The sequence below is a fragment of the Nocardioides sp. WG-D5 genome, from assembly GCF_054031175.1.
This window is the reverse complement of the sequence record NZ_CM132928.1, coordinates 5,138,210-5,193,082: the sequence shown is the minus strand read 5'-3', so window position 1 is coordinate 5,193,082 and position 54,873 is coordinate 5,138,210. Positions and strand designations below refer to the sequence as shown.

At 70.3% G+C, this 54,873-nt stretch carries 56 protein-coding genes and 1 pseudogene (2 of these 57 only partly in view); 29 read left to right on the top strand and 28 right to left on the bottom strand.

Annotated elements, in window-relative coordinates; translation table 11 throughout:
- On the bottom strand, positions 1-108 hold the beginning of the coding sequence (locus ACWZJV_RS25105) for an IS481 family transposase (RefSeq protein WP_457176814.1). 906 nt of this gene lie to the left of the window's left edge; 108 of the gene's 1,014 nt are visible here — the first part of the coding sequence; its start codon is at positions 106-108; its stop codon lies off the left edge, out of view.
- A 107-nt stretch (positions 109-215) separates the two neighbouring features.
- A complete protein-coding gene (locus tag ACWZJV_RS25100) occupies positions 216-767 on the bottom strand; it encodes a DUF4188 domain-containing protein (protein ID WP_457179250.1) in 552 nt (183 codons plus the stop codon).
- 89 nt (positions 768-856) lie between these two features.
- On the opposite strand from ACWZJV_RS25100, the gene ACWZJV_RS25095 reads away from it, so the two are divergent.
- On the top strand, positions 857-1,489 hold the full coding sequence (locus tag ACWZJV_RS25095; RefSeq protein WP_457179249.1) for a MerR family transcriptional regulator: 633 nt from the start codon (positions 857-859) through the stop codon (positions 1,487-1,489).
- Position 1,490: 1 nt separating this feature from the next.
- Here the strand turns inward: ACWZJV_RS25095 and ACWZJV_RS25090 are convergent, their stop codons facing one another.
- From ACWZJV_RS25090 to ACWZJV_RS25065, 6 genes are all read right to left on the bottom strand, one after another.
- A complete protein-coding gene (locus ACWZJV_RS25090) occupies positions 1,491-2,675 on the bottom strand; it encodes a hypothetical protein (protein WP_457179248.1) in 1,185 nt (394 codons plus the stop codon).
- An 11-nt stretch (positions 2,676-2,686) separates the two neighbouring features.
- On the bottom strand, positions 2,687-2,935 hold the full coding sequence (locus tag ACWZJV_RS25085) for a hypothetical protein (protein ID WP_196874619.1): 249 nt from the start codon (positions 2,933-2,935) through the stop codon (positions 2,687-2,689).
- A gap of 115 nt (positions 2,936-3,050) precedes the next feature.
- Positions 3,051-3,194, bottom strand: coding sequence for a GPGG-motif small membrane protein (locus tag ACWZJV_RS25080; protein WP_008361769.1), 144 nt, complete (start codon positions 3,192-3,194; stop codon positions 3,051-3,053).
- Positions 3,195-3,234: 40 nt separating this feature from the next.
- On the bottom strand, positions 3,235-3,477 hold the full coding sequence (locus ACWZJV_RS25075; protein ID WP_008361770.1) for a hypothetical protein: 243 nt from the start codon (positions 3,475-3,477) through the stop codon (positions 3,235-3,237).
- Between the two features lie 87 nt (positions 3,478-3,564).
- Positions 3,565-5,574: a catalase gene (locus tag ACWZJV_RS25070; protein WP_457179247.1), complete on the bottom strand. Its 2,010-nt coding sequence runs from the start codon at positions 5,572-5,574 to the stop codon at positions 3,565-3,567.
- A gap of 77 nt (positions 5,575-5,651) precedes the next feature.
- Positions 5,652-6,614: a glycosyltransferase gene (locus ACWZJV_RS25065; protein WP_008361772.1), complete on the bottom strand. Its 963-nt coding sequence runs from the start codon at positions 6,612-6,614 to the stop codon at positions 5,652-5,654.
- A gap of 134 nt (positions 6,615-6,748) precedes the next feature.
- On the opposite strand from ACWZJV_RS25065, the gene ACWZJV_RS25060 reads away from it, so the two are divergent.
- From ACWZJV_RS25060 to ACWZJV_RS25025, 8 genes are read left to right on the top strand one after another with little or no spacing between them, the layout of a single operon-like run.
- Positions 6,749-8,413 (top strand): carbamoyltransferase family protein, encoded by a 1,665-nt coding sequence (locus ACWZJV_RS25060; RefSeq protein ID WP_457179246.1) that lies wholly within the window; start codon positions 6,749-6,751, stop codon positions 8,411-8,413.
- Positions 8,410-9,912 carry an HAD-IIIA family hydrolase gene (locus ACWZJV_RS25055; protein ID WP_457179245.1) on the top strand — a complete coding sequence of 501 codons (1,503 nt, stop codon included), beginning with the start codon at positions 8,410-8,412 and terminating at the stop codon, positions 9,910-9,912. The genes ACWZJV_RS25060 and ACWZJV_RS25055 overlap by 4 nt, the downstream gene beginning before the upstream one ends.
- Positions 9,909-10,943, top strand: coding sequence for a glycosyltransferase family 9 protein (locus tag ACWZJV_RS25050; protein WP_457179244.1), 1,035 nt, complete (start codon positions 9,909-9,911; stop codon positions 10,941-10,943). The genes ACWZJV_RS25055 and ACWZJV_RS25050 overlap by 4 nt, the downstream gene beginning before the upstream one ends.
- Positions 10,943-12,175, top strand: coding sequence for a glycosyltransferase (locus tag ACWZJV_RS25045; RefSeq protein WP_457179243.1), 1,233 nt, complete (start codon positions 10,943-10,945; stop codon positions 12,173-12,175). The genes ACWZJV_RS25050 and ACWZJV_RS25045 overlap by 1 nt, the downstream gene beginning before the upstream one ends.
- Complete coding sequence (locus tag ACWZJV_RS25040) at positions 12,172-12,519, top strand: hypothetical protein (RefSeq protein WP_457182020.1); 348 nt, start codon at positions 12,172-12,174, stop codon at positions 12,517-12,519. The genes ACWZJV_RS25045 and ACWZJV_RS25040 overlap by 4 nt, the downstream gene beginning before the upstream one ends.
- Positions 12,405-12,788, top strand: a complete 384-nt coding sequence (locus ACWZJV_RS25035; protein ID WP_457181986.1) for an SIS domain-containing protein — start codon at positions 12,405-12,407, stop codon at positions 12,786-12,788. The genes ACWZJV_RS25040 and ACWZJV_RS25035 overlap by 115 nt, the downstream gene beginning before the upstream one ends.
- Positions 12,785-14,098: a D-glycero-beta-D-manno-heptose 1-phosphate adenylyltransferase gene (rfaE2, locus tag ACWZJV_RS25030; protein ID WP_457179242.1), complete on the top strand. Its 1,314-nt coding sequence runs from the start codon at positions 12,785-12,787 to the stop codon at positions 14,096-14,098. Before ACWZJV_RS25035 ends, rfaE2 begins: the two co-directional genes overlap by 4 nt.
- Complete coding sequence (locus ACWZJV_RS25025) at positions 14,098-15,063, top strand: glycosyltransferase family 9 protein (RefSeq protein WP_457179241.1); 966 nt, start codon at positions 14,098-14,100, stop codon at positions 15,061-15,063. Before rfaE2 ends, ACWZJV_RS25025 begins: the two co-directional genes overlap by 1 nt.
- A gap of 35 nt (positions 15,064-15,098) precedes the next feature.
- Here ACWZJV_RS25025 and ACWZJV_RS25020 read toward each other — a convergent pair.
- Both ACWZJV_RS25020 and ACWZJV_RS25015 read right to left on the bottom strand, forming a co-directional pair.
- Positions 15,099-15,881 (bottom strand): annotated as a pseudogene (locus ACWZJV_RS25020) (NAD-dependent epimerase/dehydratase family protein); the annotation flags it as partial.
- Entirely contained in the window at positions 15,878-16,648 is a 771-nt protein-coding gene (locus tag ACWZJV_RS25015) for an SDR family oxidoreductase (protein WP_457179240.1), read from the bottom strand. The gene ACWZJV_RS25015 and the pseudogene ACWZJV_RS25020, both read right to left, overlap by 4 nt.
- A gap of 183 nt (positions 16,649-16,831) precedes the next feature.
- Between ACWZJV_RS25015 and ACWZJV_RS25010 the strand changes: the two genes are divergently transcribed.
- Genes ACWZJV_RS25010 through ACWZJV_RS25000 form a run of 3 tightly spaced genes read left to right on the top strand, consistent with a single transcriptional unit; the run spans position 16,832 to position 18,167 of the window.
- A complete protein-coding gene (locus ACWZJV_RS25010; protein WP_457179239.1) occupies positions 16,832-17,626 on the top strand; it encodes a sigma-70 family RNA polymerase sigma factor in 795 nt (264 codons plus the stop codon).
- Positions 17,627-17,685: 59 nt separating this feature from the next.
- Positions 17,686-17,907 carry a hypothetical protein gene (locus ACWZJV_RS25005; RefSeq protein ID WP_008361795.1) on the top strand — a complete coding sequence of 74 codons (222 nt, stop codon included), beginning with the start codon at positions 17,686-17,688 and terminating at the stop codon, positions 17,905-17,907.
- Positions 17,904-18,167 carry a hypothetical protein gene (locus tag ACWZJV_RS25000; protein WP_457179238.1) on the top strand — a complete coding sequence of 88 codons (264 nt, stop codon included), beginning with the start codon at positions 17,904-17,906 and terminating at the stop codon, positions 18,165-18,167. The genes ACWZJV_RS25005 and ACWZJV_RS25000 overlap by 4 nt, the downstream gene beginning before the upstream one ends.
- 200 nt (positions 18,168-18,367) lie before the next feature.
- On the opposite strand, the gene ACWZJV_RS24995 is transcribed toward ACWZJV_RS25000, so the two are convergent.
- From ACWZJV_RS24995 to ACWZJV_RS24980, 4 genes are all read right to left on the bottom strand, one after another.
- Positions 18,368-18,694, bottom strand: a complete 327-nt coding sequence (locus ACWZJV_RS24995) for a plasmid stabilization protein (RefSeq protein ID WP_457179237.1) — start codon at positions 18,692-18,694, stop codon at positions 18,368-18,370.
- A gap of 1 nt (position 18,695) precedes the next feature.
- Positions 18,696-18,857, bottom strand: coding sequence for a hypothetical protein (locus ACWZJV_RS24990; RefSeq protein WP_196874629.1), 162 nt, complete (start codon positions 18,855-18,857; stop codon positions 18,696-18,698).
- 29 nt (positions 18,858-18,886) lie between these two features.
- Entirely contained in the window at positions 18,887-19,417 is a 531-nt protein-coding gene (locus tag ACWZJV_RS24985) for a sigma-70 family RNA polymerase sigma factor (RefSeq protein ID WP_457179236.1), read from the bottom strand.
- Positions 19,418-19,606: 189 nt separating this feature from the next.
- Positions 19,607-20,278 carry a response regulator transcription factor gene (locus tag ACWZJV_RS24980; protein WP_457179235.1) on the bottom strand — a complete coding sequence of 224 codons (672 nt, stop codon included), beginning with the start codon at positions 20,276-20,278 and terminating at the stop codon, positions 19,607-19,609.
- A gap of 111 nt (positions 20,279-20,389) precedes the next feature.
- Here ACWZJV_RS24980 and ACWZJV_RS24975 point away from each other — a divergent pair, with 111 nt between their 5' ends.
- Both ACWZJV_RS24975 and ACWZJV_RS24970 read left to right on the top strand, forming a co-directional pair.
- A complete protein-coding gene (locus ACWZJV_RS24975) occupies positions 20,390-20,965 on the top strand; it encodes a hemerythrin domain-containing protein (RefSeq protein WP_457179234.1) in 576 nt (191 codons plus the stop codon).
- Positions 20,966-20,994: 29 nt separating this feature from the next.
- Positions 20,995-21,243, top strand: a complete 249-nt coding sequence (locus tag ACWZJV_RS24970; RefSeq protein WP_457179233.1) for a hypothetical protein — start codon at positions 20,995-20,997, stop codon at positions 21,241-21,243.
- A gap of 3 nt (positions 21,244-21,246) precedes the next feature.
- Here the strand turns inward: ACWZJV_RS24970 and ACWZJV_RS24965 are convergent, their stop codons facing one another.
- A complete protein-coding gene (locus ACWZJV_RS24965) occupies positions 21,247-23,268 on the bottom strand; it encodes a M3 family metallopeptidase (protein WP_457179232.1) in 2,022 nt (673 codons plus the stop codon).
- Between the two features lie 62 nt (positions 23,269-23,330).
- Between ACWZJV_RS24965 and ACWZJV_RS24960 the strand changes: the two genes are divergently transcribed.
- The 5 genes from ACWZJV_RS24960 (at position 23,331) to tuf (ending at position 31,047) form a co-directional block, all read left to right on the top strand.
- Entirely contained in the window at positions 23,331-23,825 is a 495-nt protein-coding gene (locus ACWZJV_RS24960; protein ID WP_008361809.1) for a beta-class carbonic anhydrase, read from the top strand.
- A gap of 88 nt (positions 23,826-23,913) precedes the next feature.
- Positions 23,914-24,693: an ABC transporter ATP-binding protein gene (locus ACWZJV_RS24955; RefSeq protein ID WP_196874634.1), complete on the top strand. Its 780-nt coding sequence runs from the start codon at positions 23,914-23,916 to the stop codon at positions 24,691-24,693.
- A gap of 1 nt (position 24,694) precedes the next feature.
- Positions 24,695-27,304: an ABC transporter permease gene (locus ACWZJV_RS24950; protein ID WP_457179231.1), complete on the top strand. Its 2,610-nt coding sequence runs from the start codon at positions 24,695-24,697 to the stop codon at positions 27,302-27,304.
- A 9-nt stretch (positions 27,305-27,313) separates the two neighbouring features.
- On the top strand, positions 27,314-29,578 hold the full coding sequence (locus tag ACWZJV_RS24945; RefSeq protein WP_457179230.1) for an FdhF/YdeP family oxidoreductase: 2,265 nt from the start codon (positions 27,314-27,316) through the stop codon (positions 29,576-29,578).
- A gap of 281 nt (positions 29,579-29,859) precedes the next feature.
- Positions 29,860-31,047, top strand: a complete 1,188-nt coding sequence (tuf, locus tag ACWZJV_RS24940; protein ID WP_457179229.1) for an elongation factor Tu — start codon at positions 29,860-29,862, stop codon at positions 31,045-31,047.
- 55 nt (positions 31,048-31,102) lie between these two features.
- Here tuf and ACWZJV_RS24935 read toward each other — a convergent pair whose 3' ends face one another.
- The gene (locus ACWZJV_RS24935; RefSeq protein ID WP_040756417.1) at positions 31,103-31,555 is read right to left on the bottom strand and encodes a PaaI family thioesterase; all 453 of its coding nucleotides are present in this window, start codon (positions 31,553-31,555) and stop codon (positions 31,103-31,105) included.
- A 25-nt stretch (positions 31,556-31,580) separates the two neighbouring features.
- Positions 31,581-32,546 carry an NAD-dependent epimerase/dehydratase family protein gene (locus ACWZJV_RS24930; RefSeq protein ID WP_008361821.1) on the bottom strand — a complete coding sequence of 322 codons (966 nt, stop codon included), beginning with the start codon at positions 32,544-32,546 and terminating at the stop codon, positions 31,581-31,583.
- A gap of 82 nt (positions 32,547-32,628) precedes the next feature.
- Between ACWZJV_RS24930 and ACWZJV_RS24925 the strand changes: the two genes are divergently transcribed.
- Complete coding sequence (locus ACWZJV_RS24925) at positions 32,629-33,534, top strand: RNA polymerase sigma-70 factor (RefSeq protein WP_196874639.1); 906 nt, start codon at positions 32,629-32,631, stop codon at positions 33,532-33,534.
- Between the two features lie 21 nt (positions 33,535-33,555).
- On the opposite strand, the gene ACWZJV_RS24920 is transcribed toward ACWZJV_RS24925, so the two are convergent.
- On the bottom strand, positions 33,556-33,966 hold the full coding sequence (locus ACWZJV_RS24920) for a hypothetical protein (protein WP_196874640.1): 411 nt from the start codon (positions 33,964-33,966) through the stop codon (positions 33,556-33,558).
- An 8-nt stretch (positions 33,967-33,974) separates the two neighbouring features.
- Complete coding sequence (locus ACWZJV_RS24915) at positions 33,975-36,167, bottom strand: DNA gyrase/topoisomerase IV subunit B (RefSeq protein ID WP_008361824.1); 2,193 nt, start codon at positions 36,165-36,167, stop codon at positions 33,975-33,977.
- A 250-nt stretch (positions 36,168-36,417) separates the two neighbouring features.
- On the opposite strand from ACWZJV_RS24915, the gene ACWZJV_RS24910 reads away from it, so the two are divergent.
- The gene (locus ACWZJV_RS24910) at positions 36,418-36,645 is read left to right on the top strand and encodes a DUF7455 domain-containing protein (RefSeq protein WP_008361825.1); all 228 of its coding nucleotides are present in this window, start codon (positions 36,418-36,420) and stop codon (positions 36,643-36,645) included.
- 89 nt (positions 36,646-36,734) lie between these two features.
- Entirely contained in the window at positions 36,735-37,220 is a 486-nt protein-coding gene (locus tag ACWZJV_RS24905) for a DUF456 domain-containing protein (protein WP_008361826.1), read from the top strand.
- Positions 37,221-37,385: 165 nt separating this feature from the next.
- Here ACWZJV_RS24905 and ACWZJV_RS24900 read toward each other — a convergent pair whose 3' ends face one another.
- Both ACWZJV_RS24900 and ACWZJV_RS24895 read right to left on the bottom strand, forming a co-directional pair.
- Positions 37,386-38,978: an RNA polymerase sigma factor gene (locus ACWZJV_RS24900; protein WP_196874641.1), complete on the bottom strand. Its 1,593-nt coding sequence runs from the start codon at positions 38,976-38,978 to the stop codon at positions 37,386-37,388.
- Positions 38,979-39,117: 139 nt separating this feature from the next.
- Positions 39,118-39,696 carry an HhH-GPD-type base excision DNA repair protein gene (locus ACWZJV_RS24895; RefSeq protein ID WP_196874642.1) on the bottom strand — a complete coding sequence of 193 codons (579 nt, stop codon included), beginning with the start codon at positions 39,694-39,696 and terminating at the stop codon, positions 39,118-39,120.
- 84 nt (positions 39,697-39,780) lie between these two features.
- Between ACWZJV_RS24895 and ACWZJV_RS24890 the strand changes: the two genes are divergently transcribed.
- Positions 39,781-40,245: a hypothetical protein gene (locus ACWZJV_RS24890; protein ID WP_457179228.1), complete on the top strand. Its 465-nt coding sequence runs from the start codon at positions 39,781-39,783 to the stop codon at positions 40,243-40,245.
- Here ACWZJV_RS24890 and ACWZJV_RS24885 read toward each other — a convergent pair.
- Positions 40,242-41,168, bottom strand: coding sequence for a DUF4192 domain-containing protein (locus tag ACWZJV_RS24885; protein ID WP_457179227.1), 927 nt, complete (start codon positions 41,166-41,168; stop codon positions 40,242-40,244). The two genes, ACWZJV_RS24890 and ACWZJV_RS24885, sit on opposite strands and share 4 nt — an antisense overlap.
- Before the next feature lie 137 nt (positions 41,169-41,305).
- Between ACWZJV_RS24885 and ACWZJV_RS24880 the strand changes: the two genes are divergently transcribed.
- The 3 genes from ACWZJV_RS24880 (at position 41,306) to ACWZJV_RS24870 (ending at position 46,056) form a co-directional block, all read left to right on the top strand.
- A complete protein-coding gene (locus ACWZJV_RS24880) occupies positions 41,306-42,616 on the top strand; it encodes a DNA polymerase IV (RefSeq protein WP_457179226.1) in 1,311 nt (436 codons plus the stop codon).
- A 151-nt stretch (positions 42,617-42,767) separates the two neighbouring features.
- Positions 42,768-44,903 carry a S9 family peptidase gene (locus ACWZJV_RS24875; protein WP_457179225.1) on the top strand — a complete coding sequence of 712 codons (2,136 nt, stop codon included), beginning with the start codon at positions 42,768-42,770 and terminating at the stop codon, positions 44,901-44,903.
- Between the two features lie 205 nt (positions 44,904-45,108).
- Positions 45,109-46,056 carry a sigma-70 family RNA polymerase sigma factor gene (locus ACWZJV_RS24870; protein WP_008361835.1) on the top strand — a complete coding sequence of 316 codons (948 nt, stop codon included), beginning with the start codon at positions 45,109-45,111 and terminating at the stop codon, positions 46,054-46,056.
- A gap of 149 nt (positions 46,057-46,205) precedes the next feature.
- Here ACWZJV_RS24870 and ACWZJV_RS24865 read toward each other — a convergent pair whose 3' ends face one another.
- The 4 genes from ACWZJV_RS24865 to ACWZJV_RS24850 are packed head-to-tail and all read right to left on the bottom strand — an operon-like array spanning position 46,206 to position 50,364.
- Positions 46,206-47,369, bottom strand: coding sequence for a DNA polymerase IV (locus tag ACWZJV_RS24865; RefSeq protein WP_457179224.1), 1,164 nt, complete (start codon positions 47,367-47,369; stop codon positions 46,206-46,208).
- A gap of 36 nt (positions 47,370-47,405) precedes the next feature.
- Positions 47,406-48,755, bottom strand: a complete 1,350-nt coding sequence (locus ACWZJV_RS24860; RefSeq protein ID WP_008361837.1) for a glycoside hydrolase family 3 N-terminal domain-containing protein — start codon at positions 48,753-48,755, stop codon at positions 47,406-47,408.
- A 30-nt stretch (positions 48,756-48,785) separates the two neighbouring features.
- Complete coding sequence (coaE, locus tag ACWZJV_RS24855; RefSeq protein ID WP_457179223.1) at positions 48,786-49,376, bottom strand: dephospho-CoA kinase; 591 nt, start codon at positions 49,374-49,376, stop codon at positions 48,786-48,788.
- Between the two features lie 10 nt (positions 49,377-49,386).
- Positions 49,387-50,364 carry a helix-turn-helix domain-containing protein gene (locus tag ACWZJV_RS24850; protein WP_336738724.1) on the bottom strand — a complete coding sequence of 326 codons (978 nt, stop codon included), beginning with the start codon at positions 50,362-50,364 and terminating at the stop codon, positions 49,387-49,389.
- An 89-nt stretch (positions 50,365-50,453) separates the two neighbouring features.
- Between ACWZJV_RS24850 and ACWZJV_RS24845 the strand changes: the two genes are divergently transcribed.
- Positions 50,454-50,612, top strand: coding sequence for a hypothetical protein (locus ACWZJV_RS24845; protein WP_008361840.1), 159 nt, complete (start codon positions 50,454-50,456; stop codon positions 50,610-50,612).
- 67 nt (positions 50,613-50,679) lie between these two features.
- Here the strand turns inward: ACWZJV_RS24845 and rpsA are convergent, their stop codons facing one another.
- Positions 50,680-52,161 (bottom strand): 30S ribosomal protein S1, encoded by a 1,482-nt coding sequence (rpsA, locus tag ACWZJV_RS24840; RefSeq protein ID WP_008361841.1) that lies wholly within the window; start codon positions 52,159-52,161, stop codon positions 50,680-50,682.
- 252 nt (positions 52,162-52,413) lie between these two features.
- Between rpsA and ACWZJV_RS24835 the strand changes: the two genes are divergently transcribed.
- A complete protein-coding gene (locus tag ACWZJV_RS24835) occupies positions 52,414-53,301 on the top strand; it encodes a class I SAM-dependent methyltransferase (protein ID WP_307785638.1) in 888 nt (295 codons plus the stop codon).
- A 95-nt stretch (positions 53,302-53,396) separates the two neighbouring features.
- Here ACWZJV_RS24835 and ACWZJV_RS24830 read toward each other — a convergent pair whose 3' ends face one another.
- The gene (locus tag ACWZJV_RS24830; protein WP_457179222.1) at positions 53,397-54,359 is read right to left on the bottom strand and encodes a porin PorA family protein; all 963 of its coding nucleotides are present in this window, start codon (positions 54,357-54,359) and stop codon (positions 53,397-53,399) included.
- A gap of 110 nt (positions 54,360-54,469) precedes the next feature.
- On the opposite strand from ACWZJV_RS24830, the gene ACWZJV_RS24825 reads away from it, so the two are divergent.
- Positions 54,470-54,873, top strand: partial view of a hypothetical protein gene (locus ACWZJV_RS24825; protein WP_457179221.1) — the start only. 1,519 nt of this gene lie beyond the right edge of the window; only the first 404 of its 1,923 coding nucleotides appear in the window; the start codon lies at positions 54,470-54,472; the stop codon falls past the right edge of the window.

Below are 54,873 nucleotides of genomic sequence, written 5' to 3'. Positions count from 1 at the left end.
GACGGAGAACCGCTCAGCGGCCCTGGCGTAGGACCAGCCCTTGTCGACGACGAGTTTGGCTAGGCGCAGACGTCCCGCTGGTGTGAGGGTGGCGTTAGCGTGGGACACGAAGACCTCCGTGGTGGATGTGGGTGCGTGGTAGCTCCACACCTCACCCGGAGGTCTTCGTCATCGTCCAGTCGGCCCGCCGTACCTAACGTCCGTGGTCAGAACATCTAGGTCGTCTCGACGTACTCCGGACGGGTGGAGCCCATCCGCTCGTGGGTCGCGTTGCGCCGCCCGCCGGCCCGCTCGACCACGCCGAGCGCGGCTCCGAGCCCGAACGTCGGCATGTTGCCGTAGAGCGTCTCGACCTGGTCGGCCGGGACCCGGTAGGTCTCGTGCCAGATCCCGATGTCACCGGTCGAGGCCGCGCGCCGGTTGAAGGCGGCCCAGGCCGGAGCGTGCGTGAGCGACGGGTCCTTGGCGAACCGGCCGAGCTCCTCGACGCTGCGCCAGTACTGCACCGTCATCAGCACCCTCCCCGACCAGTAGCTGCGCGCCGAGAGCAGTCCGAGATCCGAATTCTTGGCGAGCTCGGCGAGCATCCGCGGCATCGCGACGAACACCGGGAACCAGCTGCGCACCTTGCGCCAGCGGTTGACCCGCATCCCGATCAGGAACACGACGACCTCGCCGGTGCCGACATCGGCGACGCGGTGGCCGGGCGCGACGCCGCTCGGCACGTTCTTCGGAGCCTCTCGGTAGGCCCGCGCGATCTTGGACATGCCCGTCTCCTCACTAGATAGCGACAGTATCTAGTCTAGGATAGTGCTCCTATCCAGCAAGGCTGTCAACCACTTTCAACGGAGGAACCATGCGGATCTCCGAGCTCGCCGACTCGACCGGCGTGAGCGTCGCGACGATCAAGTACTACCTGCGCGAAGGCCTCCTCTCCCCCGGCAGAAAGCTCTCCGAGCGCCTGGCCGACTACGACAACCAGCACGTACGCCGCCTCCGCCTGCTCCGCGTGCTGCGCGACGTCGGCGCCGTCCCGGTCGGAGCGCTCAAGGCACTGGTCGACGCCACCCAGGACCGCAGCGCGTCGGTGCACGACATGTTCGGCGAGGCCTGCGACGCGCTCCGCACCGAGACGACGGTCCCCGAGACGAGCGACGCCCACCTTCGCGAGCTCGCCGACCAGATCGTCGAGCGGGCGGGGTGGACGAAGGTCAGGCCCGACGCCCCCGAGCGTGACCATCTCGCCGGCATCATCAGCGTCATCCTCGACAGCGGCCTTCCCACCGACCCCGAGGGCGCGGCGACCTACCTGCCTCTCGTGGACGCGATCGCCGCCTACGAGCTCGACCAGATCGACGCCACTCAGGACCGCGAGGCCATGATGGAGCAGATGGTGCTGGGCCAGGTCGTCCTCGGGGAGTTCCTGCTCTGCCTGCGGCGGCTGGCGCACGAGCACCACAGCGCGCTGCGGTTCGCCGGGCGTCGCTGACCTAGCCCACTCGGATCTGCAGCCGTTCGCGGGCGGGGATCCGCGGGTAGGTGCTCCCGCGCTCGACCACGCTCCAGGAGGCACCGGCGAAGATCTCCACGGTGGCCGAGATCATCGCGATCGTCGAAGGCTCACCCGGACACCGGTGACCCTCCGCCGGGTCTCCCCCGCCCTGCGGCACGAGCTCGAAGGCGTCGACGTCGCGACCGACGAACCGCTCGGCCGAGAAGGTGTAGGGGGCGGACCACGATCCCGGGTCCAGGTTGGTCCCGGGCACGTCGAGGACGACCCGCTGTCCCGGGGAGACGATCTCGCCGTCCCAGTCGGCATGCTGCCGGGCGATGCCGGCGAGCGCGGGGACGAACGGGAAGACGCGGCGTACCTCCTGGGTGAAGGCGTGGCGGCGCGTGGGATCCTCGGCGAGCACCGGGCGCAGTCGTGGCTCGTCGTCGAGGGTCTGGACGGCGAAGGTGCCGAGGTAGGCCACCGCGACGGCGGGACGGAGCACGTTGAGCAGCTCGACCGCGGCCACCGGGACCGGCAGCAGGTCGTCGTGCGGGTCCCGCCAGGCGGCGATGACCTCCACGGGCGTCGAGGGCGGCGTCCGGGCCGCGCGTGCCTCGCGGATCAGCTCCCGCGCCCAGCGGTTGGCCCACAGCCGGGCCGCCCAGGCCATCGGGTAGGACGAGCCGGAGAAGCCGAACCCGTCGACGATCGCGGCCAATCGCCGCCCGACCCGGCCGGGGTTGCGCACCGAGATGCCGGCCCACTCCAGGACCGCCCGGGCGTAGGCCTCCGACAGCAGGGTGAACACCTCCACCGTCTCGCCGCGACGCTCGCCCAGGACCGAGCGGAGGTGGCGGCGTACGAGATCGTGGAGGGTCGTGTCGGCATCGTCGAGCAGGTCGAGGAAGTGCGCCTTGCGGTGCAGGTGCTCGGCGCCGTCGAGGCCGTGGACGGCGCCACGGCCGAAGAGCAGCGCGGCCAGCGGGGCCGGCACCGCACCGGTGCGCCGGATGAGCGAGGGATCGTAGAAGCGACGTACGGAGGCGGGACCGCTCACCACCAGCGCGTCGTTCCCGAGGAGCTTGACGGGGCAGGCCGGCGGGTCGCCGGCTCGCCGTCGGGCGTCGGGAATCGCGTGGTAGCCGTGGCGAAGCAGGTCCGTGGCGAGATCGCGGGTCATCCGGATCGCCGTCAGGAGCCGCTGGTGACCCGGTCGCTCACCCCGGTCACACCGACCTCGTGAGCGCAGTGGGCACAGCAGAACATGTGCTGCTCGTTCTGCACCCCGTGTCCGAGGATGCGGGTGCCGCAGTTGACGCACACCGGCGCGATCACCGACACCGCACACTCGATCGAGTCGAAGACATGCTGCTCACCCGAGGCCGTGGTCACCTCGAAGCTCCCGTCGTACTCGTTGCCGCACGTGGCGCACTTACCCATGGTCGGTCCTTTCGTTCGGCTTCGTCACCCGGCCTCACACCGGGCATGACTCCGGGCTTCACTCCGGACACCACGCGGCCCGGGGCCCCACAGGGGGCACCGGGCCGCACGGTCTCTAGGTGAAGATGCTCACCCCACCGGGGCCGACCAAAAGACCGACCACGATGAGGACAGCTCCCCACAGGATTTGGCCACGGACCAGCGCAAGGATTCCGCCGATCACCAGGACTGCCGCGATCAGCCATAGGAGTAGTGCCATTTTGATCTCACCTCGGTGTGTAGTTGTTGCGGGGGAAAGCTCAGACGTTCCCGTCCAAGCGGCTACGGAGCAGGGCCTTCGCCTCCTCGGCACCCTGCACGGAGTTGGCCTGAGCACGGACGAACAGGTCCTCCAGGTCGGTGTCCTTCGAACGGCGCGCGTCCTCGATGTAGGTGTCCAGACGCAGTGCGTTGTCCAGGCAGGCCTCGGTGAACCAGATGAGGTTGTAGTCCTTGTCAGGGGTTCCCGTGACGGTTCCGGTCTCAACGCTCTTCGTGGTCATGCGGATCACTCCTCATGAGTTCTCTCGTGCGTACGGCCCCACCGGTACCCACCTCGCGCGCTCGTAAACCCTCCGACCGGGAAACGATCAGGAGAGAGCGAACCTCTCCCACGAACGGTGCGCGCCCAGGAGGTCGGGAAGCTCCGCGGCGACCATCGAGCCGGACGCCTCCGCCTTGACGCCCGGCGCGGGCACGGCGATACCCGCCGTCGCGATGACCTCGACCCCGTCACCCCAGGCCAGGAGCGCCTTGCCGTGCCGGAAGATCTCCTCGACCAGCAGCATCACATGCGGGTCCGAGGCGACCGAGGCCGCGCCGTCGGCGACCACGAGCGCGTCGAACTCGACCGAGCGAGCGGTGGCGAACGTACGCTGCACGGTCAGGTCGTCGCCGAGCGGTGCCGCGGTCGGGGCGACCAGCAGCGGCATCATCCGTGACCCGAGGAGCGCCGTACGCAACCCGTCGATCTCGTCGGCCGGGCTGTCCGGGCCGGCGACGATCCCGACGACCCGGCCGTCCGGCGGGTAGGAGCCACCGAGCATCGACAGGGCCGGGCTGGGCTCCGGGTCTGCGAGCTCACCCGTCGGCGAGGGCGCCGGCAGGCCGAGGGCGGTGGCGACCCCGCCGCACAGGTCCGGGGCGATCTCGGCCAGGCACTGGAGCTGGCGCTCCCGGATCTCCGGCTCGTGGACCTTGCCCAGCTCGAAGGCGTACGCCGCGACGATGTGCTGCTTCTCCACCGGTGTCATCGACAGCCAGAAGAGCCGCGCCTGGCTGAAGTGGTCGTCGAACGAGGCCGGCTGCGTGCGCTGCTTGGCCGTCTCGGGCACCGTCACCGGGTTGTCCAGGAAGGCACCCTGCGGGTCGCCGGCCAGGAACGGGCAGCCACCGTCGAGCGAGTTCGGGTGGTAGGGCGCCACCCCACGGTGCACCTCGTGCTGGTGGAACCCGTCGCGCAGCATGTCGTTGACCGGCGCGTGCGGCCGGTTGACCGGGATCTGGTTGAAGTTCGGCCCGCCGAGCCGGGTCAGCTGGGTGTCGACGTAGGAGAAGAGCCGCGCCTGCAGCAGCGCGTCGTCGGTGACGTCGATGCCCGGCACCAGGTTGCCGACGTGGAAGGCGACCTGCTCGGTCTCGGCGAAGAAGTTGTCCGGGTTGCGGTCCAGGACCAGCCGGCCGATCGTCTGGACCGGCGCGATCTCCTCGGGAACGAGCTTGGTCGGGTCGAGCAGGTCGATGCCCTCGTAGGTCTGCTCGGGGGTGTCCGGGAAGACCTGGACGCCCAGCTCCCACTCCGGGTAGGCACCGGCCTTGATCGCCTCGGCGAGGTCGCGGCGGTGGAAGTCCGGGTCGAAGCCGCCGAGCATCTGGGCCTCCTCCCAGAGCAGGCCGTGCACCCCGAGCTTCGGCTTCCAGTGGAACTTGGCCAGGCTCGTCCTCCCCGCCGCGTTGACCAGCCGGAAGGTGTGCACGCCGAAGCCCTCCATCATCCGGTAGGAGCGGGAGATGCCGCGGTCGGACATGTTCCACAGCGTGTGGTGCTGGGCCTCGGTGTGCAGGGAGACGAAGTCCCAGAAGGTGTCGTGCGCGGACTGCGCCTGCGGGATCTCGCGGTCGGGATGCGGCTTGCCGGCGTGGATCACGTCGGGGAACTTGATGCCGTCCTGGATGAAGAAGACCGGGATGTTGTTGCCGACGAGGTCGAAGGTGCCCTCCTCGGTGTAGAACTTCGTCGCGAACCCGCGGGTGTCGCGCACCGTGTCCGCGCTGCCCCGCGAGCCCAGCACCGTGGAGAACCGCACGAAGACCGGCGTCTCCCGGCCCTCGGCGAGGAAGCCGGCGCTGGTGACGGTCTCGGCGGTTCCGTACGCCGTGAAGGTGCCGTGCGCCCCGGCACCGCGGGCGTGGACCACGCGTTCGGGGATCCGCTCGTGGTCGAAGTGGGTGATCTTCTCGCGAAGATGGTGGTCCTGGAGCAGGGTCGGGCCGCGTTCGCCCGCCTTGAGGGACTTGTCGGTCTCGCGGAGGCGCACACCGCCTGAGGTGGTCAGCCACTCGGTCTGGTCGGGGGTGCCAGGGCTCGGCGTGTCGGTCATGGCGGTCCTTCGGTCGGGGAACGGGCTTTACCTCCCGTACCCGCCCCCGCGCCCCGCGATGCCCGAACGGGCCCGTCTCAGCTGGCGCTGCTGCTGGCCACCCAGCGGAGCACGTCGTCCCACTCGTCGAGGAACCGGTCCAGGCCGTAGCGCCGCCTGGCGTGCCGGCGCCCGATGAGGCCGGCCTCCTCGGCGACGTCGGGATCCTTCATCAGGTGACGTACGGCCGGGACGATCTCGTCGCGGCGGGTGGTGACGAAGCCGGCTTCGTGCGGCACCGCGAGCGGGGTCTCGGTCGTGGCCAGGGCGACGACCGGCATGCCGAGGTGCATCGCCTCGATCAGGGAGAGCCCCAGCGAGGTCCAGCGGTTGAGGTGCACGTACACACGACGCCGCGCGAGGTGATCGTGCAGATCCTGCTGCGAGTAGTTCTCGTACGTCCGCAGCCCCTGGTAGTCGGGCAGCCGCTCCACGCGCATGCCGAAGACGTCGGCGCCGACGCCCTCGGCCAGCGCCGGGATGAGGTCGGCGCCGACCGAGCGGCCGCGGCGTACCGGATCGTTGACGACCACCCCGGCGCGCTCGATGTCGCCGGTGTAGCGACGGCCCGGGTCGACGATGCCGTGCTCGATCACCGTGGTCGGGGTGCCGCTGCAGTCCCAGACGAGGTCGTTGAAGCCGGTGACGTGCACGATCGGGATGCCGCCGCCGGCCATCGGGTGACGGGTGTCGGGCACGGCACCGGCCGGGGTGTTGTGCTCCAGATAGATCGCCGGTACGTCGCGGCCCGGCCGCCGTCCGCCGAGCCACCGCTCGGCCAGGTCGACCTCGTGCGGGCGCTGCAGGACGACGACGTCGACCTCCTCCTGCGCGAGGGCGTCGCTGCTCACCTCGCGGGCCGACGACGGCCAGTCCCAGGTGCGGGCCCGGCCGAGACCGTCGGGGCCGCGGTCGGGGGTGGTCGGCAGCAGGTAGTCGTGGCGGCCGTGCACGAACGCCGTCGTCCAGGAGCCGTGCACGTGCCAGATCAGGATTCTCATTCCCCTTCAGTGCCCGGGAGCACCTTCGGTGATGCGGCGGTGCGAGACAAGTTCCGCGGTGAGGCGACTCAAAGCGCTTCGCCCCGGGTACGGGAAGCACTTCGCATCCCTATCCGGTCCGGAAGGCAGCACAGATGAAGGTCCTCGGCGTCAACGCCCTCTTCCACGACCCCAGCGCAGCACTCGTCATCGACGGCAGGACGGTCGCGGCGGCCGAGGAGGAGCGCTTCTCGCGCCGCAAGCACGGCCACCGGCCGGTGCCGTTCGCGGCGTGGGAGCTCCCCGACCACGCGATCCGATGGTGCCTGGAGGAGGCCGGGCTCGAGCCCGGCGACCTGGACGCCGTCGCCTACTCCTACGACTGCTCCCTGGCCCGGCCGGCGGACGAGATGGGGCTGCACGACCCGTGGGACGGCCTGCGCCAGGCGTACGCCTCCCATGCACCGGACTTCCTGACCAACATCCTGCCCGGCCTGGACCGGGCCGACGTACGCTTCGTCCCGCACCACGTCGCCCACGCCGCCTCCGCGGCGCTGGCCTCGCCCTACGTCGCCGAAGGCAGCGACGTGCTCGTCCTCGACGGCCGCGGTGAGTGCCACAGCCATCTCGCCGGGCGCTACGACGCCGACGGGTCGCTGACCACCCTGCGCAGCCAGGAGCTCCCACACTCGCTCGGACTGGTCTTCGAGGAGCTCACCGAGCATCTGGGGTTCCTGCGCGCCAACGACGAGTACAAGGTGATGGCGCTCGCCTCCTACGGCAAGCCGTTCGCGTCCAGCGGCCACCGGATGGACGAGCTCACCGAGCGGATCCGGCTCACCGGGGACGGCGGTTTCATCACCGAGCCGATCGACTGGTCCGCCCTCGCCCCACGGCTGCGACCCGGCGAGGCCTGGACCGCCGACCATGCCGACCTGGCCGCGAGCGTGCAGCTCCGCTTCGAGGAGGTGCTGGTCGAGCTCGCCCGATGGCTGCGCGGGCGGACCAGCGGCAGCCACCTGACCCTCGCCGGCGGGGTGGCGCTCAACTGCGTCGCCAACACCCGGCTGGTCGAGCGCAGCGGCTACGAGAACATCTGGGTGCAGCCGGCCGCGGGCGACGCCGGGACGGCGCTCGGCGCCGCGCTGCAGATCGCCGCCGACAACGGCGACCGCCTCGAGCCCATGCCGGGCGCCGACCTGGGACGCGGATGGCCGGAGGAGGAGATCGAGGCGACGCTGCGTACGGCCCGGGTGGCCTACGAACGTCCCGCCGACCTCGCCGCGACCGTGGCCGAGTGCCTGGCCGACAACGGGATCGTCGCGTGGTTCCAGGGACGCAGCGAGTTCGGCCCGCGCGCCCTCGGGCACCGCTCGCTGCTCGCCCACCCCGGCCGCCAGGAGAACCTCGAGCGGATCAACGACGTCAAGGGCCGCGAGCAGTTCCGGCCGGTGGCGCCGATGGTGCTCGCCGAGCGCGCGGCCGACCTCTTCGAGCGCGGACCGCTGCCCTCGCCCTACATGCTGTTCGTCCACGACGTCACCGCGGAGTGGCACGCACTGATCCCGGCGGTGACCCACGTCGACGGCACCGCCCGGGTGCAGACGGTCGATCCGCACCACGAGCCGCTGGTGGCGCGGATGCTCGCCGAGTTCGAGGCCCGGACCGGGCTGCCCGTCGTCGTCAACACCAGCCTGAACACCGCGGGCCGGCCGATGGTCGACTCGCCCCGGGACGCGTTGGAGTGCTTCGGGTCGGCGCCGATCGACCTGCTCGCCATCGGCCCGTTCGTCGTACGCCGCGCAAGGACGAACTCATGACCATCGAGACCACCATCGTCATCCCGACCGTCGGCCGGCCGAGCCTGCGGGTGCTGCTGGACGCGCTGGCGAACCAGACGGTGCCGCTGCACCGTCCGGTGATCGTGGCCGACGACCGCCCCGACGGGGACGACCTGGTCCTCGACGACCGCTCGCTCGACGTCCAGGTCGTCCGGACCGGAGGCGGCGGTCCCGCCCGGGCGCGCAACATCGGCTGGCGGCACACCCGCACACCCTGGGTCTCCTTCCTCGACGACGACGTGGTGCCGGACGCGTCCTGGTATCGCGACCTGATCGCCGACCTGCGCCTGCTCAAGGACTACCCCGAGCAGGAGATCGCCGGCAGCCAGGGACGCCTCACCGTCCCTCTCCCCGACGGGCGTCCGCCCACCGACTGGGAGCGCGGCACCGCGAGCCTGGAGACCTCGGCGTGGATCACCGCCGACATGAGCTACCGCCGCGACCGGCTGGCCGAGGCGGGCGGCTTCGACGAGCGCTTCCAGCGGGCCTTCCGCGAGGACGCCGACCTGGCCCTGCGCCTCGGCGCCGACCGCGGCCGGATCGTCGTCGGCAGCCGGCACGTGACCCATCCGGTGCGGCCCTCCGACGACTGGGCCAGCGTGCGCGCCCAGGCGGGCAACGCCGACGACATCCTGATGCGTGCGCTCCACGGACCCGGGTGGCACGAGCGGGCGAACGCGCCCGAGGGCCGTCGCAAGTCCCACCTGGCCACCACCGCCGCCGGAGCGCTCGCCGTCGCCGGTCTGCTGTCCCGACGCCGCCGGCTCGCCTGGGCCGGTGCCCTGGGCTGGCTCGCGGGCACCGCCGCGCTCGCCCGGCATCGCATCACCCCCGGCCCGAGGACCCCTGCCGAGATCCGGCGGATGGTGCTGACCAGCGCCGCGATCCCTGCGGCGGCGACGTGGCATCTGCTCCGGGGCGTACGCCGCCACCACGGCGCGACGCCGTGGCGCGGCATCCCGGAGCTGGTCCTGCTCGACCGGGACGGCACCCTGATCGAGGACGTGCCCTACAACGGCGACCCCGACCTGGTGCGCCCGCTCCCCGGTGTCCGCGAGGCCCTCGACCGGCTCCGCGCGGAGGGCGTGCGGCTCATGATCGTGACCAACCAGTCCGGCATCGGCCGCGGCGTCATCAGCGAGGAGCAGGTCGACGCCGTCGACCAGCGGGTCATCGAGCTGCTCGGCCCGTTCGAGGCGGTGCTCCGCTGCCCGCACTCCCCCGACGACCGCTGCGGGTGTCGCAAGCCCGGCCCCGACCTGATCAAGCGTGCCCTCGCCAGCACCGGCGTACATCCCGACCGCGCGATCATGGTCGGCGACATCGGCAGCGACATGGAGGCCGCCAAGCACGCCGGTGTGAGCGGCTGCCTGGTCCCGACGCTGCGCACCCGCCGCGAGGAGATCGACGCCGCCGCCCCGCGCACCGCCGCCGGCCTCGTCCAGGCCGTCGACCTGATGCTGGGAGGCGTGTGGTGAGGACCCTCGTCGTACGCCTGGACTCGATGGGCGACGTGCTTCTCGCCGGGCCGGCGGTCCGCGCGATGGCCGCGACCAGCGACCACCTGACGATGCTGTGCGGCCCGCTGGGCCGCGAGGCGGCCGAGCTGCTGCCCGGCGTCGACGAGGTGCTGTGCTGGGAGGCGCCGTGGATCGCTGCGGACCCGCCACCGGTCGATGCCGACGAGGTCGACCTGCTGCGCAAGCGGCTCGAGGCCGGGCAGTTCGACCGGGCCGTGGTCCTGACCAGCTTCCACCAGTCGCCGCTGCCGACCGCGCTCGTCCTCAGGCTTGCGGGGGTCGGCCGGGTGGCCGCGGTGAGCACCGACTACCCCGGCTCGCTGCTCGACCACCGGGTGCACGTCGAGGAGGACATCCCCGAGCCCGAACGGGCGCTCGCCGTCGCCACCGCCTGCGGCGGCCGGCTGCCCGACGGCGACGACGGCCGGCTCGCGGTCAGTGTCGGCCTCAGGGTCGGCCGCGCCCCCGACGAGCTTCCGGTGCCCTACGTCGCCCTCCATCCGGGCACCTCGGCCCCTGCTCGCGCCTGGCCGCCGGACCGCTTCCGGGAGCTGGCCGAGCAGCTGAGCGGCCTCGGGCTCGGTGTCGTCGTCACCGGCGGCCCCGGGGAGCGCCGGCTCACCGCGTACGTCGCCGGGGACCGCGGCACCGACCTGGGCGGGACGCTCGGCCTCGACGAGCTCGCCGGCGTCCTCGGCCGGGCCGAGGCGGTGGTGGTCGGCAACACCGGCCCCGCCCATCTGGCCGCCGCCGTCGGCACCCCGGTGGTCTCGCTCTACGCCCCGACGATCAGCGCCGAGCGCTGGGCACCCTACGGCGTCGACCGGGTGCTCCTCGGCGACCAGCACGCTCCCTGCCGCGACACCCGCGCTCGCGAGTGCCCCGTTCCCGGGCACCCGTGCCTGACCAGCGTCACGCCGGACGTTGTCGTCACCGCGCTCGGCACCCTCGGCGTACGTCCATCCGAAACCGTGGGAAGGAGCCGCTGATGCGCGTCGCACTCGTCTCTGAACATGCCAACCCGCTCGCCGCTCTCGGCCGTGAGGACGCCGGTGGGCAGAACGTCCACGTCGCCGCGCTGGCCGCCGGCCTGGCGCAGAACGGCCACGAGGTGACCGTCTACACCAGGCGCGACGACCTCGCCACACCGGCACGTGTCCGCACGGACGGCTACGTGGTCGAGCACGTCCCGGCCGGGCCGCCGGCCGAGGTCGCCAAGGACGACCTCCTCCCCTACATCCCGGAGCTGGCCAGGCGCCTGCAGGAGGCGTGGCTCATCGAGCCGCCCGACCTGGTCCACACGCACTTCTGGATGAGCGGGCTGGCCTCGCTCCCCGGCGTCCGGGAGCAGGGGGTTCCGCTGGTGCAGTCCTTCCATGCCCTCGGGTCGGTCAAGCGCCGCCAGCAGGGTGACGCCGACACCAGCCCGCCCGAGCGGATCGAGCACGAGCGGCGGCTGTGCGTCGAGGCCGACACCGTCATCGCGACCTGCACCGACGAGGTCCGCGAGCTCCGCCGGCTCGGCCTGCCCGACGGCCGCGCCACGATCATCCCGTGCGGTGTCGACACCGATCTGTTCCGGCCCGGACCGGGCCGGCTCGCCGACCGGCTGCGGCTGCTCGTCCTGGGCAGGATGGTGCCCCGCAAGGGGATCGGCAACGCGATCGAGGCGCTCGCCCACCTGGTCCACGACGAGGGGCTCGACGTCGAGCTGATGATCGCCGGCGGCCCCTCGCGCAGGGACCTCGATGCCGACCCCGAGACGCTGCGACTGCGGCAGATCGCCGACCATCACCATGTCGCCGACCGCACCACCTTCCTCGGCAGCGTCGACCGCGACGACGTCCCCGGCCTGATCCGCAGCAGCGACGCCGTGGTGGCGGTGCCCTGGTACGAACCGTTCGGCATCGTGCCCGTCGAGGCGATGGCCTGCGGCCGCCCGGTGGTCGGCACGGCCGTCGGCGGGCTTCTCGACACCGTGGTGCCCGGGGTCACCGGCGACCTGGTGCGACCGCGGCACCCCGTCGAGCTGGCCCGCGTCCTGGCCGCCCTGCTGCGCGACCCCGAGCGCCGACGGCGCTACGGCGAGGCCGGGCGGCGGCGCGCGGTCGAACGCTACGACTGGCGCCACGTCCTGGCTGCCACCGAGCACCTCTACGAGCGGGTCACCCGACCCGCCAGATCCACCCGTTCCATCGATGCGAAGGAGGCAGTCCGATGACAACGACCCCATGCGCCCACGAGCACCTCGCCGAGCTCAGCCAGACTCTGCGGAGGTTCGACGGCTGTGTCGACATCGCCGACCAGTGGGGTGTACGTCTCGTGCCCGTGCTCGAGTCCGGCGGGCGACTTCTCGCGGCCGGCAACGGCGGCAGCGCCGCCCAGGCCCAGCACCTGACCGCCGAGCTGGTCGGCCGCTATCGCGAGGACCGCGCCCCGTTCTCGGCGATCTGCCTCTCCGCGGAGACCTCCAGCCTGACCGCCATCGGCAACGACTACCCGCCCGAGGAGCTCTCGCCCGTCAGGTCGAGGCGCACGGGCGGCCCGGCGACGTCCTCGTGCTGATGTCCACCAGCGGCCGCAGCGGCAACCTGCTCGCGGCCGCCCGGCGCGGACGGCGGGCCGGGATGCAGGTCTGGTCGATGACCGGCCCGCTCCCCAACCCGCTGGCCGACCTCTCCGACGAGCACTGCTCCGTCGAGGCGCGCTACACCGCCACCGTGCAGGAGATGCACCTGGTCGCGCTGCACATCATGTGCGCCGCCTTCGACCGCGAGCTCGGCGTCGGCGTGCCGGCGCAGGTCTCGACCGAGGACCTGGAGGTGCTGCGATGAGGGTGGTCGTGGTCGGCGACGTCCTGCTGGACGTGGACGTCACCGGAGACGTACGCCGCCGGCTGCCGGAGGCGAACGCGCCGGTCATCGACGACCCGCGAGAGCGGCTGCGTCCCGGTGGCGCCGGCCTCGCGGCGGCCCTGGCCGCCACCGACGGCCACGAGGTGGTCCTGGTGACCGCGCTGGCGGCCGACGCGGCGGGCTCGCGGATCCACGAGCTGTGCAGCGACGCCGGGATCACGGTCCTCGCCGTCCCGCAGCACGGCACCACTCCGGTCAAGCGCCGGATCATCGCCGAGCAGCAGCCGGTCGCGCGCCTGGACGAGGGCTCCTGCGGCCCGATCGAGCCCGTCCCGGCCGATGCGCTCGACGCGATCGGCGGAGCCGACGCGATCCTCGTCTCCGACTACGGCCAGGGGCTGACGAGCGTCGACAACCTCCGCCGCCCCCTGAGCGGCATCGCCGCGACGACGTCGATCCCGTTCGTGTGGGACCCGCACCCTCGCGGGGAGGCACCGGTCCCCGGCGTACGCCTGGCCACGCCCAACCGGGCCGAGGCCGCCGCCTTCGCCGGCCAGGCCGCCGGCACGGGTGCGAGCGAGCATGCGGCCGCTCTGCGCGATGCCTGGCGAGCCCGGGCCGTCTGCGTCACCCTCGGCGCAGACGGTGCCGTGGTGGCCGAGGGCGACGGGGCGCCTCGGGAGATCCCCGCCCACCGTGTCGGCTCCCAGGACACCTGCGGCGCCGGCGACCGGTTCGCGGCCACCGTGACGGCGAGCCTCACCGGCACCGCATCGACGGAGACCGCCGTGAAGACCGCAGTCGAGGCGGCCGGCGACTTCGTGGCCGCGGGCGGAGCCGGCTCGTTCACCCCCGCCGACCGGCGGACCGAGGGCCGCACGCTCGTCGCCACCGGCGGGTGCTTCGACCTCCTCCACGCCGGGCACGTCGCCACCCTCCAGGCGGCACGGCGGCTCGGCGACCGCCTGGTCGTCTGCCTCAACTCCGACGCCTCCGTCCGCCGGCTCAAGGGCGAGGACCGTCCGGTCGTACCCGAGCGGGACCGCGCCCGGCTGCTCGCCGCCCTCGACTGCGTCGACGACGTGGTCGTCTTCGACGAGGACACCCCGGTGCACGTGCTGGCCCAGCTCCGCCCCGACATCTGGGTCAAGGGTGGCGACTACGCCGAGGACGACCTCCCCGAGAGCGACCTGCTGGCGACCTGGGGCGGACGCACCGTCGTGGTGCCGTTCCACGACGGCCACTCCACCACCTCGCTGATCGAGACCGCGAGGGCGATGCCGGTCTGATGCCGACGGCGCTCGTCTATCGTGCGCTGGGCCTCGGCGACCTGCTCGCCGGGGTGCCGGCGCTCCGCATGCTCCGCCGGGCGCTGCCGCGGCACCGCATCGTGCTCGCCGCCCCCGCGGTCCAGACCCGGCTGATCGCGCTCGCCGCCGTCGTCGACGAGGTCATCGCCACCGAGGAGCTCGAGCCGGTCGCCTGGACGGGTCCGCCGCCGGATCTCGCCATCGACCTGCACGGCAACGGTCCCGCCTCCCGCGACCTGCTCCGCGTGCTCGGTCCCGGCCGTCTGATCGGCTTCGGCGAGCCCGGCGGGCCCGCCTGGGACCCCGAGGAACACGAGCGCCACCGCTGGTGCCGGCTGCTCGTCGAGACCCTCGACACCGACGTCGCCGCCGATCCCGACGACGTCCACCTGCCACCTCCCGGGCTGGAGCCGCCCCCCGAGCCGGACGCGGTCCTGATCCATCCCGGCGCCGCCTCCGCGAGCCGCCGCTGGCCGACGGACCGGTTCGCCGCCGTCGCCACCCGGATGACGCTCATCGGCGCCCGCGTCCTGGTCACCGGCTCCTCCGCCGAGCGCGACCTGGCCGAGGACGTACGCTCCCGGGCCGGTCTCGCGGCCGAGGCGAACGTCGCGGGCAGCACCGATCTGATGGCGCTGGCCGCCCTGGTCGGCTCGGCCCGGCTGCTCATCAGCGGCGACACCGGCATCGCCCACCTGGCATCGGCCCTGGGTACGCCCTCGGTGATCCTGTTCGGACCGACCCCACCCTCCCGCTGGGGCCCGCCTCCGGGCCCTCACATCGCGCTCTGGCGTGGCGACGGCCCCGGCGACCCGCACGCCTCGGTCACCGACCCGGCGCTGCTGCGCCTGCGCGTCGACGAGGTCAACGACGCGGCGCTGCGGGGGGCGCGGGTGAGGTCGGGGCGGCGTACGTGCGGGTCGTCGGCCGGCAGCGCCAAATGATGGATCCGCGACTCGGAGCCGGTCAGCTCGATGATCATCCGGGCCAGCTCGAGCATGGTGATCTCGTGGTCGTTGCCGATGTTGACCGGTCCCGCCACGTCGGCGCAGGCGAGCCGCAGCAGGCCCTCGACGGTGTCCTCGACCCAGCACAGCGACCGGGTCTGCGAGCCGTCGCCGGCAACGGTCAGCGGCTCCCCGCTCAGGGCCTGGCCGAGGAAGGCCGGCACGACCCGGCCGTCGTCCAGGCTCATCCGGGGGCCGTAGGTGTTGAACAGCCGCGCCACCGCGACGTCGACGCCGCGCTCGCGGGCGTAGGCCATCGTGGTCGCCTCGGCGAACCGCTTGCCCTCGTCGTAGACGCTGCGTAGGCCGATCGGGTTGACGTGGCCCCAGTACTCCTCGCGCTGCGGGTGCACCTCGGGCTCGCCGTACACCTCGGAGGTGGAGGTGAGCACGAACCGGGCGTGGTGGCGATCAGCCAGCTCGAGGGCGTTGACCGTGCCCTCGCTCGCCACCCGGAGCGTCTCCAGGGGCAGCCGCTGGTAGTGGACCGGCGAGGCCGGACAGGCCAGGTGCATCACCAGGTCGACCCCGCCGGGGTCGGGGATCGCATGGCTGGCGTCGGCGATCGTGATCGCGAAGCCCGGCCGGCCGAAGAGGTGCTCGATCTTGTCGGCCGAGCCGGTGAGCAGGTTGTCGACGATCCACACCTCCGCCCCGGCGTCCAGCAGGCGCTCGCTCACCCACGACCCGACGAACCCGGCTCCGCCGGTGACCACCACCCGGGCTCCGCGCAATGACTCTTCCCAGTCGTTCATCGCGGATAGCCCTCGTTCCGCAGCATCACGACGGCGCTCTGCAGGCACGCCTCCTCGGGAAGCGTCACCGCGAACCGGATCAGCTCCGCCACGATCGTCGGGTCCATCATCCGCTCCGGCGGCAGCCCCCACTGGTCCATCATCGGCGTCGCCATCGCCGCGGGGTTGATCGCGCTGACCCGGACGGGCCACTCCCGCTCGCGCGCCTCGGTCTGCATCACCTCGGTGAGCTTGAGCAGCGCCGCCTTGGAGGAGTTGTACGCAGCAGCACCCGCCCCCACCGTCAGCGCGCTGATCGAGGCGATGCTGACGATGTCGGCCACCGGCTGGGTCGGCGCGTCCTCGAGCGCCAGGCGGTGACGTACGAACGCACGGGAGAGCCGCATCGGGCCGTCGACGTTGACGCCGAAGACGTCGTGCCACTGGTCGTCGTCGATGTCGACCAGGTCCGAGCCGCGGTCGGTGCCCGCGTTGTTGATCAGGAGGTCGAACCGGGCCCCGAACCGCTCGGAGAGGTCGGCGACCGTCTTCTCGACCGCCGAGGGCGAGGTGACGTCGAGGTCGACGACCTCGGTCTCCCCCCGCCGGGGTTCACCACGGATCAGCTCGACGGTCTCCTGGGCCGCCTCGGGGTCCCGGTCGCTGACCGCGACGTACGCTCCGGAGACACTGAGCACCCGACTCGTCGCCCGTCCCAGGCCGCTCCCGGCACCGGTCACCAGCGCGACCCTGCCGTCGAGACTGTTCGTGCCGTTGGTTCCGTTCATGGTGTTCCTCTCAGAGGGCGTCTGGTCCGTATGACCGAACCGGTACCCGTGCTCACCCCTCGCAGCCCGCCCGGCCGACTTCCCACCCGAAGGGGTGGTTGCGACTCGCGAGGCGCACACCCGACGGGGTGAACTTGGCTTCCTGAGCCGTTGGGGCGGGCTCATTTCGGGCACTACCCAAATATGACGACGACAACTTTCGAGACAGACCTTCCCCGAGCCGAGCGCCAGCGTCTGACCTCAGAGCTGTTGGCGGCAGCACACGAGGCGGAAGGAGAGGAGCAGGAGCGGCTCATCGAAGAGGTGATCCTGCTCAACGCGGCGGTCGCCCGCTCGATCGCCCACCGCTACACCGGACGTGGCATCCCCCGCGCCGACCTGGAGCAGGTCGCGTACATCGCCCTGGTCCGGGCCGCGAAGAGCTTCCACCCGGACCGTGCCGACGACTTCCTCACCTACGCCGTGCCCACCATCCGGGGTGAGGTGAAGCGCTGGTTCCGTGACCACGGCTGGACCGTGCGCCCGCCCCGTCCCATCCAGGAGCTGCAGAGCACGCTGCTGCGGATCGGCTCCGAGCGCGGCAACCTGCCCACCTCCGAGCTGGCTGAGATCGCCGAGGTCCCCGAGCAGAAGGTACGCGAGGCGCTCGATGCCCGCGGCTGCTTCACCCCCTCTTCGCTGGACGCCCCGTTGCGCTCCAGCGACTCCCAGTCCTCGGGCGAAGCGACCATCGGCGACATGCTGCCGGGCGTCGACGGCGGGCTCTCCGACTGCGAGGCCCGGCTCGCGCTCGAGCAGGCGATCCACGCGCTGTGTCCGCGCGACCAGCTCGTGGTGCGGCTGCGCTTCCTGGAGGACCGCAGCCAGGCAGAGATCGGCGAGGCCATCGGCGTCACCCAGACGCAGGTCTCCCGCATCCTCACCCGCATCATCGACGAGCTCCGCGCCCAGCTCGAGGGCATGGAGATGGCCGCATGACCCGCACCCGCCCCGGGTACGGGACCACGAAAGCCGACCCAGACACAAGGAGACCTGGCATGACGTACTCGACGATCACCGGTGAGCGCGACGACACCGCCCAGCGCTCGCTGTGGAATGGCACACCCAAGACCAAGTGGCAGGAGTCGTCCTGGGGCAAGCGGATCGCGGCTGTCGCCGCCTTCCTGGTCCCCGCCGTGATGGCGGTCGCCACCACCGTCATCCGCAAGAAGGGAACCGACGCGCTGCTGCGGAGGTTCAAGGGAGGTCGGAAGAAGTGAGGACGAAACGGAACATCTTCACCTTCGCGCTGGGTGGCGTCGCCGGCTACATCGTCGGCCGCTACCCTGCCGCGACCTACGAGACGCTGCGCGACGGAGCCGGCGCCACCGTCGGCATGGCACGTGAGCGGATCGGCACGATGAACCTTCCGTTCGGTCATGCGGGTGACCACCGCGCTCGCGGCACCCAGCCGGCGGCGGCCGGTGACGACCTCATCGAGCGCACCTCGACGGCGTACGTGTCGCGACCGCACCCGTAGACCGTACGTCGGCTGTCTTCGGCGGCTGTCGGCTCCTGGAGCCGGCAGCCGCCGATCTGTCTGGGCTCCATGAGCCATCGGGGGCTCCGTCTGGGCGGCTGGCTGTCATCACAACGACTTCGCCGCGCCACCCGGTGTGGGCGACGCGGCGAAGTCGATGACCTCCAAGACGCCAGGTGAAGCCTGGCGGGAGTCCGCTCCTAGCGGCCGACGGCCTTCTCGAGCTCGGCCTTGTTCATCTTCGAGCGGCCCTTGACGTTCTTGTCCTTGGCCTCTTCGTAGAGCTGGGCCTTGGTACGACCACCGGGACCACGGTGGCTGCGCAGACCACCACGGCGACCGGAGGAGATGTCCTCGGTCGAGGTGCGGCTGCTTTCGCGGGACGCGCCCTCGCGGGCACGTTCCTTGTTCACCGTGCGCGCGGCGATCTCCTCGGCGGTGTCCTCGTTCTCGCCGCGGTCGAGCAGGCCCTTCTTGATGTGCTCGTACTGGCGTTCGCGTTTCTTGCTCCAGGCACGTTGCGGCATCTCAGCTCCTCCTTCGCGTTCTCGGCGTCGTTCTCGGCTGATCGAAGCGCTCTTCGTCATCGGCGACGCGCTTGTTGCGGCGGGCGTCGTAGAGCCAGGCCGCGATGCCGACCAGGACGACGATCACCCCGATCACGGTGAAGATGACGGCTGGAGTACTCATGGAGAACCGGTACCCAGAACGGATGCCTCTTACGCGGCGACCGCGACCCGCATCCGGCGAAGGATCCGCGCAAGCGTTCGCGAGACCTGCGCCTGCGTCGCACCGATCCGCTCACCGATCTCGGCCTGGGTCAGGCCTTCGGCGTAGCGCAGCCGCAGGACCATCAGGTCGGTCTCGTCGAGCCCCTCCAGCGCCTCCCCCACCAGCACCCGTGCCTCGGCGCGGTCGAAGCCGGGATCGACCTCTCCCACCTGCTCCACGAGCGAGCCGGACTCGTCGTCCCCCTGCTGAGGTCGTACGCAGCGGGCCAGGTCCCGGAAGCAGCGCCGCATCTCGCCCTTGGCCATCGGCACGGCATAGCTCAGGAACGCACCCTGCTCGGGGTCGTAGCGGCGGGCGGCCTTCACCAGCCCCATCCGCGCGGCCTGGCGCAGGTCCTCGACCTCGATGCCGCGGCCCGAGTAGCGAGCAGCCAGCGAGCGTGCCACCGGGAGGTGGCGTACGACCAGATCTTCCTGCTGAGGGGCGAGAAGCGAGGGGCCCTGCTGGTTCCTGTCCATGCCTCGAGTCTGTCGCGCAGATCACCCGATGCCACGGGTTCGCGAGGTATTTGGCCCCCAGGGGTGAGCTCAACCCCCACAGCACACTCACCCCTGAGGGTTAGAACCGCGGTCCCGGGTCCGTTGCCGGGACCGCGGCACCGACAGTGCGACCGTGGTGTCACTCCCCGATCCCGAAGGCAGGGGAAGTCACCCAGACTGCTCTGTCGATACGCTATCGGTAACCATCCTTGCCCCCACGGATGCACCCGATTCCACAGAATTCTCATCCGGTGGCGCGAACCCGTGGGTGATCGCCCAGCTGACTGCCTGACTGCGGGTCGTGACCTCGATCTTTCGGTAGGCCTGACGGATGTGGCTCTTGAGCGTGTTCACGCTCACGACGAGCTTCTCGGCGATGTCCGCGTTGGACAGCCCCTGGGTGATCAGCGCGAGCACCTCGACCTCACGGGTGGTGAGCCCGGCGACCGTGCCGAGCCGGTCCTCGCGCTCCCCGATCGGCTCACCGCTGGCCGTCATCTCGATCGCGCGAACGAGCTCACCGGCGTGCACGCTCATCGACACCCAGGCCTTGGCACCGAGCGAGTAGGCCTTGACGCGCAGATCGGGCCGCATATCGCGGCTGAAGATCAGCACGTTGGCGTCGGTCTCCTGCAGCAGGTGCACCAGATCGGACCCGTCGGCCAGGTGCAGACCGAGCGTGTCGTAGAGGATCACGTCGACACCCGGAGCCTTGCTGCGTACCGACGGAAGGGCCGTCACGACCAGCCTGTCGGGATAGTCCGCAAGCATGGTGGTGAGCCCCCGCATGACAACCTCCTGCGGGCTGACCACGGCCACCCGCAACACCCCCTGCCTCATCACACCTGAACCTTCTCAGATCGGTGGTCGGTTGGACAGGTGTATGGGCAGAACACGCCGTGGGTACCAGGGAAGACGTCCAATCCAGAAGCCCTGAGACAGGAGCAACCCATGTCCCACGTGACCGAAGACCTCAAGAAGGCCTCCGAGCTACCCGAGGGCGACGTGGTCAGGATCCTGCTGCAGCAGCACGCCGGCATCCGTCAGCTCTGCTCGACGGTCGGAAACTCCGAGGGTCCGGCCAAGCGCCAGGCGTTCGACGACCTCCGGGTCCTGCTCGCCGTGCACGAGACCGCCGAGGAGCTCGTCGTCCACCCGTTCGTCTCTGCCCACGGCGGCGAGACGCTCACCAAGGCGCTCAACGCCGACGAGAAGGAGGCCAGCGAGATGCTGGCCCGGCTCGAGGAGGTCGGCGTCGAGAGCCCCGAGTTCGACGAGAGCTTCCCCATCTTCCAGATCGTGGTCGAGCAGCATGCCGAGGAGGAAGAGCGCGTCGAGTTCCCGCTGCTGCTCAACACCCTCGACGAGGCCGACCGCCACACGATGGGCAAGCGGCTGACGGCGGCCGAGACGGTCGCCCCGACCCATCCCCATCCCGGCGCCGCGGGCTCGGTGCCCAAGCAGCTGGCCACGATGCCGTTCCACTCGATCGTGGACAGCGTCAAGGACGCGCTGAGCCGTTCCTGACGTCGCCCGTTCACGACGTGGCACAGTGGGTGCTGAACGGCATCGACGACAACATCGAAGTCCTCAGATGGGAGCAGAACATGGTCGAGAAGGAAACCCGGGACCCCGAGACCGGCGCCGACGAGAGCACCGAGGCCCCGATCCCCTTCCCCACCCCGGAGCGGGTCGAGGAGGAAGGCGAGGAGCGCGATCTTCAGGACGAGACCGAGGAAGAGACGTTCCCCGCCAGCGACCCCCAGTCCAGCTGGGCAGGCCCGGCGGATCCTCGGGACCGCTGACCCTCAGGCCAGGCCCCGGCGCTCCAGCAACGGAGCGATCGGGGCCGGCCGGCCGCGCCACTCGGCATAGGACTCCAGCGGGTCGCGGGTGCCGCCGATGCCGATCACATAGCGGACGTAAGCCTCGCCGTTCTCCCTGGTCAGGCCGCCGTTCTCCTTGAACCACGCGACCGTGTCGGCGTCGAGCACCTCGGACCAGATGTAGGAGTAGTAGGCCGAGGCATAGCCGCCGAAGATGTGCTTGAAGTACGCCGTGTAGTAGCGCGGCCGCACCGCCGGGTTGTCCAGGCCGACCGCCGCCAGCGTGGCCGCCTCGAACTCCCCCACCGCCTCGGGTGAGGTCGGCACGTCAGCGGGCCCGAGCTCGTGCCAGGCCAGGTCGATGAGCGCGGCGGCCAGGTATTCGGAGGTCGCGAACCCCTCGTTGAACGTGGCGGAGGCCTCCAGCTTGCCGAGCACGTCGGCCGGGATCGGCTCCCCGGTCTCGTAGTGCACCGCGTAGTTGGCGAGCACCTCGGGCCAGAGCATCCACATCTCGTTGACCTGAGACGGGTACTCGACGAAGTCGCGGTAGACCGAGGTCGCCGCGAACCGGGGGAAGGTGGCCCGCGCCAGCAGCCCGTGGAGCGCGTGCCCGAACTCGTGGAAGAGCGTGTTGACCTCGTCGAACGTCAGCAGCGTCGGCTCCCCCGGCGCCGGCTTGGGCACGTTGAGGTTGTTGGTCACGATTGCCGACGGCTCACCCAGCAGCGTGTTGGCGGTGACGTAGGAGTTCATCCACGCCCCGCCCTTCTTCGAGTCGCGGGTGTAGAGGTCGAGCAGGTAGAGCCCGATCGGGTCGCCGTCGCGGAAGACCTCGAAGACGCGTACCTCGGGGTGGTAGCCCTGCAGGTCGGGCCGCTCCTCGAAGGTCAGCCCGTAGAGCTCGCCGGCGGCGAAGAAGACGCCGTCGCGCAGCACCCGGTCGGCCTCGAACCACGGCCGCAGGACGGCCAGGTCGACGTCGTACTCCGAGGCCCGGACCTTCTCGGCGTAGTAGGGCCAGTCCCAGGCCTCGATCGGCCCACCCGCGGACGCCTCGAGCGCGGCCTGCTCGGCCCGGGCGTTGCGGGCCGCCGGCGCGGCCAGCCGCTCCAGCATGTCGCGGACCGCCTTGGGCGTGCCGGCCGTGTTGTCGGCGGTGACGAGACCCGCGTAGCTGTCGAAGCCGAGCAGCTGCGCCTTCTCGGCGCGCAGGCGCAGCACGTCGAGCGCGATGGAGCGGGTGTCGTGGTCGTTGCCCCGCGAGCCGCGCGCGAGCTCCGCCTCGAACAGCCGCCGACGGAGCTCCCGGTTCTCCAGCACGGACAGGTAGGGGTGGGCGGTGAACAGCGTCAGCGTGATCAGGAACTTGCCCGCCAGCCCCCGTCCCTCGGCCGCGGCGGCGGCCGCCGAGATCTCGCCCGGGGTCAGTCCGGCGAGCTCCTCGACGGTGTCGACGACCACCGCGAGGTCGTTGGAGTCGGCCTGCGAAGCCTGCGCGAAGGCCGCCTCCAGCCCGGAGATCTCCTGGTTGAGCAGGCGCAGCCGGTCCTTCTCCGAAGGCCCGAGCGCAGCACCCGCGAGCACGAAGTCGCGGTGGTAGCGCTCGACCAGGTAGCGGTCCTCGCCCTCCAGCTCGTCCCGCTTCTCATAGACCGCGTTCACCCGGGCGAAGAGCGCGTCGTCGAGGAGCAGCGCGTCGTGGTGGGCCGCCAGCCGAGGAGCGTACGCAGCGTTGAGATCGTCCAGGGCGTCGGAGGAGTCCGCGGAGAGCAGCGAGAAGAAGACCCGCAGGACCCGGTCCAGTGTCTCCCCCGACCGCTCCAGGGCGACCAGGGTGTTCTCGAAGGTCGGCTCCTCGGTGGAGGAGGTGATCGTGGTGAGCGCCGCCAGCTGCTCGGCCATCCCGTGCTCGATCGCCGGGCCGTAGTCGTCGATCGAGATGTCCTCGAATCGGGGCAGTCGGTGGGGCAGGTCGCTGGGCTCGAGTAGGGCGTCGATCACATCGCGCACGCTATCTGACACAGGCCGAGGGCGTCGCCGCGATATCGGCTACCTTGGGCCCCATGGCCGATTTCGATGACCTGCTTGCCGCGAACCGTGACTATGCCGAGAAGTTCGACAACGGAGGGTTCGACGGCGTCGCCCACGCCGGCGTCGCCATCGTGACCTGCATGGACTCCCGCATCGAGCCGCTCGCCATGCTGGGCCTGGGCCTGGGTGACGCCAAGATCTTCCGCAACCCCGGTGGCCGGGTGACCCCGCAGGCGATGGAGGCGCTGGTGCTCGGCGTGCACCTCCTCAACGTCAAGCGCATCCTCATCGTGCCCCACACCCGCTGCGCGGTCGCCTCCAACACCGAGGCCGAGCTGCGCGCCAAGCTCGCCGAGTCCGCCGGCCAGGACGCCTCCTGGCTCCATCTGCACGTCGTCGACGACCAGGTCCGCGCCCTCGCCGAGGACGTCGCCAAGGTCCGCTCGCACCCGTTCGTCCCCGAGGACGTCAAGGTCGGCGGGTTCATCTACGACGTCGACACGGGGCTGCTCAACCAGAAGGTCTGAGCCGGCGAACCCGCGAAGCGGGTCGAGATCCGCGATATCGGTGCAAACCCCGATGCGCGCTCACCACGGGTGAGCCAGAGTTGGGGTCGTGACCGACGCAGACCGACTCGAGATCGCCGCCCAGGCGATCGACCTGCACAAGACCTACGGGAAGGGCGCTGCGGAGGTCCGCGCGCTCGACGGCGTGAGCCTGGACCTCTACGCGGGACAGTTCACCGCCATCATGGGCCCCTCGGGCTCCGGCAAGTCGACGCTGATGCACTGCCTGGCCGCGCTCGACAAGCCCACCACCGGCGAGGTGATCGTCGGCGGCCGCAAGCTCGGCAGGATGCGCGACCGCCGGCTCACCGCGCTGCGTCGCGACAAGATCGGGTTCGTCTTCCAGGCGTTCAACCTGGTGCCGACGCTGACCGCGCAGGAGAACATCCTGCTGCCGCTCTCCCTGGCCCGGAAGAAGCCCGAGAAGGAGTGGTTCGACCAGGTCATCGACACGGTCGACCTGCGGCCGCGGCTCAAGCACAAGCCGAGCGAGCTCTCCGGCGGGCAGCAGCAGCGGGTCGCCTGCGCCCGGGCGCTGGTGTCCAGGCCCGACATCGTCTTCGCCGACGAGCCGACCGGCAACCTCGACTCCACCTCGGCCGCCCAGGTGCTCGACTTCCTGCGCCGCAGCGTCGACGACCTGGGCCAGACCATCGTCATGGTCTCCCACGACCCGGTCGCCGCCTCCTACTGCGACCGGGTGGTCTTCCTGGCCGACGGCCGGATCGTCGACGAGCTGGCCAAGCCGAGCCGCGAGGAGATCCTGGCGCACATGTCCGACCTGCAGTCCCGGGCGATGGGTCTGGCCCCGATCAGCGAAGGCGCCTGAGGTGCTCCGGCTGACGCTGCGCAACCTGGCCGCGCACAAGGTGCGCCTGATCATGTCGACGCTCGCGATCGTCCTGGGTGTGGCGTTCCTGGCCGGTGTGCTCACGTTCTCGCACGGGCTCGACCGCACCTTCTCCGGCATCATCAACGGCTCGACCCCCGACGGCCAGGTGCGTCCGGTCAACAGCGCCAGCTCGGCCGAGGCCAGCCGCCCCGGCGGTGGCGGCGCGGCGATGCTGGAGCCGGCGACCATCGAGAGGCTGCGTACGCTGCCGGAGGTCGCCCGCGCCGACGGGGTCGTCCAGGGCTTCGGTCTCTACGTCCTCGACACCGACGACAAGCTGGTCAGCAGCTCGGGCGCGCCGACGCTGGCGTTCAACCACACCGGCACCCCCAACCTGCTCGGCGAGCCGTCGCTCGAGCTCACCCGGGGAAGCTGGCCGACCGGGGAGAAGGAGCTCGTCCTCGACGAGGCGACCGCGAAGAAGGCCGGCTACCAGGTGGGGGACTCGGTCACGCTGATCGCGCCCCAGGGCGAGACCCGCCGCAAGGTCACCCTCACCGGCATCGCCGCCTTCAACGGCGGCGGCACCGCCGGCGCGCAGCTGCTGATCTTCAGCACGCCCGGCGCACAGAGCCTGTTCACCGACAGCAAGGACGTCTACTCCGGGATCTCGCTGACCGCCGCCCCCGGGGTCAGCCAGAAGGAGCTAGCGAAGGCCGCGAACGCGGTGGTCCCGAAGGGCTTCGAGGCCGTCACCGGCGACACGGTGGTCGCCGAGTCCGAGGACGCCATCGGCGAGTTCCTCGACGTGATCTCGGTCTTCCTCATCGTCTTCGCGGTGATCGCGGTGATCGTCGGCGCCTTCATCATCGTCAACACCTTCTCCATCCTGATCGCGCAGCGCTCCCGTCAGCTGGCGCTGCTGCGCGCCCTGGGAGCCTCACGCCGCCAGGTCACCACCTCGGTGCTCTTCGAGGCGCTGGTGATGGCGCTGGTCGCGGCCACGCTCGGCATCCTCGCGGGCTGGGGACTCGCCCACGGCCTGGCCGCCGCCTTCCGCCAGGCGGGGCTCGAGATCGCCTCCGACGTCCTCGTCCTCACCCCGCGCACCATCTGGATCTCCTACGCCGTGGGCGTCTGCGTCACGCTCGCCGCCGCCCTGCTCCCGTCGCGACGGGCCGCCAAGGTGCCGCCGGTGGCGGCGATGCGCGAGGACACCCAGCCGCCGGCCAGATCCACCATCCTGCGTACGTCGGTGGGGCTCGTCCTGCTGGCCGCCGGCCTCGTGCTCGCGGCGATGCCGCGGATCGGGATCCCCGAGATCAGCCTGCCGGGCGGGTTCGACGTGCCCACCAGCCCGGCCCTGTGGGTGGGCGTCGGCGCCGGGGTCTCGATCCTCTCGGTCGCCTGGATCAGCGCGTTCCTGGGCCGCCCGGTGCTCGCGGCGCTGCGTACGGTCTCGGGGGCGGTCTTCGGGATGACCGGCAAGCTGGCCGGGCAGAACGCGATGCGCGACCCTCGGCGCACCGGCGCCACCGCCTCGGCGCTGATGATCGGGCTGGCGCTGGTCTCGCTGATCGGGGTGCTCGCCGCTTCGATGAACGCCTCGATCACCGATGTGGTCGAGGACCAGTTCAAGCCCGACCTGGTCGTGCAGAGCCCGACGTTCACCCCGTTCCCGACCTCGATCGGCGACGAGATGGAGAAGGTCGAGGGCGTGGCCACCGTCTCCCGGTCGCAGATCGCCCAGGCGGTCGTGGGCAAGGTCGATCTGCGCAACCCGAAGAACAACGAGGCCACGTTCCTCTTCGGCGTCGACGAGCACCTGTCCCGGGTCTACGACCTCGACGTGCTCGAGGGCAGCGACGACGTCAAGCCGGGTCAGGTGCTCGTCACCGACGAGGCCGCGAAGAAGCACAAGTGGCGGCTCGGTGCCCGCATCGATCTCACCTTCGTCAGCGGCCGCCAGGCGCACCCGCAGATCAGCGGGATCATCGCGGAGAGCCAGGTGACCGGGGACATCACGGTGCGCATCGAGGACCTGGTGGCGGCCAAGGTGCCGCGGGAGGACGCCTCGCTCAGCATCCTGCTCGCGCGCGGAGCCGATCCGGCCGTCGTCCACGACCGCCTCGACAAGCTCGTCGAGGACCGTCCCGTGGTCGCGGTGCAGGACAAGGACGAGTTCGCCGAGTCGATCAAGGGGCAGGTCAACCAGCTGCTCTACATGATCTACGGCCTGCTCGCGCTGGCGATCGTGATCGCGGTGATCGGCATCGTCAACACCCTCGGCCTCAGCGTCATCGAGCGCACCCGCGAGATCGGCCTGCTGCGCGCCATCGGGCTCTCCCGCGGCCAGCTGCGCCGGATGATCACCCTGGAGTCGGTGACGATCGCGGTCCTCGGGGCGGTGCTCGGGCTCGGCCTGGGCGTGCTCTTCGGGGTGCTGCTGCGCGATGCCCTGCGCGATGACCTGACCAGCCTGTGGGTGCCGCTCGACCAGCTGGCCGTCTTCCTGGGGATCGCGGTGGTCGTCGGTGTCCTGGCCGCCCTCCTGCCCGCCGTGCGCGCCGGGAGGGAAGACGTCCTCAAGGCGATCGCCACGGAGTAGCCTGCGGGGGTGAGCAACGAGCGTCGCGCAGACCTGCCCGAACCCACCCTCCGCGTCAGCGAGCCGGAGACGGCCGCGGTGGGGATCCCCGGGGTGGCGCACTCGATGGAGTACGCGCTGCGGGAGATGGGACCCGTGCGCAGCCTGCAGACGCTGCTCAAGGTCAACCAGGTGGGCGGCTTCGACTGCCCCTCGTGCGCGTGGCCGGACCCCGACCACCGCAAGGCGGCCGAGTTCTGCGAGAACGGCGCCAAGGCGGTGGCGTGGGAGGCGACCCGCAAGCGGGTCGACCGTGCCTTCTTCGCGGCCAACTCGGTCGCCTCCCTCGACGAGCGCGACGACCACTGGCTGGAGGCGCAGGGCCGGCTGACCGAGCCGATGTACATCGGCCCCGGCGACACCCACTACTCCCCGATCTCGTGGTCGGACGCGATATCGCTGATCGCGGACCGCATGCGCGCCACCGCCCCTGACCGTTCCGTCTTCTACACCTCAGGCCGGGCGTCCAACGAGGCCGCGTTCGCCTACCAGCTGCTCGCCCGCCAGCTCGGCACCAACAACCTGCCCGACTGCTCCAACATGTGCCACGAGTCCAGCGGCACCGCTCTCGGCGAGGTCATCGGCATCGGCAAGGGCACCGTCACCTACGACGACCTGGCCGAACACTCCGACCTCATCTTCGTCGTCGGCCAGAACCCCGGCACCAACCACCCGCGGATGCTGACCGCGCTCGAGTCCGCCAAGGAGAACGGCGCCAAGGTGGTGTCGGTCAACCCGCTCCGCGAGGCCGGGCTGGGCCGGTTCCGCAACCCCCAGACCGTACGCGGCGTCACCGGTGTCGGCACCAAGCTGGCCGACATGCACGTACCCGTGCAGGTCAACGGCGACCTCGCGCTGTTCGCCGGGATCAACAAGGTCCTCGTCGAGCGCGACGCCGTCGACCACGCGTTCCTGGAGGCGCACACCGACGGCTTCGAGGTCGCGGCGCAGGCCTGGGCCGCGATGGAGTGGGACGAGATCACCCGGCTCAGCGGCATCTCGCGCGAGGTGATCGAGTCGCTCGCCGACCTCGTCGAGACCCGGGACCGCATCATCGTGTGCTGGGCGATGGGCCTGACCCAGCACAAGAACTCGGTCGCCACGATCCGCGAGATCGCCTCGTTCCTGCTGCTGCGCGGCAACATCGGCAAGCCCGGCGCGGGCGCCTGCCCGGTCCGCGGCCACTCCAACGTGCAGGGCGACCGCACGATGGGCATCTGGGAGAAGCCGCCGGCGTGGTTCCTCGACGCGGTCCGTGACGAGTTCGGCATCACGCCGCCGCGCGAGGAGGGCTACGACGTGGTCGCCGCGATCGAGGCGATGCGCGACGGCGCCGTCGACGTCTTCCTCGCTCTCGGCGGTAACTTCGCCGCCGCGACGCCCGACACCGCGGTCACCACCGCGGCGCTCGCCGGCGTCGGTCTCACCGTCCAGATCTCGACCAAGCTCAACCGCAGCCACCTCCACCACGGCCGCGAGGGCCTGATCCTGCCCTGCCTGGGCCGCACCGAGCGCGACGAGACCGGCGGCCGGGAGCAGTACGTCACCGTCGAGGACTCGATGGGCATGGTCCACGCCTCCCACGGCCGCCTGCTCCCGGGCTCGAAGGAGCTGCGCAGCGAGGTCGGCATCATCTGCGCGATCGGCGAGGCGCTCTTCGGCTCGGACCAGGGCATCGACTGGGCCACGATGGGCGTGGACTACTCCCGGATCCGTTGGCACATCTCGGCCGTCATCCCCGGGTTCGAGGACTTCGAGGCCCGCCTGAAGGCGCCCGGCGGCTTCGCCCTGCCCAACGGCCCCCGCGACTCCCGCACCTTCAACACCGCGACCGGGCGGGCCCGGGTCACCGCCAACCCGCTGACCGCGGTCACCGCTCCCCCGGGACACCTGCTGCTCCAGACGCTGCGCTCCCATGACCAGTTCAACACCACGGTCTACGGCTACGACGACCGCTACCGCGGGATCAAGGGCGGGCGCCGCGTCGTCTTCGTCAACCCCGAGGATCTCCTCGAGCTCGGTGTCGCCGACGGCGACACCGTCGACATCATCTCGGTCTGGACCGACGGCGAGCGTCGCGCTGCGGGCTTCCGTGTCGTCGCCTACTCCACCCCGCGCGGCTCCGCCGCGGCGTACTTCCCGGAGACGAACGTCCTCATCCCGCTCGACTCCTACGCCGACGGCAGCCGCACCCCGACCTCGAAGTCGGTCGTCGTGCGCCTGGAGGCCCGCTAGCCGGGAATTACATTGCGGGTGTCTGTGTTGGCACCTAACGTGATGCGCATGTTCCGCGTGGTTTCCGAGTTCGACCTGTCAGGCAAGAGCCTGACGGGCGCTCCCACGTGGGCTCCGTCAGTCGATTGCACCGGCGCTCGAAGCTGACCCTCCTCCTGCCTCGCAGGACCCGCGGAGGAGGGTGGCCCGCACCGGCCCCCTCATCGCGGTGACAGCGCTGTGAGGGCTTGCCGGAGGGTCCTGGCTCACCCCGAAATCTTCTGACGGACAAAGGAACTCTCATGGCCAAGAGCCAGTTCGTGCGGACCAAGCCGCACCTCAACATCGGGACGATGGGTCACGTCGACCACGGCAAGACGACGCTGACCGCCGCGATCACCAAGGTGCTCGCGGAGCGCGACCCGAGCGTGAACCGCTTCATCGCCTTCGACGGCATCGACCGTGCGCCGGAGGAGCTGCAGCGCGGGATCACGATCAACATCTCGCACGTCGAGTACGAGACCGCGACCCGGCACTACGCGCATGTCGACATGCCCGGGCACGCCGACTACGTGAAGAACATGATCACCGGCGCCGCCCAGGTGGACGCCGCCATCCTGGTCGTCTCCGCTCAGGACGGCGCCATGCCGCAGACGCGGGAGCACGTGCTGCTCGCGCGCCGGGTGGGGGTGCCCTACCTGGTGGTGGCCCTCAACAAGGCCGACACCGTCGACGACCCGGAGCTGCTCGACCTGGTCGAGCTGGAGGTCCGTGACCTCCTCTCCGAGTACGGGTTCCCCGGTGACGACGTGCCGGTTGTCCGGGTGTCCGGGCTGAAGGCGCTGGAGGGCGACCCGGAGTGGACCGCCGCGATCGGCGACCTGCTGGACGCGATCGACGACTACGTGCCGGTGCCCGAGCGTGAGCTCGGCGAGCCGTTCCTGATGCCGATCGAGAACGTCGTCACCATCACCGGCCGCGGCACGGTGGTCACCGGTGCCGTCGAGCGCGGCTCGCTGAAGGTCGGCGACGCGGTCGAGGTCGTGGGCCTCGGCGAGACGGTCACCAGCACCGCGATCGGTCTGGAGACCTTCGGCAAGTCGCTGGAGTCCGCCGAGGCGGGCGACAACGCGGCGGTGCTGCTGCGTGGGGTCAAGCGCGACGAGGTCCGTCGCGGCCAGGTGGTGGCACTGCCGGGCAGCGTACGGCCGCACCGGAGGTTCCGGGCGAACCTGCACGCGCTGTCCACCTCCGAGGGTGGCCGGCACACCCCGTTCGCCGCGGACTACCGGCCGCAGTTCTACTTCCGGACCACGGACGTGCCCGGCGGGATCGACCTGGGTGACATCGCCCTGGTGATGCCCGGCGACACGATCGAGCTCGGGGTGGAGCTGGAGAAGCCGATCGCGATGGACGTCGGACTCGGCTTCGCGGTCCGTGAGGGTGGTCGCACCGTGGCCGCAGGCACCGTGACCGAGCTGCTCGACTGACCCAGCCGAAAAGGAACGGCCCCCAACCTGTTGGGGGCCGTTTCTGCTGCGCCGGCTAGCCCCGCGGGCGCCACCGCTTCCACAGCGCCTCGCCCTCGGCGCGGACCTTCCCGTCCCACTCCAGCCGCACCAGCGAGGTGATCTCGTCCTCGCTGGCGTCCTTGGTCGAGGCGATCAGCGTGACCGGCTCCCGGAGCGGAGCCGGCCGGCGGTAGCGTACGTCGATCCCGGCCGTCACGTAGGCCAGCGACTCCCCCTCGGCGGGCATCCAGCCGTTGAGGAAGGCCTCCTGGTGCACCGCGGCGGCGCTGTGGCAGTCGAGCAGGGTCGCGATGATCCCGCCGTTGAGGAACCCGCCGCCGTTGTCGTGCTGCGGCCACGGCTGGAAGGTCGCGGTCACGCTCCCGTCCAGCTGCGGATAGCTCTTCAGCTGGAGTCCCTCCGCGTTGGCCGGCCCGCACCCGAAGCAGGTCATCGCCGGCCACCACTCGTCCTGCAACGCGATCATCTTCACCGCGCCACCATAACCAGCATCAGCCGATCCCGGTCCGGAAGCCCTCGCGCCAGGTCGGGTAGGACGGGGTCCAGCCGAGCTCGCGCTTGGCCTTGGCGTTGGACGATCCGCGCACCGAGGTCATCAGGGCGACCCCGAACTCGCCGATCAGCGGCCGCGCGAGCCAGGCCGGGAGCCGCATCGGGTTCCGGCCGCCGACCTGTTCGGCCAGGTACGGCATCCACTGGTTCACCGGCGCGGGCTCGTCGTCGACGATGTTGTAGATGCCCGGCGCGCCCCGGTCGATGGCCGCGACGGTCGCGGAGGCCACGTCGTCGATGTGGACGAACGACCACACCCCCGTACCGCCCCCGACCACCGGCATCTTGCCCTTGCGCAGCAGCTCACCGATGGCGCCGTCACGGGACGCGGCGTTGCCGGGGCCGTAGAAGTTGCCGTAGCGCAGCACGACGCCTTCGAGGTCGGATCCATCGGAGGTCGAGCCTGTCGAGACCACGACGGACTCCAGGTGCCGGATCCCCGCCAGGGTTTCCCGCGCCTCCTTGCCCGGGTCGGCGATGAGCGGAGCGGTCTCGTCCTTGACCCAGCCACCGGTGCGCTCGAGGGTCCAGCCCCCGCCGAAGCTCTGCGCCACGAACCGCCGCACACCGGCCGCCCGAGCCGCCGCCAGCAGGTGGTCGGTGCCCTCGGTACGCAGCCGGTTGGTCATGGCGAACTCACGGTCGAACTTCTTCAGGTTCCCGCTGACCCCACCCAGCGCGGTGAGCTGGTGGACGACCACCTCGGGCGAGGCCTTGGCGACGGCATCCTGGACGCTCTGCGCGTTGAGCGGGTCCATCACGATCCCGGTCGCGCCCAGGCCCGCCAGCATCTCGCACCCCGCCTCGTGCCGGGTCGAGCCGTACACCTCGTGTCCGGCGGCCACCAGCAGCGGCACCATCCTGATGCCGACCGCGCCGGTTCCGCCTGCGATGAAGATGCGCATTGCATGTTCCTTTCGTCGATGTCTGATCCCACCGACGAAACGACCTGCGCTCCTGTGACAGCTGGCGTAAGGTCCTGCACTCGTGGACCTCGCAAGCGCCCATGACGGGCTCCGCCCGCTGATGTTCTCGATCGCCTACCGGATGCTCGGCAGCGTCGCCGAGGCGGAGGACATCGTGCAGGAGGCGTTCCTGCGGATGCACCGCAGCACGCAGGAGTCGGGCGAGGTCGAGAACCTGGATGCGTACGCCACCACGGTCACCACCCGGATCGCCATCGACACCCTGCGCTCGGCCCGCCACCGACGCGAGCAGTACGTCGGGCCGTGGCTGCCCGAGCCGATCCTGGTCTCCGACGAGGACCCTGCGCACCGTCTCGAGCTCGACGAGACCGTGAGCACCGCGTTCCTGGTCCTGCTGGAGTCGCTCACGCCCGTCGAGCGCGCGGTCTTCGTGCTGCGCGAGGTGATGGGCTACGACTACGACGACATCGCCCCGATCGTCGACAAGAGCGCGACCAACTGCCGCCAGATCTTCACCCGCGCCCGCAAGCGGATCGCCGACGGTACGCCACGCTTCGAGCCCTCGGCCGAGCGCCGCGACCAGCTCGCCGCCCAGTTCGTCGCCGCGCTGTCCGCGAGCGACGTGAGCGGCCTGGAGCGGCTGCTCGCCGACGACGTCGTGTTCGTCGCCGACGGCGGCGGGCGGGCTCCGGCCATCCAGAAGCCGATGCTCGGCGCCGTCGCGGTCGCCCGCTTCCTGCTCGGGCTCATGCGCCAGGGCGAGCGCCTCGGCGTGCGCCTCGAGCTGTCCTACGCCAACGGCCAGCCGGCGATGCTCACCCGTGGCGCCGACGGCGCCCTGCTCGGCGTCATCGCGCTCGACGTCGACGGCGGGCGGATCGTCCGCATGCACAACGTCCTCAACCCCGACAAGCTCGGCCACCTGGGCGAGGTCGGCGACCTCTTCGCGCTGCTGGCGGAGCGCTGAGGATCCACCCGCTCCGGGGCGCTACCCGTCCAGAAACGTACGCAGCGACTGGTCGACCAGCGGCCGCCCCAGCGCTCCGTCGGCCAGTGCCTCGCGCAGCGCCGCGACCGAGTCGAGGTCGCCGACGAGGGTGACCAGATCACCGACCTCCTCGCCGATCTCGGCCGGGCTGGTCGCCGCGACGGGCCGGTCCAGCAGGAGCGGACAGTCGACCGGGCCACCCTCGGGCTCGGGATGGCCCAGCGCCGCGACCCAGCAGCCGATCTCGAAGCGCAGCGGCGCGGTCGGTCCGGCCCCCTGGGCGCGCAGGTCGATGTACCAGACGATGTCGTCGCTCTTGGGGTCACCGAGCCGGTGGTGGCCCTTGCGCAGCGGCATGCCGCCGGCCTTGAACGCCTTGGTCGCTGCCGTCCGTGCTGCCTTCTGATCCACCGTGGCGCCTAGAAGTCGAGGTCGGTCTCGGAGAGCTGACCGCCTCCGGCGACGATGAACTCCTTGCGCGGAGCGACCTCGGAGCCCATCAGCAGGTCGAAGACCGCCGCGGCCGCGTCGGCGTCGTCCAGCGTCAGCCGGCGAAGCGTGCGGTGGCGCGGGTCCATGGTGGTCTCGGCCAGCTGGTCGGCGTCCATCTCACCCAGACCCTTGTAGCGCTGCACCGGGTCCTTCCAGCTGACGTTCTTCTTCTTCAGCTCGGCGAGCTTCCGCTGCAGCTCGGGGTCGGAGTAGGTGTAGATGTACTTCTCCATCCCCTTCTTCGGGTTGGAGATCTCGATCCGGTGCAGCGGCGGGACCGCGGTGTAGACCTTGCCGGCGGCGATCAGCTCGGGCATGTACTTGAAGAACAGGGTCGCCAGCAGCGTACGGATGTGGGCGCCGTCGGAGTCGGCGTCGGCCATGAAGATGATCTTGCCGTAGCGCGCCGCGTCCAGGTCGAAGCTGCGGCCCGTGCCCGTGCCGACGACCTGGATGATCGAGGAGCACTCGGCGTTCTTCAGCATGTCGCCGACCGAGGCCTTCTGGACGTTGAGGATCTTGCCGCGGATCGGCAGCAGCGCCTGGAACTCCGAGTTGCGCGCCACCTTGGCGGTGCCGAGCGCGGAGTCACCCTCGACGATGAAGAGCTCGGCGCGGTCGTCGGTGGTGCGGCAGTCGGCGAGCTTGGAGGGCAGCGCGGACGACTCCAGCGCGTTCTTGCGCCGCTGGTTCTCCTTCTGCTGACGCAGCGAGAGGCGGGTCTTGGAGGCGGCGTACACCTTCTCCATCACCAGCTTGGCCTGCTGCTTCTGCGCGCCGCGCGACTCGGTGAGGAAGGTCTTCATCTCGGCGGCCACGACCTTGCGCACCACGCTGCGAGCCGCCGGGGTGCCGAGGATCTCCTTGGTCTGGCCCTCGAACTGGGGCTCGGCCAGACGCACCGTCACGACGGCGGTGAGGCCCTCGAGGACGTCCTCCTTGACGATGTCCTTGTCGTTGACCTTGAGCACCTTGGCCGCGCGCATCGCGTCGTTGAAGGTCTTGGTCAGCGCGTTCTCGAAGCCGCTGACGTGGGTGCCGCCCTTCGGGGTGGCGATCACGTTGACGAAGGAACGGATCTCGGTGTCGTAGCCGCTCCCCCACCGCACCGCGATGTCGACGCCGAGCTCGCGCTCGACGTCCTGCGGGGTCATGTGGCCGGCGTCGTCGAGCATCGGCACGGTCTCGGTGAAGGTGTCCGACCCCTGCAGACGGAGTACGCCGCTGACCGGCTCGTCCTTGGCCAGGAAGTCGACGAACTCGGCGATGCCGCCGTCGTGTCGGAACTTCTCCTCGACCGGATCCGCACCGGACAGGTCGCGGATGACCAGCTCGAGCCCGGGGACGATGAAACTCGTCTGTCGCGCGCGGCCGAGCAGCCCCTCGAGCTCGAAGCGGGCGTCCTTGGTGAAGATCTGCCGGTCGGGCCAGAACCTGACCCTGGTGCCGGTCTTGCCCTTGGCGACCCGCTTGCCCTTGCGGCTCAGGCCGCTCTGCGGCGTGAAGCCGGCCGTCGGGCCGTCGCCGTCGAACACGCCCGGGACCCCACGACGGAACGACATCCCCTGCTGGGCCGGCGAGCGGTCCACGTCGATGTCCATCCGGCTCGAGAGCGCGTTGACGACCGAGAGACCGACACCGTGCAGACCACCGGTCGCGTTGTAGGAGCCACCGCCGAACTTGCCGCCCGCGTGCAGCTTGGTCGCGACCACCTCGACGCCCGGGAGCCCGGTGCGGGGCTCCTTGTCGGTCGGGATGCCGCGGCCGTCGTCGTAGACCTCCACCGAGCCGTCGGGATGCATCGTGACCTCGACGTGGCCGGCGACTCCGGCCAGCGCCTCGTCGACGCCGTTGTCGATGATCTCCCACAGGCAGTGCATGAGACCCCGGGTGTCGGTCGAGCCGATGTACATACCGGGACGCTTGCGAACCGCCTCCAGGCCCTCGAGGACGAGGAGGTGCGCGGCGTTGTAGGTGTTGTCAGAGATGATCGGCTCCTGGCTGTACTGCGTTGCTGCGATGGTGCTCGGGGGATTGCGGCGGGGTGTTGCTCGGATGAAATCTACCGTGCGACACGCCCGGGTCTCACGCAGGCACGCGGCAACCGGCCCCCGCACCATCCGGCGGCACACCTACGTCGTGATCGGTCCGTTACGCGGAACTTGCGGGTTTCGATGCACGAAATGGTCGACTGACAGGTAAGAATGTCTGTCACGGACAGCGATGTCCCGTGGGGTAGGTCCGACCCGGATCCCCAACCCGGAGCGACAACTGCAAGGATTAGAGGTGCGACGGAGGTAAGAGTCCGCGAGGAAACGCTAGCGATCTAGGGAATCTTCTACGACTCACGTACGTTATCCCGGCGCAATCATGATCAGAAATGAGGCCGATGTGACCACTGCCGTTGCCACCAGCTCGCCGCTCACGTCCGAGGACCGTTGCGACCGGTGCGGAGCGCAGGCCTACGTCCGCGCGGAGCTCCACTCCGGCGGCGAACTGCTGTTCTGCGCCCACCACGCCCGCGAGCACGGTGAGAAGCTCAAGGAGATCGCCAGCTCGATCACCGACGAGACGCACAAGCTCACCGAGAAGAACTGACCCCACCCACCAACTCCCCCGGAGGCCCGGACCACGACGGTCCGGGCCTCCGGCGCATCTCGGCCCGCCGCAAGGGCTAGGGTCACCCCGTGAGTCTCGTCGAAGTTCTCGTCGCGCTGGTCATCGCCTTCGGCATCGCCGGCATCATCGTCCCCGTCCTCCCCGGTGGAGCGCTGCTCGTCGCCGCCGCGATCCTCGGCTGGGCCATCTGGCTGGGCGAGTCCACCGGGTGGGTGATCTTCGGCATCTCCGCCGCCTTCATCGCCATCGGGCTGATCACCAAGTACGCCATCCCCGGCAAGCGCCTCAAGGATTCCGGGATGCCGCTGTCCACCCAGATCGTCGGCGCGATCCTGGCCATCATCGGCTTCTTCGTGATCCCGGTGGTCGGCGTCTTCGTCGGGTTCCCCCTCGGCGTCTTCCTCGCCGAGCTGCGCCGTCACGGCGGCGACGCCGGCGACGCCTGGGCCTCGACCTGGACCGCCCTGAAGGCGATCGGTCTCTTCATCCTGATCGACGCCACCGCCGCCACCCTCGCCACCATCACCTGGGTCGTCGGGCTCTTCCTCACCTGACCCTCCCCCGCCGAGTCGGTCGTTCTGGCGTGCCGAGCAGGTGGTTGTGGGCGACGAAACCACAGTTTCGTCGCCCACAACTACCTACTCGGCGCGGCTTCTCGGCGGAAATGGCGAACGCCCTCCCAGATGTCCGGGAAGGCGTTCGGGGTGATCTTAGCCAGATCAGTCGAGATAGTCGCGCAAAACCTGCGAACGCGACGGGTGTCGCAGCTTCGACATCGTCTTGGACTCGATCTGGCGGATGCGCTCGCGGGTGACCCCGTAGACCTTGCCGATCTCGTCTAAAGTCTTCGGCTGGCCGTCGGTCAGGCCGAAGCGCATGCTCACGACGCCCGCCTCACGCTCGGAGAGCGTGTCGAGCACCGCGTGCAGCTGCTCCTGGAGCAGCGTGAACGAGACCGCGTCGGCCGGGACGATCGCCTCGGAGTCCTCGATCAGGTCGCCGAACTCGGAGTCGCCGTCCTCGCCCAGCGGGGTGTGGAGCGAGATCGGCTCGCGACCGTACTTCTGGACCTCGATGACCTTCTCGGGGGTCATGTCGAGCTCCTTGGCCAGCTCCTCCGGAGTGGGCTCACGGCCCAGGTCCTGGAGCATCTGGCGCTGGACACGGGCCAGCTTGTTGATGACCTCGACCATGTGCACCGGGATACGGATGGTGCGGGCCTGGTCGGCCATCGCGCGGGTGATGGCCTGACGGATCCACCAGGTCGCGTAGGTCGAGAACTTGTAGCCCTTGGTGTAGTCGAACTTCTCGACCGCACGGATCAGACCGAGGTTGCCCTCCTGGATCAGGTCGAGGAAGAGCATGCCGCGGCCGGTGTAGCGCTTGGCCAGCGAGACCACCAGTCGGAGGTTGGCCTCCAGGAGGTGGTTCTTGGCGCGCTTGCCGTCCTCGGCGATCCACTCGAGCTCGTCGAGGATCTTCGGGGTGATCTTGCCGCCCTTGCCGAGCTTCTCCTCCGCGAAGAGGCCGGCCTCGATCCGCTTGGCGAGCTCGACCTCCATCTCGGCGTTGAGCAGCGGGACCTTGCCGATCTGCTTGAGGTAGTCCTTGACCGGGTCGGCGGTCGCGCCCGCGACCATGACGGTCTGCTCGGGCTCGTCGGTGTCGTCGGAGGTGGAGACGACGAAGCTCTGCTTCTCGGCCTCCTTCTCGTCCTCCTTGATCGTGGGATCGGCGGCGACGTCCTTCTCGAACTGCTCGTCGGGGATGTCGGGCAGAATCTTCTTGCCGTCGGGACCGATCTGGACGACCGCGGCCTCGTCGTCGTCGGAGTCGTCCGAGTCGTCGACATCGATCTCGTCGACGTCGTCGACGTCGACCTCGACGTCCTCGAGGACGATCTCCTCGCCGTCCTCGTCGATCTCGGTCGTCTTCTTGGGTTCCGGCTCGTCGGCCTTCTTCGCCGCGGCCTTGACCGGCTTCTCCGCCGGCTTCTCGGTCTCGGCAGCGACCTTCTTGGCGGCGGCCTTCTTGGCCGGCGCCTTCGCGGTGGTCGTCTTGCGGGTCGAGGTCGTCGCCGCCGCGGCACGGCCGGTGACGGCGGTGCCGAGGTCCACCGAGATGCCGAGCGTGCTCAGATGACCGAGCAGTGCCTTCAGATGCCTGGGCTCGACCGCGGCATCCTCGCTGGCCTGGCGGACCTGGTCGGGGCTCACCCGGCCGGTCGGCTTGGCCTGGTCGATCAGTGCCTTCACGGCAGGGTGGGCGAGTACCTCAGCGGGTATCTTGCGCGCGTTCGAGGACACGAACACCTCTCCGTCGAACTTGGTCGAGACTTATCAAAAACTCAGTTTGGGCGCGGCAGGGCCCGGGGTCGTCAAGAGCCGCAGATTCATTCTGCCACGGTGGTGGTGAACATTCCCCATCCGGGGCGTCGTATCACCCGCCAACTCATCCGGCTGCTTTGGCTGCGGCCTTCTTCTGCTGTTTGTAGTCACGCACCTTCTGCAACGACGCAACGTCGACGACGTCAGCCACAGAACGGTAACCATCGAGCGCGTAGTCCCCGACGGCCTCTTCCCAGCCCTCGGGCCGCACCCCCAGCTGCTTGGCCAGCAGCGAGACGAAGATCTGCGCCTTCTGCTTCCCGAACCCCGGGAGCGCCTGGACCCGCTTGAGCAGATCCTTGCCGCTGGAGGCCTCGGTCCAGAGCCGGGTGACGTCACCACCGTACTCGCTGGTGACGATGGCGGCGATCCCCTGCACCTTCGCCGACATCGAACCGGGGAACCGGTGGATCGCCGGCGGGGTCGAGGCGATCGCCTTGAACTCCTCAGGGTCCATCTCGGCGATGCGGGCGGGATCCAGATGCCCGAGTCGGGCCACCAGCTTGTGGCCTCCCTTGAACGCATCCTCCATCCGGTACTGCTGGTCCAGGGCCATGCCCAGCAACAGCGCGAACGGGTCTTCGGAGAGCAGCTTGTCGGCGGCCTCGTCGCCGGTGATGTGGAGCGAAGGCATAAGGGACATCCTGCCTCATCTCGCGGTGAAGCACCTGCTCATGCCTGTGGATAGCGGGTCGCGCCGTTCCGGGATCCGTTGCACGCTTGCCCCATGGCCTCCATGTCCACCCTGTCCGCCCTGTCCGAGACGTCCGTCGAAGGGCTGCACGAGCCGCTCTCCCCCGTGCTGGAGAAGCGGCTGAGGCGGGCCGTGCTCGACCACACCGCCACCGAGCACCGGCGGTCGTTCCTGGCGCTCGTCCACCTCGGCATCCCCGGCGGCAAGGAGGTCGTCCACGCCCACCGCGAGGACGAGCCCACCGACCAGTGGCTGCGGGCCGACATCATCCACAGCATGCGGCGCCGCGTCGGCGTGCCGGACCCGATCGTGTGGCTGACTCGGGCCGGCGGCCTGGAGCTCGAGGACGTCGACCTCCGCTGGCTCGCCGCCGCGCGCCAGGCGTTCCGGGAGATCGGAGCACCCCTGACGTACGTCGTGGTGACCCGCAACGCCTGGGTCGACCCGCGATCGGGGCTGAGCCGCCGGTGGAAGCGGCTGCGCTACCGCAACGACTAGACAGGGAGGTCCGCCCGGCTCAGCGCCTCCTCCCAGGCGGTGGGTGGGACCGCGCCCTCGAGCATCTGCGCGACCAGCAGCCCGAGGCCGTGGTGACGCTCGCTCGCGAAGCAGCGGTCGAGTGCGCACCAGGCGAGCGCGCCGTCCCCGCCCAGCCAGGCGGCGAAGGCCAGCACCGCGGCCGGGTGGGCGACGTGGTCGTCGGGGCTGCGGCGTACGACATCGGTCCACAGGCGGACGTGGGCTCTCGCCTCCTCCCGGGTCATCCCACCCCAGGCGGCGTCGCGCCGCTGCGGGTCACCCAGCGCCAGCAGCAGGGAGGCGACCTGACCAGCCGACAGGACCGACCCGGCGACGGCGTCGTCGACGAGGCGGCCGACCTCGTAGATCTTCATCGAGGAGGCCTTCTCCAGCGCCGCCTCGGTCTCGGCGACGGCCGCGGGGACCGCGGCGATCGAGGCGGCCAGCTCGCTGCGGGAGCGGCGCACCAGGTGACCGTCGTAGACCGCCTGGGCGCGGAACGGGTGGGCGCCGACGTCGAACGGCACCCCATCCTCGGGGACACCGTGGAACCCGAGCGGGTCGAACCACCGGCCGTCCTGCACCCGCAGGCAGCCGATCAGATCGATGTCGCACTCGGCGAGCCGCTCGGCCAGACGTCGGGCGATCTTCAGCCCGAAGCGCGGACCGCTGTCGTAGAGGACGAGCAGGACGCCGCGCACCTGATGACGGACGGCGGGCAGGAGGAGGCTGTCGAGGCAGCCCTCGACCTCGCCCGGGGGCGGGAGGTCGATCCGGCCGTGCACCTGATGCGCGCCGCCGAACGTCAGCATGACGATCGACTTCTCGGGCTGGAAGCCCAACAGGATGGGCACGGCGGCCAGGACGTCCTCGGGACGGGCGATGGAGAGTTTCGTGGTCATGCGGACCACACTCCCCGTGACCCACCGACAGTTTCCGGGCCAAAACGGGCGCCTGTGGACAACTCCGTCCCCGACCGGCCCTGTGGACGACAACCGGCCCAGGACGGACTGTCCCCGCTGCCCGATAGGTTGCCACCATGAGACCGCACGCGTCGGTGATGCACCTCGACCTCGACGCGTTCTTCGCCTCCGTCGAGCAGCGCGACAAGCCCTCCCTGCGCGGCAAGCCGGTGGTCGTGGGCGGCATCGGCGGCCGCGGGGTGGTCAGCACCGCGTCCTACGAGGCAAGGACCTTCGGCGTCCGCTCGGCGATGTCGACCCGCGAGGCCCGCGCGCTGTGCGGGCACGCCGCCTTCCTCTATCCGCGCTTCCACGCCTACAAGAAGGTGAGCGAGCAGGTATTCGGCATCCTGCGCGACCTGTCCCCGCTGGTCGAGCCGCTCTCCCTCGACGAGGCCTTCGTCGATCTCGCCGCGGCCGACCTGCCCGACCTCGAGGTCGAGACCGTGACCGAGACCGCTGCCCGGGTCCGCGCCGAGGTCGCCGAGGTCACCGGCGGGCTGAGCGCGAGCGTCGGCCTCGCCAGCTCGAAGTTCATCGCCAAGATCGCCAGCGACCTGGACAAGCCCGACGGCCTGGTCGTGGTGGCGCCCGGCACCGAGCTCGACCTGCTCCGGCCGATGAACGTCAAGGTGATCCCGGGCGTCGGCCCCGCCACCGCCGAGCGGCTGCGCCGGGCCGGAATCCACACCGTGGCCGATCTGGAGCAGGTCAGCGTCGAGGAGCTCGTACGCCTCGTGGGCAAGTCCCACGGCACCAACCTCTACAAGCTGGCCCGCGCCCAGGACGACCGGCGCGTCGAGCCCGAGCGCGAGACCAAGTCGGTCAGCGTGGAGGGCACCTACGACACCGACCTGACCGACCGGCCGCTCATGGAGCAGATCCTCACCCGGCAGGCCGGCGAGGTCGCCGCCCGGCTGAAGAAGAACGGACTCTCGGGCCGCACGATCACGATCAAGGTCAGGCTCTACGACTTCACCACGATCAACCGCTCCGCGACGCTGCCGGCGCCCACCGACCAGGCCGGCACCATCGCGCGCCTGGCCAGGACCCTGCTCGGCGAGCTGTTCACCGCGGGCGACACGGCCGGCGGCGTACGCCTTCTCGGGGTCGGCGTCTCCGGTCTCGCCGACTGGATCCAGGAGGACCTCTTCGGCGACGACGGCGAGGACGACACCGAGCCCGAGCTCCCGCTGCCCGAGCCCGTGCGGCGGCCCACCTGGGCGGCCGGGATGGACGTCGTCCACGCGGAGATGGGCCGCGGCTGGGTCTGGGGGTCGGGGCGAGACGTGGTGACCGTGCGCTTCGAGACCGCCGAGACCCCCGCCGGCCCGGTGCGGTCCTACGCCGCCGACGACCCGGACCTTCAGCCCTACACCGAGTCCTGAGGCCCTCTCCCCCGGTCCGGATTTCGCCGTCGCGGCCGGTGGGTGCGGTATCGCGCCAGGCGACCCAGGTGTGCGATAGCGCGATGCGATGCGCCAACCGCGCCGGTGCTGCGGTCGGGCGTTCGAGGGTGGCGAGGATAGGGTCTCGTTCATGTCTGCAGACCGCTCCTCGATGCCCTGGCCGATCGCTCCCAAGAAGCCCTCGTCGAAGCAGTTCCACGGCCTGACCCGGACCGACGACTACGAGTGGCTCCGTGAGAAGGAGAACCCCGAGGTCATCTCCTACATCGAGGCCGAGAACGCCTACACCAAGGAGCAGACCGACCACCTGGCCGACCTGCGCTCGCAGATCTTCGAGGAGATCAAGGCGCGCACCCTCGAGACCGACCTGAGCGTCCCGACGCGCTCGCGCGGCTACTGGTACTACGGCCGCAGCTTCGAGGGGAAGCAGTACGGCGCGAGCTGCCGCGTCAAGGTGGCCGACCCCGACGACTGGACTCCCCCGACCCCGGCCGACGTCACCCACGACCAGCCCGCGCTGCCCGGTGAGGAGGTGCTGCTCGACCTGGACGCGCTCGCCGAGGGTCATGACTTCTTCAGCCTCGGCGGCTCCTCCGTCAGCCCGTCGACCACCCTGCTCGCCTATGCGACCGACGTGACCGGCGACGAGCGCTACACCGTACGCGTCAAGGACCTCACCACCGGCGAGCTGCTGACCGACGAGCTCACCAACGTCCACGGCGGCGCCACTTGGGACCGCGACTCCGCCAACCTCTACTACACGACCGCCGACGAGTCCTGGCGCGCCGACAAGATCTGGCGCCACCGCCTCGGCACCGGCCAGGACGAGGACGAGCTCGTCTTCCACGAGACCGATGACCGGTTCTGGGTCGGCGTGGGACGCACCAAGTCCGACCGGTTCATGTTCATCGGGACGGCCGCGAAGATCACCGCCGAGTACCGCTTCCTCGACCTCGACGACCCCGACGCCGGCTGGCAGGTCTTCGCCGCCCGCGAGGAGGGCGTCGAATACTCGGTGGAGCACGCCACCATCGCCGGCGAGGACGTCTTCCTGGTCACCCACAACGCCTCCGGACCCGACTTCGAGATCGCCACCGCGCCGATCGCGCCGACCCCGCGGTCCGAGTGGCGGCCGCTGATCGCGCACACCCCCGGCGTACGCCTGGAGGACGTCGACGCCTTCGCCGGCCACCTGGTCGTGCACCAGCGCAGCGAGGGCCTGACCCAGCTGCGCATCCTGGAGCTCGGCGAGGATGGCGTGGCCGACGACTACCTGGTGAAATTCGACGACGAGCTCTACACCATCGGCTCCGGCTCCAACCCGACCTTCGAGACGCCGGTCGTGCGGCTCGGCTACACCACGATGCGCACCCCGGCCTCCGTCTACGACTACGACGTACGCAGCCGCGAGCTGACCCTGCGCAAGCAGGCCCCGGTGCTCGGTGGCTACGACCGGGACGACTACGAGGAGCACCGGCTGTGGGCGACGGCCGAGGACGGCGTACGGGTGCCGATCTCGATCGTGGCGAAGAAGGGGCTGCACGAGCAGGGGCCGATCCCGGTGCTGCTCTACGCCTACGGCTCCTACGAGGCCAGCATGGACCCCTACTTCTCGATCGCCCGGCTGAGCCTGCTGGACCGTGGGATCGGCTTCGCCATCGCCCACATCCGCGGCGGCGGCGAGATGGGCCGGGCGTGGTACGACGACGGGAAGATGCTGAAGAAGCAGAACACCTTCTCCGACTACATCGCCTGTGCGCGCCACCTGGCCGAGTCGGGATGGTCGACGCCCAGCAAGATCATCGCCGAGGGCGGCAGCGCCGGCGGGCTGCTGATGGGTGCGGTCGCCAACCAGGCACCAGACGCCGTGGGCGCGATCGTCGCCGCTGTGCCGTTCGTGGACGCGCTGACGACGATGCTCGACGCGACGCTGCCGCTGACCGTCACCGAGTACGACGAGTGGGGCAACCCGGAGGCCGACAAGGAGACCTACGACTACATGTCCTCCTACGACCCCTACACGAACGTCACCGCCCAGCACTACCCGCCGATCCTGGCCGAGACCAGCATCAACGACACCCGGGTGCTCTACGTCGAGCCCGCGAAATGGGTCGCCAAGCTGCGCGCGACGGCAGAGAATCCTGGCGACGTACTGCTGAAGACGGAGATGGCCGCCGGACACGGCGGGGTCTCGGGGCGCTACAAGGCGTGGGAGGACCGGGCGTTCAGCCTCGCCTGGATGATCGACCAGGTGACCTCTGCGTAGGGCATATCTGCGGGCTTCTCGGGGTACTCCATGAGAAACCCCTGAGATTCACCTCGCGATGCAACTTATCGCCTGCCGCGTACGTCGAACCGGACAAGAGATCGAAGACGGATTCGATGACAAGGCGCTCTACCAGGGAACACCTGGGAGGGGCGAAGCGTTGAAACCACCGTGAGGCCACAAACCTCACCGTGAGGAGGTTCCCATGGCGACACGCACCGCAACCGCCACCCGAGAGATCGAGGGGCGTGACAGCGTCGGGCTGTATCTCGACGAGATCGCCCGCAACGAGCTCCTGGATGCCGCCAAAGAGGTTGAGCTGTCCAAGGCGATCGAGGCCGGCCTGATGGCCGAGCACCTCTTGGCCGAGGGCCGCGTCGGCCGGAAGAAGGCACCCGGTGGAGCCACCCGAGCGGAGCTGGAGTGGCTGGCCGAAGAGGGTCACCGCGCCACCCGCGAGTTCATCAACGCCAACCTGCGTCTGGTGGTGTCCATCGCGCGGAAGTACGGCCGCGCCCAGATGCCGATGCTGGACCTGATCCAGGAAGGTAATACCGGCCTGATCCGGGCCGTTGAGAAGTTCGACTACACCAAGGGCTACAAGTTCTCGACGTACGCGACGTGGTGGGTGCGTCAGGCGATCACCCGTGGCATCGCCCAGCAGGCGCGCGTGGTCCGGCTCCCGGTCCACGTCGTCGAGGAGCTCAACCAGGTCGGCGGCGCCCGCCGCACCCTGGAGCGTCAGCTCGGCCGTGACCCGGAGCCGGAGGAGATCGCCGCCGAGCTCGGTATGGACATCGACCGCGTCCTCGACCTGCTCTCCTGGGGTCGTGACCACGTCTCGCTCGACACCCCGATCGACGAGGACGGCGACACCTCCCTGGGTGACCTGATGGCCCAGGAGTCGGCGCCGTCGCCGGACATGGACGTCATCGACGTGGAGTCGCGCGAGCGGCTCAACTCGCTGGTCGGCCAGCTCGACGAGCGTTCCGCCGACATCGTCCGCTCCCGCTACGGCCTCACCGACGGCCGTCAGCACAAGCTCGCCGACATCGGCGTCAAGCACGGCATCTCCGCCGAGCGCGTACGCCAGCTCGAGCGCGAGGCTCTGCAGAAGCTCCGCCGCTTCGCAGATCCCGATCTGGCGGCCTGACCTGTAGAAAACCCAAGATTCGGCGCTCCTCGTACGAGGGGCGCCGAATCTGTACTTGTGGCGGGCGAGCATGCAGTTGTGGGCGACGAAAGTGCAGTCTCGTCCCCCACAACTACCGACTCGGCCCGCCACGACGACGGTTTCGGCGGTCAGTAGCCTTCGGGCGGCGGGGCCATCTCGAGGCGTACGCCGATCAGCCGGATCGGGCGGTCCTTCTCGACGCGGTCCAACAGCGCCACCGCCTCGTCGGCGAGGCGATCACCGTCGAGGGTGGGCTCGGGGAGCTTGTGGCCGCGGGTGACGGTGAAGAACGGCTTGAACCGCACCTTGATCTCGACCCTGGTCACCGGGCGGTCCTCCTTGACCACGTCCGCCAGGCATTCGGCGCAGAGACGGCGGGTGGCGGCGACGATGTCGGGCCACTCGACGAGGTCCTGCTGGAAGGTCTCCTCGTGGCCGTGGCCGCGGGCGACCCACGGCGAGGGGTCCACCGGGCTGGTGTCGGCGCCACGGCCGAGGCGGCGCAGCCAGGGACCGGTGGTGGGGCCGATCGCGGCGGCCAGTCCCTCGGCCGAGGCGGCGCCCAGGTCGGCGACCGTCTCGATCCCGAGCCCGGCGAGCCGCTTCGCGGTCTTCGCCCCGATCCCCCACAGCGCGTCGGTGGGGCGGTGGCCCATCTCGGCGTCCCAGGTCTCGTGGGTGATCCGGTAGACGCCGGTCCCCCGCAGCTGCCCGTCCGGACCGGGCTCGTGGCCGCCCGCTCCGGCCTCGCGCGCGACCGCACCGTCGACGCGCTGCTTGGCGAACCCCGTCGCGAGCTTCGCCTGCAGCTTGTTGTCGCCGACGCCGACCCCGCTGTGCAGCCGGGTGCGTTCGAGCACGAGGTCGCGTACGTCCTGGGCGAAGGCCACCGGGTCACCGAGATCTCCGTGGCCGGGGCCGGGCCCGAGGAAGGCCTCGTCCCAGCCGAGGACCTCGACCAGGACGGGTACGCCGCCCCACTCCAGCGACCGCAGGGTGTCCATGACGCCCGCGGAGGCCTTGTCGTAGGCGGCCTGGTCGACCGGCAGCAGCACCGCGTCGGGACACTTCCGCACCGCCAGCCGCAGCGGCATCCCGGAGCCGACCCCGTGCGCCCGCGCCTCGTAGGAGGCCGTCGAGACCACGGCGCGCTCGGTGGGGTCCCCACGACCGCCCACGATCACCGGCTTCCCGGCGAGCTCAGGCCGCCGGAGCACCTCCACCGCAGCGATGAACTGGTCCAGGTCGACGTGGAGCACCACGTCGGTGGTCGCTCGCCGGCGCTCGCTCATGCCACCGATGGTGCCACGAACCGGCGGGCGAGGGCGTCAGCCTTCTGAGGCCACCTCGGAGAGGGCCGCAGAGGCCTTCTCCGCCTGCTCGCGTACGTCACCGGGCACCGGCACCGCTGCGGCGGTGCGCTGCTGCCACAGCTGCATGGCGACGACCTTCGCGGCCGCGTCCTCGACGCGAGCGCGGTCGAGGCGGCCCGAACGCATGGCCTTGACGACGCTGCGGTGGGCGGCCTTGGAGTCGGCGGGCATCAGCAGGAGGTCGGCGCCGGCCTTCAGGGCGGTGACCGAGGGCTTCTTGGTGGTGGTCGTGACCGCCCCCATCCCGAGCGAGTCGGTGACCGCGATACCGGTGAAGCCGAGGTCGTCGCGGAGCAGGTCGTAGATCGGGGCCGCCATGCTGGCCGGCTTCCCGGGGGCCACCGCCTTGACGTCGACGTGGCTGATCATCACGGCCGGGGCCCCGGCGTCGACCGCGGCGTCGAACGGCACCAGGTCGCGGCGCTTCAGCTTCTTCATCCCGAAGTCGAGCTCCTGGAGCCCGAGGTGGGTGTCGCCGGTGACGGCGCCGTGGCCCGGGAAGTGCTTGGTCGTGGAGACCAGACCGGCCTCGTTGTAGCCCTGCACCGCGGCGGAGACCGCCGTGGCCGCCACCCGGGGCTTCTCGCTCGGCGAGCGCGACCCGATCGTCGGGTCGGCCGCGCCGACGGTCACGTCGGCGACCGGCGCGAAGACCCAGGTGAAGCCGAGGTCGCGCAGCTCGAGCGCCGTCGTACGCGCCGCCTCGGTCGTCGCCGCGATGCCCTTGCGCGGCTTCGCCTCGATGGCGTCTCCGGTGCGCGCGAACTCCGGGAACTCGGTGGCCACGCCGCGCAGGTGGGAGACGACGCCACCCTCCTGGTCGACGCCGATCACCGCGGGGAACGAGCGCCCGTCGGCCGCCACCGCACGGGACACCGCGGCGGTCGTCTCGCGCACCTGCGCCTCGTCGACGACGTTCTCGCCGGTCACGCTGACACCGGCGAGGTGGAGCTTGCGCACCATCTTCGCGGCCTTGGCCGGGTCGGTGCCGTGGTAGCGGCCGACGATCACCTGTCCGGCGAGCTGCTTCTCGTCCCAGCCCGCGACCAGCTCACGGGCGGTCGCCAGCTCTCCGCTCGTCGGACCCCAGCCCAGGGGCGTGGTGTCCTTCTTCGGGTCGGTCTTCGTGGTCGCAGCCGCCGGCCTGTTCGGCTCCTCCTCGGCCCGCGTCGGCATCCCGACGGTCACTGCTGCGGCGCCCGCGCCGACTGCCAGCGTCAGCACGACACCGGCGATCACCGGCCTCATCCAGCGGCTCGAACGGCGCGGACGGTCCTCTGATTCGGTGTGCTTGCCCCCAGTCACGCGGCCGAGTATGTCAGCAACACCCGCCCATCACCGCGTTGCCGCGAGTGCGTCGTAGATCTCCTCCACCCGCTTGCGCAGATCCTCGAGAGTGCCGGTGTTGTCGATGACGTACGTCGCCACCGCGAGCCGATCCTCACGACTAGCCTGGGCGGAGATGCGGGCGCGGGCGTCGGCCTCGGTCATCCCGCGCGCGACCGCGCGCTCGACCTGGGTCTCGACCGGCACGTCGACGACGATCACCTCGTCGAAGAACGGCGCGTAGCCCACCTCGACCAGCAACGGGATGTCGTTGACGACCAGCCGTCCCGCCGCCCGCGCGGTCTCCTCGAGCTCCGCGGAGCGCGCCCCGACCAGCGGGTGCACGATCGCGTTGAGCCGCTCGCGGGCGCTCTCGTCGGCGAAGACGATCTCGCCCACCTTGGCCCGGTCAAGCTCCCCGGCCTCGGTCAGCACCGACGGCCCGAACTCCTCGACGACGGCCGCGAGCCCGGGCGTGCCCGGCTCGACGACCTCGCGGGCGATCTTGTCCGAGTCGACGATCACCGCCCCGAACCCGGCCAGCAGCTCCGACACCGTGCTCTTCCCCGAGGCGATCCCACCGGTGAGTCCTACGCGCATGGGCGCAACCCTAGGCCGTGTCCTCCAAGGACGCGGCGGGGGCACACGCGAACCGGCGCCGGTAGGCCTGGGGCGAGAGGCCCCGCACCCGGGTGAAGTGGTGGCGCAGGGCCGCGGCGTTGCCGAAGCCGACCTCGCCCGCGATCCACTCCACCGACCGCTCGGTGCGCTCCAGCAGCTCCTCGGCCCGGCGGACCCGTTGTGCGGTGATCCAGGCATAGGGCGTGGCCCCGGTCTCGGCGCGGAACCGCCGGGCGAACGTACGCGGCGACATCAGGACCTGCCGGGCCAGCGAGTCGACGTCGAGCTCCTCGTGGAGATGGGACGAGATCCAGGCCAGCAGAGGCCCCAGCGTCTCCGCGTCGGGCTCGGGGACCGGGTGGGAGATGAACTGCGCCTGTCCCCCGTCACGCTGCGGCGGGACGACCATCCGGCGGGCGACGGCGGAGGCGACCGCGGCGCCGTACTCCTGGCGCCAGATGTGCAGCGCGGCGTCGAGCACGGAGGCGGTGCCGGCGCTGGTGACGATCTGGCCGGTGTCGACATAGAGCACCTCGGGGACGACCCTCGACTCCGGGAACCGCCGCTGCAGCTCGGTGGCGTACTTCCAGTGGGTGGTGCACTCGATCCCGTCGAGCAGGCCCGCCTCCCCCAGCGCGAAGGCGCCGGAGCAGGCGGTGAGGAATCGGGCCCCACGGGCGTGCGCGCGCAGCAGCGCGTCCTTCACGTCCACGGGAAGGGTGCCGCTGGGACCGCCGAACGCGGGGATGGCGATCAGGTCGGCCTCCTCGAGGCGCTCCAGGCCGTTGGGTGCCTCGACCTTGAACCCGAGGTTGGTGCGCACCATCCCGGCCGTCGGCGCGCACACGGCGAAGTCGAGGTAGGGCACCCCGTCGTCGCGGCGGTCGATGGCGAAAGCCTCGCAGACCGCACCGAACTCGAAGGGGGCGACACCGTCCCAGATCACCGCAGCGACGTTCCTAAGCACCTCAGAAGGGTGCCAGTTGGCAGGAAATCGCGCAACTTAGGCATTTCTGCCAATGTGGCAGGAATACCTGGTAGCGAAGAATTACTGCCATGACCACCGCACTGATCCTCATCGCACTGTTCGCCCTCGCCACCTACGCCACCTTCGCCGTCGTGCACGGCGACCGCCCCAAGGCCGCGCCTCGGTCCCACGCCATCGACCCGGCCTTCGAACCCCGCAGCAGCCTGCCGGCGACCAGGTGGCCCTAGAAAGCCGAATGCCCGGCCCCTACGAGGGGCCGGGCATTCATGCTTTTCAGAGCGTAAGCTCAGGAGTTCACTGACCGCCGGTCAGCTTCTCGCGAAGCGCCTGGAGCGCCTCGTCGGAGGCGAGCGAGCCGCCCTCGTCCTCGGAGACGGTCTCGTCGACCGAGCCACCCGAGGAGTAGGAGGTGGCCTCGCCGGCCTCGGCAGCCTTCTCGGCGGCCTCCTGCTGCTGCTTGATGTGGGCCTCCCAGCGAGCGTGGGCCTGAGCGTACTGCTCCTCCCACTTCGCGCGCTGCTCGTCGTAGCCCTCGAGCCACTCGCCCGTCTCCGGGTCGAAGCCCTCGGGGTAGATGTAGTTGCCCTGGTCGTCGTAGGTCGCCGGCATGCCGTAGAGGGTCGGGTCGAACTCCTCGACGTCGGTCGAGGTGACCGTCTCGTTGGCCTGCTTGAGCGAGAGCGAGATCCGGCGACGCTCGAGGTCGATGTCGATGATCTTGACCATGACGTCGTCGTTGACCTGGACGACCTGCTCCGGGATCTCCACGTGGCGCTCGGCCAGCTCGGAGATGTGCACGAGGCCCTCGATGCCCTCCTCGACGCGGACGAACGAACCGAACGGCACCAGCTTGGTGACCTTACCCGGGACGATCTGGCCGATCTGGTGGGTGCGGGCGAAGTGCTGCCACGGGTCCTCCTGGGTCGCCTTCAGCGACAGGGAGACACGCTCGCGGTCCATGTCCACGTCGAGAACCTCGACGGTGACCTCGTCACCGACGGTGACGACCTCGGACGGGTGGTCGATGTGCTTCCAGGACAGCTCGGAGACGTGGACGAGACCGTCGACGCCGCCCAGGTCCACGAACGCACCGAAGTTGACGATCGAGGAGACGACACCCTTGCGGATCTGACCCTTCTGGAGCTGGGTCAGGAAGCCGTGGCGAACCTCGGACTGGGTCTGCTCGAGCCAGGCACGGCGCGACAGGACCACGTTGTTGCGGTTCTTGTCGAGCTCGATGATCTTGGCCTCGAGGGTCTGGCCGACGTACGGCTGCAGGTCGCGGACGCGACGCATCTCGACGAGGGAGGCCGGGAGGAAGCCACGCAGGCCGATGTCCAGGATGAGACCACCCTTGACGACCTCGATGACCGCGCCCTCGACGACGCCGTCCTCCTCCTTGACCTGCTCGATCGTGCCCCAGGCGCGCTCGTACTGCGCACGCTTCTTGGAGAGGATCAGGCGGCCTTCCTTGTCCTCCTTCTGGAGCACCAGGGCCTCGACCTTGTCGCCGACCTCGACAACCTCGGACGGGTCGACGTCGTGCTTGATCGAGAGCTCGCGCGACGGGATGACACCTTCGGTCTTGTAACCGATGTCGAGCAGGACCTCGTCCCGGTCGACCTTGACGATGACACCGTCCACGATGTCGCCGTCGTTGAAGTACTTGATGGTCTCGTCGATCGCGGCGAGGAAGTCCTCTTCCGACCCGATGTCGTTGATCGCGACCTGAGGCGCGTCGTAGTCAGGAAGAGGAATGTTGAGCGTGCTCGTCATAAGGGAGGTGGTTTCCTTGGGTGGACAGATATCGTCGGGTCACACACATCTGGAGTCTCGGATCGGCAGCCCCTCGCCGGCACCAGCACAAACAGGCTTCGTCGCCCGGTGTGAACCGGCTGTCGAGGTAGCAGGCCAAGGTCCACTCGGTCCGGGACCCGGGCAGACTTCAGACGCAGTTTCCAAGCCTACGCTCCAGTCACAGGCCCCGTCCAACTGTCGGCGTCACCCCGCGGGGCCTACGCTGTAGAGGTGGACCAAGCCATCAGCCCGGTCGTCCGACCGGAGGCGCCCATCGATCCCTTCGGCGCGATCGAAACCATCGAGACGACCGGCCCGATCGTCAGAGCCGAGCGGCGTACGGTCGGTGAGGCCGAGTCACGCCGCGCCAACGGCCCCGACTGGGACCGCTACGCCGACGAGTACCAGGCGACCCACGGACCGTTCCTCGGCGAGGCCGGGTTCGTCTGGGGACCCGAGGGACTGACCGAGGCCGATCTCGGCATCCTCGGCGACGTCGGCGGCAAGGACGTGCTCGAGCTCGGCTCCGGCGCCTGTCAGTGCTCCCGATGGGTGAACACCCAGGGCGGGCGCGCGATCGGACTGGACCTGTCGGGCCGCCAGCTCCAGCACTCGCGGCGCCTCGACGAGCAGACCGGCGTCGTCGTGCCGGCGGTGCAGGCCACCGCGACCGACCTGCCCTTCGCCGACGACTCCTTCGACATCGTCTTCTGCTCCTTCGGAGCGCTGCAGTTCGTCAGCGACATCGCCCACGCGATCGCCGAGACCACCCGTGTGCTGCGGCCCGGCGGCCGCTTCGCCTTCTCGATCACCCATCCGACGCGGTGGATGTTCCCCGACGACCCCGGCCCCGAGGGCCTCATCGCCGCCCAGTCCTACTGGGACCGCACCCCCTACGTCGAGGTCGACGACGAGACCGGCGAGGTGTCGTACGTCGAGCACCACCGCACCCTCGGTGACTGGGTCTCGCTCCTGGCCGGTGCCGGGTTCCGGATCACCGACCTGGTCGAGCCGGAGTGGCCCGAGGACCACGAGCGGATCTGGGGCGGCTGGTCGCGGACCCGGGGACTGCTGACCCCGGGCACCGCGATCTTCGGTGCTGATCTGGCGAGCAGCTAGGCAGAGGCGAGCGCGCCCGACGGGAAAACCGTTCGCGGGCTCGAAGGCCGTCGGCCTTCGAGCCCGCGAACGTCGGTTCCGGTGTGCGGTGGGCCTCAGGCATCCACCAGCGTGCGGTCGTCCGTGGCGGCGTGGGAGCCGCCGTTGGGCTTACGACCGCGCAGCGTCAGCCACAGGCCGATCAGCAGGAGGATCAGGCCGACGACGACGCCGCCGACGGGGATCCAGGTGCCGATCAGGTTGAGCTGGGCGATGTTGTCCTTGGCGTCCTCGGCGTTGTTGGACACCGTCTCCTCGGAGTAGCTCAGGTCGGCGTCGATCAGCACCATGCCGCTGCTGGTGACCATCTTCTGGGTCGCGCTCTGGTCGATGTAGGAGCCGGTGGTCGGCTCGACGTAGATCGTCTGGGTGGCCTCGTAGGAGCCGCGGACGTCGTCGTCGGTGTCCGGCTCGCCGTCCTCGCCCTTGGACAGGATCTCGTCGTCGGAGGAGGCGGAGACCTCGAACTGGTAGGTCTTCACACCCTTGATCTCGACATCGTCGACGTAGGTGGCGATGACGGTCGTGCCGAGCGTGTCGTCCCAGTAGTTGTAGTCGTGACGCTGGGTGTCGAACGGGAACTTGCCGGCCAGGCCGGTCATGCCGTCGACGGCACGGTCCTCACCGACGTACTTGGCCTGGTCCTCGACGACCTCGGAGGTCTTGCGGTCCATGGCGTAGGCGCGCTCGGTCGTGATGACGACGCGGTCGTCGTCCTCGGCGCGGGCGCACGGAGGCGTGTCACCCTCCTGGACCATGATGCAGCCGGCCTCGACGAACACGACGACGTCGTCGGTCGACTCCTTCGGGGCCGCCTCGGTGGTCCGGGTGTACTTCACCTCAACTGGGGAATCCGACTTGGCCAGCGCGCCGCTGGCGGTGCCGTCCAGAACGGTCGTCGTGTTCACGTTGAGCGGCACGGTCGCCGCGGCGTCCCTGCCCCAGAAGCCGGCTACCGCGGCGGCGACCAGCGCGAACGCGCCGACCAGCAAGAAGACGTACCCAATCACTTTTCGCATGTTTCTGCCCCTCCCAAGGCCTCAGGTCCCCCCTCGATCCGCGAACCGTAGCAGCAATACCCGGATAGGTGTGCAACGGGTCACAAACTGCTGTGCGACACTTCCTGTTCGTGTCCTCCCCCAACCCCACGACCACCGCTGCCGGGCACACCGGCGGGCCTGCTGACGCGCCCGCTGCCGACGGCGTGCTGGCGACTCCCCGACAGGTCGTCACGGCCGCGCTCGTCCTGATCGTGGCCCAGCTCGCCTTCCGCGCCTGGGCACTGAGCGGCTCGTGGTACCGCTTCGACGACGCCAACTTCATGTCGAAGCTGATGTCGGACGGGCTCTCGGCCGACCTTCTCTTCCGCGGCTTCGCCGGTCACCTGATGCCGGGCGCGTTCGCGCTGACGGCCTGGAACTTCAGCCTCGATCCGTACGCCTGGGTCTATCCGGCCGTCGAGCTGCTGGTGCTGCAGGCGGTCGCCAGCCTCGGCGCGCTGGTGTTCCTCTGCTCGGCGTTCGGTCCGCGACG

Excerpts from the sequence above, each read along its gene's own strand:
- ACWZJV_RS25100 (WP_457179250.1), bottom strand. The coding sequence starts at position 767 with ATGTCCAAGATCGCGCGGGCCTACCGAGAGGCTCCGAAGAACGTGCCG.
- ACWZJV_RS25095 (WP_457179249.1), top strand. The coding sequence starts at position 857 with ATGCGGATCTCCGAGCTCGCCGACTCGACCGGCGTGAGCGTCGCGACG.
- ACWZJV_RS25090 (WP_457179248.1), bottom strand. The coding sequence starts at position 2,675 with ATGACCCGCGATCTCGCCACGGACCTGCTTCGCCACGGCTACCACGCG.
- ACWZJV_RS25085 (WP_196874619.1), bottom strand. The coding sequence starts at position 2,935 with ATGGGTAAGTGCGCCACGTGCGGCAACGAGTACGACGGGAGCTTCGAG.
- ACWZJV_RS25080 (WP_008361769.1), bottom strand. The coding sequence starts at position 3,194 with ATGGCACTACTCCTATGGCTGATCGCGGCAGTCCTGGTGATCGGCGGA.
- ACWZJV_RS25075 (WP_008361770.1), bottom strand. The coding sequence starts at position 3,477 with ATGACCACGAAGAGCGTTGAGACCGGAACCGTCACGGGAACCCCTGAC.
- ACWZJV_RS25070 (WP_457179247.1), bottom strand. The coding sequence starts at position 5,574 with ATGACCGACACGCCGAGCCCTGGCACCCCCGACCAGACCGAGTGGCTG.
- ACWZJV_RS25065 (WP_008361772.1), bottom strand. The coding sequence starts at position 6,614 with ATGAGAATCCTGATCTGGCACGTGCACGGCTCCTGGACGACGGCGTTC.
- ACWZJV_RS25060 (WP_457179246.1), top strand. The coding sequence starts at position 6,749 with ATGAAGGTCCTCGGCGTCAACGCCCTCTTCCACGACCCCAGCGCAGCA.
- ACWZJV_RS25055 (WP_457179245.1), top strand. The coding sequence starts at position 8,410 with ATGACCATCGAGACCACCATCGTCATCCCGACCGTCGGCCGGCCGAGC.
- ACWZJV_RS25045 (WP_457179243.1), top strand. The coding sequence starts at position 10,943 with ATGCGCGTCGCACTCGTCTCTGAACATGCCAACCCGCTCGCCGCTCTC.
- ACWZJV_RS25040 (WP_457182020.1), top strand. The coding sequence starts at position 12,172 with ATGACAACGACCCCATGCGCCCACGAGCACCTCGCCGAGCTCAGCCAG.
- rfaE2 (WP_457179242.1), top strand. The coding sequence starts at position 12,785 with ATGAGGGTGGTCGTGGTCGGCGACGTCCTGCTGGACGTGGACGTCACC.
- ACWZJV_RS25025 (WP_457179241.1), top strand. The coding sequence starts at position 14,098 with ATGCCGACGGCGCTCGTCTATCGTGCGCTGGGCCTCGGCGACCTGCTC.
- ACWZJV_RS25015 (WP_457179240.1), bottom strand. The coding sequence starts at position 16,648 with ATGAACGGAACCAACGGCACGAACAGTCTCGACGGCAGGGTCGCGCTG.
- ACWZJV_RS25010 (WP_457179239.1), top strand. The coding sequence starts at position 16,832 with ATGACGACGACAACTTTCGAGACAGACCTTCCCCGAGCCGAGCGCCAG.
- ACWZJV_RS25005 (WP_008361795.1), top strand. The coding sequence starts at position 17,686 with ATGACGTACTCGACGATCACCGGTGAGCGCGACGACACCGCCCAGCGC.
- ACWZJV_RS24995 (WP_457179237.1), bottom strand. The coding sequence starts at position 18,694 with ATGCCGCAACGTGCCTGGAGCAAGAAACGCGAACGCCAGTACGAGCAC.
- ACWZJV_RS24990 (WP_196874629.1), bottom strand. The coding sequence starts at position 18,857 with ATGAGTACTCCAGCCGTCATCTTCACCGTGATCGGGGTGATCGTCGTC.
- ACWZJV_RS24985 (WP_457179236.1), bottom strand. The coding sequence starts at position 19,417 with ATGGACAGGAACCAGCAGGGCCCCTCGCTTCTCGCCCCTCAGCAGGAA.
- ACWZJV_RS24980 (WP_457179235.1), bottom strand. The coding sequence starts at position 20,278 with ATGAGGCAGGGGGTGTTGCGGGTGGCCGTGGTCAGCCCGCAGGAGGTT.
- ACWZJV_RS24975 (WP_457179234.1), top strand. The coding sequence starts at position 20,390 with ATGTCCCACGTGACCGAAGACCTCAAGAAGGCCTCCGAGCTACCCGAG.
- ACWZJV_RS24960 (WP_008361809.1), top strand. The coding sequence starts at position 23,331 with ATGGCCGATTTCGATGACCTGCTTGCCGCGAACCGTGACTATGCCGAG.
- tuf (WP_457179229.1), top strand. The coding sequence starts at position 29,860 with ATGGCCAAGAGCCAGTTCGTGCGGACCAAGCCGCACCTCAACATCGGG.
- ACWZJV_RS24935 (WP_040756417.1), bottom strand. The coding sequence starts at position 31,555 with ATGATCGCGTTGCAGGACGAGTGGTGGCCGGCGATGACCTGCTTCGGG.
- ACWZJV_RS24930 (WP_008361821.1), bottom strand. The coding sequence starts at position 32,546 with ATGCGCATCTTCATCGCAGGCGGAACCGGCGCGGTCGGCATCAGGATG.
- ACWZJV_RS24915 (WP_008361824.1), bottom strand. The coding sequence starts at position 36,167 with ATGGTGCGGGGGCCGGTTGCCGCGTGCCTGCGTGAGACCCGGGCGTGT.
- ACWZJV_RS24910 (WP_008361825.1), top strand. The coding sequence starts at position 36,418 with ATGATCAGAAATGAGGCCGATGTGACCACTGCCGTTGCCACCAGCTCG.
- ACWZJV_RS24895 (WP_196874642.1), bottom strand. The coding sequence starts at position 39,696 with ATGTCCCTTATGCCTTCGCTCCACATCACCGGCGACGAGGCCGCCGAC.
- ACWZJV_RS24890 (WP_457179228.1), top strand. The coding sequence starts at position 39,781 with ATGGCCTCCATGTCCACCCTGTCCGCCCTGTCCGAGACGTCCGTCGAA.
- ACWZJV_RS24885 (WP_457179227.1), bottom strand. The coding sequence starts at position 41,168 with ATGACCACGAAACTCTCCATCGCCCGTCCCGAGGACGTCCTGGCCGCC.
- ACWZJV_RS24880 (WP_457179226.1), top strand. The coding sequence starts at position 41,306 with ATGAGACCGCACGCGTCGGTGATGCACCTCGACCTCGACGCGTTCTTC.
- ACWZJV_RS24875 (WP_457179225.1), top strand. The coding sequence starts at position 42,768 with ATGTCTGCAGACCGCTCCTCGATGCCCTGGCCGATCGCTCCCAAGAAG.
- ACWZJV_RS24870 (WP_008361835.1), top strand. The coding sequence starts at position 45,109 with ATGGCGACACGCACCGCAACCGCCACCCGAGAGATCGAGGGGCGTGAC.
- ACWZJV_RS24865 (WP_457179224.1), bottom strand. The coding sequence starts at position 47,369 with ATGAGCGAGCGCCGGCGAGCGACCACCGACGTGGTGCTCCACGTCGAC.
- coaE (WP_457179223.1), bottom strand. The coding sequence starts at position 49,376 with ATGCGCGTAGGACTCACCGGTGGGATCGCCTCGGGGAAGAGCACGGTG.
- ACWZJV_RS24845 (WP_008361840.1), top strand. The coding sequence starts at position 50,454 with ATGACCACCGCACTGATCCTCATCGCACTGTTCGCCCTCGCCACCTAC.
- rpsA (WP_008361841.1), bottom strand. The coding sequence starts at position 52,161 with ATGACGAGCACGCTCAACATTCCTCTTCCTGACTACGACGCGCCTCAG.
- ACWZJV_RS24830 (WP_457179222.1), bottom strand. The coding sequence starts at position 54,359 with ATGCGAAAAGTGATTGGGTACGTCTTCTTGCTGGTCGGCGCGTTCGCG.